Raw genomic sequence first — 56915 nt, 5'->3', positions numbered from 1 at the left:
CTCATTATTTATGAACCGTTTTTCAGGACAAGGTTTATACATTTTAGATGAGCCTGAGGCAGCTTTATCACCAATGAGACAACTTTCCATGCTCATTCGAATGCACGAACTAGCTGAACAAGGTTCACAATTTGTTATCGCGACGCATTCTCCTATTTTAATGGCTTATCCTGAATCCACTATATATTCTTTAACACAAGAGGGAATTCACGAATCCACATTAGAAGAAACTGAGCATTACCAAACGACGAAACTTTTCTTTGAAAATCGCGATCGATTATTCCATCATCTATTTGAGTCGTAAAAAAAGAAGCAGCAATAGCTGCTTCTTTTTTATAGTGCTTCTATAAATAAGGCAACCCCGATACCGCCACCGACGCATAAAGAGGCAATTCCTTTTTCTAACCCACGTCTTTTTAATTCGTGAATTAAACTTACTGTAATACGAGCCCCTGTACAACCAATTGGATGCCCAAGTCCTACGCCACTACCGTTTACGTTCACTTTTTCACGGTCTAAGCCTAACTCTTTCTCTACAGCTAAATATTGAGCCGCGAAAGCTTCATTAATTTCAAGTAAATCTGCATCTTCCAATGACCAATCTACTTTTTCTAAACCTTTACGAATTGCTGGTGCTGGTCCAATACCCATAATTTTTGGATCTACTCCAGCTACTGAATATCCAACAATTCTAGCTAACGGTTGTAAACCTTTTTCTTTCGCTTTTTCTTCGCTCATTAATACTAGAACTGCACTCCCGTCATTAAGGCCAGATGCATTTCCAGCAGTCACTGATCCATCTTTACGGAACGCCGGCTTCAATCCAGCTAATTTTTCAGCTGTAATATCTGCACGTGGATGTTCATCCTTCGAAAATACAACTTCTTTTCTACGCTCTTTTATTGTAATAGGAACAATTTGATCGTCAAAGTATCCAGACTCGATTGCCTTCAGTGCCAATGTATGACTGCGAAGAGCAACTTCATCTTGTTCCTCTCTTGTAATTTCATATTGTTTAACTAAATTTTCCGCTGTTTCACCCATCATAATATGGTGAATCGGATCTTCTAACACTTCCCACACCGTATCACGAATTTCTCCGTGCTGTAGACGTTGTCCCCAGCGGTGCTGTTTCAATGCATAAGGGCTCGAACTCATCGCTTCTACCCCACCTGCAACAACAACATCACTTACACCTAATTGGATTTGCATTGCAGCTGACATAATTGCTTGCATACCTGAAGAACATTGACGTTGGATTGTATATCCCGTAACTGTGTCAGGAAATCCTGCCGCTAATGCAGCTGTTCTCGCCGTATTTGCTTCATCAGTTCTTTGAATACAATGACCTAAAATTACTTCATCAACTTCATGTGGTTCTACCCCGCCTCGTTTTACAGCTTCCTGAAGTACAGGAACAGCTAATTCTACTGGCGTTACATTTTTTAGCGCTCCTCCAAAAGTTCCAATTGGCGAACGAACTGCAGCTGTAATAACAACATTATGCATTTTGCACTTGCCCCTCTCTTATGTACCCTAGTCAGTTTTTAGGTGAAATTCCATAAGATGTATATCTATAACTATCATACTATAAACATACTAAAAAATCAAAATATTTAATATAATAAAAATAGAAGGAATTAACCTTCTATTCTGTCAGCGCATATAAAAACTTTTGTAAAATTTTCTCTGTCGTTTCATTCAATTTTGGCAACTTATCTACTGGAAAATATTGAAGTTTTAACCCTTCATGATCGAGCTTTAATTCCCCGCTCACATGATGTGCCTGATACAGATGAATAACATTGAAAATTTCATCGCCATTCGGATAACGGAAATATACTTCTTTTCCTGATAGAACACCAAGAAATTGCATTATTTTTGCAGTTAACCCCGTTTCCTCAAATAACTCTCTACGTGCAGTTTCTTCTGTCGTTTCGCCCAGTTCCATCGCCCCACCAGGTACACCCCAATCATATGTATCTGAACGATATTGAAGCAATACTTCTTGATTATCGTTTAATATAATAATTGCTGATCCTACGAGAATAAGCGGCCTTGTACCAACGACTTTTCGTAACTCTTCAATATACCCCATATGTAAATTCCCCTTTCCCTAACCTCCCTTATCATAACAAAATTTTGCTCTTTTTGTTCATGTAATTTTAAAGAAAAAAAGAAGCTTTCGCCTCCTTTTTTTCACCTTTATTTCTTAAAACTTTCATATTTTACAGCTTCAAAAGCTTCCTCAATTTCATCATTACGATAATGGACATATGTAAAACGCCCCAATTCTACTAATCTTGCTATTTCCTGTAACGCTTTATGCTGCTCATATGTTTCTTTCAGCTTAATATGTACATAAAACTTCATTAACGGATGTTCATATAAAGGTTCTCCCACCTCTACATATACATCTTCCACCCCTTGTACAACTCTTACATAACTTGCAAATTGATAAAGAGCTTCTCTGTCTGAAACGATTTTTAATGTATACATATATTCTCCCCCTTTTCTTTACTATATCAAAAAGATGATCACACTACGTTATAGAACTATGAAATTTTTTCGACTTGTCATCTATATATTCAATAAAAAAGGCGTTTATCCATACATGACATCTTTTCCCCACATATATTATAGGAAGAACTTTTTTTCAGTTGAGGTGTTCCTTATGGATCCATACGTCAATATATGTATTTGTATTACTCCCGGCGCCGATATTTCTGATGACCGCATCGCAAAAGATTTAGCTGTTGCAGAATCAATTTGGCACCCCATTACATTTCAAATTCAAGAAGTAATTGTATTAAATGAACTTTTCCGTTTTTTTGACCGTGAAATCAGTTATAAAAATTCCATTCAAAGTCAAGAAAAGCTGGCATCCTTTTTCCAAACATGTGTAAATGAAGCTCCTGAATGCGACCTTTATATTTGTTATATTGGCAGTGATTATTTCAAAGAAACAGCAGTAATTGCCTGCGCTTACTCTTTAGCAAAACAGCAACAACTTACCGGATATATCGTTTTAACAAACTCGGCTGCTCCTATGAAAAATATATATACGCTTGCTCACGAAATCGGTCATATTTTATTTACAAGACGTGTTCACGGAAAACTTACTCACGCAGATCCTCATTCCCCAACTGGCTCGGAGCACCATCCTTCTCCAACCAATCTTATGTATCCGATAGTCCCGCGCCCTGAAAATGTTCCTATTCAGTCTCTATTGACGAACGAACAAAAAACACTCTCTTTACAAAGCTCTTTATTGCAAAGAAAAAAACAGTAACCCTCATGTTACTGTTTAAAACAACTTATTCCAATCAACAAAACAAATCCCGGCTGCTAGAAATAAAAATAGACAACTAAATGTAAATGTAATCCCTCTAAAAATCCCTATATAATATTTCTTTGGAAATAATTTTTGGTATATCCAGAGCAGCCTTTTTCCTATTAAACTAAAAAGATAGATATAAACTTATCACCTAATAAAATATTAAAATAGGCATCATGTATTTCTTTTGATAAAAACAGTATGGTTGATCTGAGAAATCCCCTCCTCATATACATAACTCTCCTACTTGTTTATTTGTATACTTCTCTTTTTTCTAATTTTATCTGAATTTGTAAAAGCATATAAATAGCAATGAAAAGAATTATTTGTTGTACATACATTCCGATAACGCTTGATACATCTATCATTCCAAATGCATATTCTAATGCAATTGGAACTAGTAAATATGACAAAGTAAACCAACCACCAAATTTAATATTTATAACAGCCGCTAAAAGAACTACTCCACCAACAAGGATGAAACTGTCTGTACTAGTAAACTTAATAAATGTTGTACCATAAAACTTATTTAATAATGCAATACTAAAAATTGATAAGAACCATACCGCACCACTTATATATATAATTAAAAATTCAATTCTTTTACGCTTAAATGATGCTGTTCTCATCCCCCATATTAATACAATAATTCCTGCAAAAATCATAATCGGATAGCCAATTAACTCAATTAAAGAATAAGACAAACGATGGTCGGTTTCACTAAAGAATACGCTCTTCATCATCGTAAAAGCCAATAAATTTACAATAAAGTAAAGCAATAATTTATAATTACCTTTTCTATCTATACCCATCTCTTTTGCAAGTTGATTAGCATACTCTTTTGGCGAATCACCAAATATATCACTTACCGTTTTTCCTTCTTTCTCACCTTCAATTAAATGAAGTTCTGCATCTTCTAAAAAAGCGTCAACATCTTCTTCTTTAATTCCTTTCGTTATTAAATACACTTTCGTATCAATTAAAAACTTTTCTCCTTCTTTAGAAATCATCATGATAATCCCTCCCTTATTAAACCGTCTCTCTTCTATTCGTCTTCATCATAATTTCAAGGAAAATTAAAATAAACAGACTTCCGTATAAACATATAATTTGAAATAACATTGGAACAAGGTCTTCCGTTGTAAATGTTTTAAACACTAACATAATTGAAAGTGGAATGATTAAATATAAGTTTTTAAACCATCCTTCAAAATATATATTTATAGCTACTGTGATGATAAAAATCCCACCAGCCACTATATAACTTTGCACTTCGGTGAATGTGAGCATTTTTGTCGGATATATCACGTCTAATATCGTAACAGCTCCTAATAAAAACATTGGAGCGATCATAACTAAAGACCACATAGAAAACCATGTTTTTGTAAAACTTGTTACGAAGGCCATTTTGCGAAGTAGAAAATTAGGACCTATAACAACTAAAATCAATGAAAAACTATAACCGATACACTGAATAAGTGAAATCTGTAACATTCCATGATTCACTATTAAGATAAAAGCAATAATCCAAAACGATACGATATTCATTACTGTAAAACCAATTTGCTTCCACGTTTCCTGTCTATCTCTTTCCATTACTTTGACAAGTTCATTTGCATATTCTTTCGGTGAGCTTCCGAAAATATCTTCTACACTTTTCCCATCACTCTCACCCTCAATTAAATGGAGTTCCGCATCTTCTATAAAATTTTCAATATCGCTTTCTTTCACACTCTTTGCCGTCAAAAATAATCTCATATCTAACAAAAACTTTCGCGCTTCACTTGATAGCATTATTTTCTCCTTCCCTTCCCTTCAAGTAGACGTTCTACACTACTTTGCATCGTTTCCCAGCGATCCATAAATTCATCAAGTGCTTCCTCGCCTTTTTCTGTTAATGTATAATATTTTCTCTTTGGACCAGATGGAGATTCCTTCATTACGCTTGTTATTAGTCCTTCTTTTTGCATTCGTATTAATAACGGATAAATACTTCCCTCACTCGCCATTGTAAAACCATACTTCGCTAGCTTTTCACTCATTTCATAACCGTATATTTCGCCTTCAGAAATAATAGCAAGTAAGCATCCTTCTAAAATCCCTTTCAGCATTTGACTTGTCGACATAATTCAAATCCTCCTACTATCTTGCTTTACAAGATAGATAAGCGTAAGTATCTTGCTTTACAAAATAGTATAGCAAAGACTATTTTGCAAAACAAGATAGCTAACGATATTTTTTCCAAATGTTTGCAGGAATTTCATTATAGCTTCTCTAAATAGAGCACTATGAAAACTTTATTATGAAGGGATGTTTTTCATCATGGTTACAAATCGAGTTGTCTTTTTAACAGGTGCTGCAAGTGGCATTGGTTATGAAATGGGAAAGGCTTTTGCAAAAGAAGGTGCAAAAGTTGTGATTACCGATCGGCTTGAAGAACGTGCAAAAGAAGCTGCTGAACAATTACAAAATGAAGGTTTTCAAGCTATCGGTTTAAAATGTGACGTTACATCTGAAGAGGAAATTACAGCAGCAATTTCTCAAACAGTTGATCATTTCGGTTCATTACATATATTAATTAACAACGCAGGAATGCAACACGTTTCACCCATTGAAGACTTTCCAACTGAAAAGTTCGAGCTACTAATTCAAATTATGCAAATTGCTCCGTTTATTGCAATTAAGCATGCCTTTCCGATTATGAAACAACAAAAATATGGTCGTATTATTAATGTCGCTTCTATTAACGGCCTTGTCGGGTTTGCTGGAAAAGCTGCCTACAATAGTGCAAAACATGGCGTAATTGGATTAACAAAAGTTGCCGCTTTAGAAGGTGCTACGCATGGTATTACTGTTAATGCCCTTTGCCCTGGTTATGTTGATACCCCCCTTGTACGTAATCAACTACAAGACTTAGCTACTACACGAAATGTACCACTTGAAAATGTTTTAGAAGATGTTATTTATCCACTCGTTCCACAAAAGCGCTTATTACAAGTACAAGAAATTGCAGATTATGCGATGTTTTTAGCGAGTGAAAAAGCTAAAGGTATAACTGGTCAAGCTGTCGTTATCGATGGTGGTTATACCGCTCAATAAAAATAAAGTTTGCTCAAGAAGAGCAAACTTTATTTTTTATCCCGAGGATCTTCGTACTTTATTAATTGCCGCGGGAGCTTCTCAATTGCAACAATTACCCCCTCTAATTTACTTTCAATACGGTGGAGTAAATATAATGTTACAACAATCGGAAACCCTACATTACCTATCATCTTGATCCACTCTTCCACCCTCTTCCCCTCCTTTCATTATATAAGTAAGAGAAAACACTGCATTTAGGCATAAAAAAACAAGCTATTATGTATTAGCTTGTTTTTCAAATAATGATGCAATTTCTCGTTTATAGTCCCCGCGTATAATACCTTTCTCAGTAATAATTCCTGTAATTAATTCATTCGGTGTTATGTCAAATGCTGGATTATAAACATCCGTTCCAATTGGTGCTACTTGTTTTCCAAAGATTTTCGTAACTTCTGTTTCATCTCTTTCTTCAATAATAATTTCGGCTCCAGTTTCTTTCGTAACATCAAATGTTGACAGTGGCGCAGCAACGTAAAATGGGATATTAAAGTACTTTGCTAAAATAGCTAAATTCATTGTCCCTATTTTATTGGCTGTATCTCCATTTGCGACAATTCGATCCGCCCCCACAATAATTGCGTTTATTTCTTTCGTTTGAATAGCATGAGCTGCAGTATTATCTGTTATAAGGGTCACATCAATATTTGCTTGCTTCAATTCCCACGTCGTTAAGCGACCACCTTGTAAAACTGGTCTCGTTTCACACGCATATGCATGTAAACGCACACCTTTCTCTTTTCCAATATAAAAGGGAGCTAATGCAGTTCCATATCTGGCAGTTGCGATACTTCCAGCGTTACAGATTGTTAAAATATTATCGCCATCTTTAAAACATGTTAACGCATATTCCCCAATATTTCGACACACCTCTTCATCTTCCTGTTGAATGCGAAGCGCTTCTTCTTCTAATATTTTTTGCGCTTCTTTTATTGTAGTAATCTCTCGAATAGATTCTCTCATACGATCAATTGCCCAAAATAAATTTACTGCCGTTGGGCGTGATGTCCCTAAATAGTTACAGTCTCTATTAAACTTCTTTTGAAATTCTTCGATATGTAAAGTATTATATTTTTTCGCTGCAAGCGCCAAGCCAAATGCAGCTACAATTCCAATTGCAGGCGCTCCGCGTACTTCTAACATTATGATACTTTTCCAAACCTCTTCAATAGTCGTTAATGTTTTGTATTCTGTGCTATGTGGCAATTTCGTTTGATTTAATACCGCAATTGCATCCCCTTTCCAACTTACAGATCTCGGAACCGTAACGATTGTACTCATGCTTTTACACCCCTTGAAACTGTCTGTTGAAATAATGTTCGAAACAGTTGAATATCAGCACTTTTAGATTCATATTTTATTAGTTCTTTTCCTAAGGATAGCGCTTGTTTCTTAGCTTGAATTCTTGTTTCTTTATTTTCTATTTCATCTAAATCTGCTACATGAGCTAAACCAATTGTTCTACGAATTAGTTCACATCCGGCAAATCCAACAGCATCAGTAAAGATATTTTGCAAAATAATTGGTAACCATTGTTTTTCTTTCGTATATGCTTCTACACCTTCTCCAATCCATAACTTTGTAAAAGTCTCTACAAAATAACTCCACGTCTTTTCTATATGGAAAAATAGTACACTTCTCTTTTCTTCTTCTCTAGATAACGCATTTAATAATAGATTTGCAATAAATTGACCTATGTCAAACCCAAATGGGCCATATGTCGCAAATTCTGGATCAATCACTTTCGTTTCAGAAGGTGACGAAAAAATACTACCAGTATGTAAATCACCATGAATAAGAGTTTCTTTTCTTGTTAAGAACTTATATTTATATTGTGCTACTTTTAGTTTTAAAGTTTTATCACTCCAAAGTTCATCAACCACGAGCTGTAAATCTGGCTCATAATCATTTGTATCATAATGCCCAAACGGATCTGTAAACACTAAATCCTCTGTAATTTTACATAGGTCCGGATTTACAAAGGTACCTTCTAGTATCCTCTTCTCTTCTGACTGTAAACCAAAATCTGAAGTGTAAAATAAAACATGTGCTAGAAAACGACCAATATGCTGGGATAAAAGCGGATATTCTTCTCCGTCTATTAATCCTTTTCTTGTAATTGTTAGTCTTGATAAGTCTTCTATTACCGTTATCGCTAACTCTTCGTCATGACTGTACACTACTGGAACATAATCCGGTACATACTGCGCAAAAATTTGTAATGCCTTGCTTTCAATCGTTGCTCTTTTTATAGACAATGGCCAGCTTTCACCAACTACTTTCGCATAAGGCAGTGCTTGTTTTATTATAATGGATTTCTCTCCATCATCTAATTTGAACACGTAATTTAAGTTTCCATCTCCAATTTCATGACAAATGACATTTGCCTTCTCTTCAAAATAGCCATAATCTTTCGCATATTGTACAGCTGTTATTTCTGTTAATGAATAATATCCCATCTTCTTCTCCCCCTTTTTAAATTCAGAGGTTTTTCTAACATAGAAAAACCTCTTTCCACTAAGAAAGAGGTTTGAAGTTTATCTTCTCCCCTCTTATCTGCCAGAAAGTTTTACTTTCTGCTGGAATTAGCACCGTGCCTTTTGGCGTAATAAACGCCCCATTTCACAATGGTATTACGGTCGGTTGCTGGGCTTCATCGGGCCAAATCCCTCCACCTGCTCTTGATAAGAGTTGTATAATTTTTTGAATTTTTAACTTTATGTTGAAGACTATACCAAGAATAAAAATCACTTGTCAACATTTTATTTGTATAATTCTGGACGGCGATCCGCAAAAACTGGAATTCCTTTACGTACTTCTTTAATTTTCTCGAATTCAAGCTCTCCAAATAAAATTGATTCCTCTTCATTCGCCTCTACTACAACTTCACCCCAAGGATCCACAATTAAAGAATGACCTGCAAACACATTATTCGGATCCTTCCCTGCTCTATTACACGCAACAACATAACACTGATTTTCAACTGCTCTTGCTTGCAATAGCAAACGCCAATGTGCTAAACGAACTAATGGCCATTCAGCTACAACAAATAATACTTTTGCCCCTTTAGCAGTATGAACACGCATCCACTCTGGAAAACGAATATCATAACAAATTGTTCCAGCGCATTCAACATCATCTAGCTTAAATTCGCCCGTACCATTACCAGCTATTAAATATTTATGTTCATCCATAAGCTGAAATAAATGTACTTTACTATATTCGTTGACTAACTGTCCTTCATTATTTACAACATACATCGTATTTGTAACGCCTTGCTCTGTTTGCTTTGCTATGGACCCACCAACAATATGTACATCATATCGCTTCGCCCATTCTATTAACTTTTCTTTCGTTTCCACTCCATCCCTATCTGCAATTTCAGAAAGTCTCGTTAAATCATATCCTGTTGTCCATAGTTCTGGTAAGACGATAACATCTGGCCTTTCCTTCATAGCTTCACTTATTTTATTTTTAGCATTCTCAATATTTTTTTCTACATCTCCAAAAACAATATCCATTTGAATACATGCGACTTTCATTTTTTCAGCCCCATTCTTATTTTTCTCTTTACAAAATACTGGAAAGATTATATCATTTGTCACTAGAATTGTAACAACTTTCAAAAGAGGTGGAAAGTATGAAATTATTTCAACCTTCTGAGATAGTAACATCATTGCCAACACAATTTTTCGCTTCACTTGTTGCAAAAGTTAACAAAGTCGTTGCAGCTGGTCACGATGTTATTAATCTAGGTCAAGGTAATCCAGATCAACCAACACCGCAGCATATCGTAAAAGCTTTACAAGATGCTGCCGAAAAGACCATTCATCATAAATATCCGCCATTTCGCGGACATGAAAGCTTAAAGGAAGCCGTGGCTACATTCTATAAACGTGAATATGGCGTCGAATTAAACCCAAAAACTGAAGTTGCTATTTTGTTTGGTGGGAAGGCTGGACTAGTAGAATTACCGATTTGTTTTACAAATCCTGGTGATACGATTCTCGTTCCGGATCCAGGTTATCCAGATTATTTATCAGGGGTTGCTTTAGCAAAAGCACACTTTGAAAGAATGCCACTTATTGCAGAAAATAACTTTTTACCAGATTATACGAACATTGATGCCTCTATTGCAGAGCGTGCAAAATTAATGTTTTTAAACTATCCAAATAATCCTACCGGTGCTACTGCATCAAAAGATTTTTTTGATGAAACCATTTACTTTGCTAATAAACATAATATATTAGTTGTTCACGATTTTGCTTATGGCGCTATCGGATTTGATGGTCAAAAACCTGTTAGTTTCTTGCAAGCAGATGGTGCGAAAGATATAGGAATTGAAATTTACACATTATCAAAAACTTTCAATATGGCTGGCTGGCGCATCGCTTTTGCTGTAGGGAATGAAAGTGTGATTGAAACAATTAACCTATTACAAGATCATATGTATGTTAGTATATTCGGTGCAGTTCAAGATGCCGCTCGAGAAGCGCTATTAAGTTCACAGTCTTGTGTAATAGACCTTGTAAATAGTTACGAATCTCGAAGAAACGCTCTTATTTCAGCCTGTCACTCAATTGGTTGGAATGTAGACATTCCAACAGGATCGTTCTTTGCATGGCTTCCCGTTCCAAAAGGATACACCTCTGAGCAATTTTCTGATATTTTACTAGAAAAAGCACATGTCGCAGTTGCTCCTGGTGTCGGATTTGGTGAGCATGGCGAAGGGTATGTCCGTGTTGGTCTCTTGCATACAGAAGATAGATTACGAGAAGCCATTAATCGAATTGATAAATTAAATTTTTTCAAAAAGTAATTGACAACACGAAAAATATCTGACAAAATTCAGTTATCTTAAAAATTTAAACATTTCTAAATACTTCTTATCAAGAGCAGGTGGAGGGACGAGCCCGACGAAACCCGGCAACCGATCTACAATTGTAGACACGGTGCTAATTCTCGCAGCATTACGCTGACAGATAAGGAGCTGGTTGTAAAAAAACCTCTCCTTAGCTGAGAGGTTTTTTTATTTAACTAGGAGGTTATAACAATGAGCGGAATTATAGCGACGTATTTAATCCATGATGATTCACATAACTTAGAAAAAAAAGCTGAGCAAATTGCACTCGGTTTAACAATTGGCTCTTGGACTCATTTGCCACACTTATTGCAAGAACAATTAAAGCAGCATAAAGGCAACGTCATTCATGTTGAGGAATTAGCTGAACATGAACCTACCAATTCGTATTTACGTAAAAAAGTAAAACGCGGAATTATTAAAATCGAATATCCGCTATTAAACTTCAGTCCAGATTTACCAGCGATTTTAACGACTACATTTGGAAAGCTATCACTTGATGGCGAAGTAAAATTAATTGACTTAACTTTTTCAGACGAGTTAAAAAAACATTTTCCTGGTCCAAAATTCGGGATAGATGGTATTCGAAATCTTTTACAAGTGCATGATCGTCCCCTTTTAATGAGTATTTTTAAAGGAATGATTGGACGAAACATTGGGTATTTAAAAACGCAATTACGCGATCAAGCAATTGGTGGTGTAGATATAGTAAAAGATGATGAAATATTATTTGAAAATGCATTAACACCACTTACGAAACGCATTGTATCTGGAAAAGAAGTTTTACAATCCGTATATGAAACATACGGACATAAAACGTTATATGCCGTAAATTTAACAGGACGAACTTTTGATTTAAAAGAAAATGCTAAACGTGCAGTGCAAGCTGGAGCTGATATTCTATTATTTAACGTATTTGCTTACGGACTAGATGTACTACAATCACTTGCAGAAGATGATGAAATCCCAGTTCCTATTATGGCACATCCTGCTGTAAGTGGTGCTTATTCAGCATCCAAGTTATATGGAGTTTCATCTCCATTATTACTTGGAAAGCTACTACGTTATGCTGGGGCTGACTTTTCATTATTCCCATCTCCATACGGAAGTGTTGCGCTAGAAAAAGAGGAGGCTCTTGCTATCTCAAAATATTTAACTGAAGACGATGCATCTTTCAAGAAGAGCTTTTCTGTTCCGTCTGCTGGTATTCATCCTGGTTTCGTTCCCTTTATTGTACGAGATTTCGGTAAAGATGTTGTTATTAATGCTGGCGGCGGGATACACGGACATCCAAATGGAGCGCAAGGCGGCGGTAAAGCTTTCCGTACTGCAATTGATGCTACTTTGCAAAATAAACCACTCCATGAAGTAGACGACATAAATTTGCATAGTGCACTACAAATATGGGGAAATCCCTCTTATGAGGTGAAATTATGAGTATTCAAGTATTTTGTGATTTCGATGGCACGATTACAAATAATGATAACATTATGTCCATTATGGAAAAATTCGCACCACCAGAAGCCGAAGAAGTAAAGAATAAAATTTTATCACAAGAACTATCCATTCAAGAAGGTGTTTCTCAATTATTTCAATTAATACCTACTAATCTGCACGATGATATTATTCAATTTTTAATAGAAACTGCTGAAATCCGTAGTGGTTTTCATGAGTTTATACAATTCGTAAAGGAAAATAACATTTCTTTTTACGTGATATCAGGTGGAATGGATTTCTTCGTCTATCCACTCTTACAAGGAATCATTCCAAAAGAGCAAATTTATTGTAATGAAACAGACTTTTCAGCAGAGTTTATTACAGTTAAATGGCCTCATTCTTGTGATGATCATTGTCAAAATCATTGCGGATTATGTAAATCATCATTAATCCGTAAATTAAGTGATACAGATGACTTTCATATTGTAATTGGAGATTCTATTACTGATTTACAAGCCGCGAAACAAGCTGATAAAGTATTCGCTCGCGATTTTCTTATTACAAAGTGTGAAGAAAATCATATTGCTTATACACCGTTTGAAACATTTCAAGATGTGCAAGCTGAATTAAAACTTTTGTTGGAGGTGAAGGCATGAAACAACTTTTTCGTCAATGGTATGACTTAAGCGAGATAAAAAAAGAGTTAACAACACGAAATTGGTTCCCAGCAACAAGTGGTAATATTTCTATAAAGGTTAGTCATGAACCACTTACTTTTCTTATTACGGCAAGCGGTAAAGATAAAACAAAAACCACTCCAGATGATTTTCTATTAGTAGATCATGTAGGAGTTCCCGTTTTAGAGACTGAATTACGCCCTTCAGCAGAAACAATATTGCATACACACATTTATAACAATACGAATGCCGGTTGCGTACTTCATGTTCATACAACCGATAATAATGTCATCACAAATTTATATAGTGATGCAGTCACCCTTCAAAATCAAGAAATTATTAAAGCTCTCGATATTTGGGAAGAAGGTGCAACCATTCACATTCCTATTATCGAAAACCATGCCCATATCCCAACACTTGGAGAAAACTTCCGAAAGCATATACAAGGAGATTCGGGTGCAGTATTAATCCGTAACCACGGTATTACCGTATGGGGCCGAGATAGCTTTGATGCAAAGAAGAGATTAGAAGCTTATGAGTTTTTATTCCAATTTCATATAAAACTATTATCAATTCAAGGAGGCGTTTCTAATGGCGCAAATTCGTATTCATGAAGTAAATACTCGTATTGAAAATGAAGTGGAAGTATCTAAATTTCTACAAGAGGAAGGCGTTTTATATGAGAAATGGAATATTTCTAAACTTCCTACTCATTTAAATGAAAATTATTCGTTAACAGATGAAAACAAAGCTGAAATATTAGCTATTTTTTCAAAAGAAATCGCTGATGTTTCAGCACGTCGAGGTTATAAAGCACATGATGTAATCTCACTTTCAAGTAGCACACCTAACCTTGACGAATTATTAATTAATTTCCAAAAGGAACACCATCATACAGATGACGAAGTTCGCTTTATCGTCAGTGGTCACGGCATTTTCGCTATTGAAGGTAAAGATGGGAAATTCTTTGATGTTGAACTTGAGCCAGGCGATTTAATATCTGTTCCTGAAAATGCAAGACATTATTTTACCTTGCAAGATGATCGCCAAGTTGTAGCTATTCGTATTTTTGTGACAACTGAAGGCTGGGTTCCAATCTATTAAGGTAGTTAGTTGAATAAAAGGACTTGGACCCCCTTTTCCAAACTTTTATTCACTCTACATATATACATCCTCCTATGGAACAGGCTTATTTCATTTTGAAATAAGTCTGATTTTTTATTTACTTGAAAGTACCATTTCATCACAAATTTACACCTTAATTTTTCAAGTGCATTTTTCGAACATTTATTGAATTTTTTCTGAAAATTCTGTTTTATATGTGATATACTACAATTAACTTAGAAGGAAAATAATATCGCAAACAGAGGGGGATAATCATGAGCTTACTTATCGCACTTATACTTGGAGTTACATGTGGAGCATTTCCTGTTATTTTAGGAGCTATTATGGAAGAGTTAGAAATTGGTGTTTTAGGATTTGTCGCATCTTGTGTAAGCGCTTTATTATTTGGTTTATTCGGCGCTATTCCTGTTTCAATTCTGTGTGCTTTTTATATAATACGCCATGCTCGTACAAAACAATTTGGTCCTAACCACATCGCACAAATTATCCCGTTCCCGGTTGAACGATGCCGCCGCGCTTCTAACTTATAATTATAAAAATTAAACATGACTAAATAAATAAAAGTCCTCAAATGAGGACTTTTATTTTTTTTCTTCTAGAAATTGAAACAATTCTTGTAGATGTAGGGCATCTTCACCATAGCTAACAGATACATGAAATATACCATCAATCTCAGCTTGCATATAAAGATCCACTCCATCACGATCATATTTCAATGCCAAATAAAACTCCATTTCTTCTAACATCTTTTTTGAGGTTCGAATTACATAATGTCCCTTCTCATCTCTTCCATATTCAAATTCTGGTTCAAAATCATATTTTTGTTTAAAAGCTTCTTTTTGTTTTTCATTAATTTGCATACAAGTAGCTCGCTGTACAGTATCAATCATCTCATCAAACTTTTGAAGGTCCACCTCGTTTACCCCCTTATATATTTTTTATATAGTACTTGTGTTCCACTATTTTCTTCGCCATCCTTAATTAACTCTTCATACAATTCTTTCGCCAAACTTAAGCCTGGGGCTGGTAATTGTAATTTTTCTGCTTCCTCTAAAGCAATTTTCATATCTTTCATAAAATGCTTTACATAAAATCCTGGCTCAAAGTCTCCTTTTAACATTCGAGGAGCTAAATTACTTAATGACCAGCTACCTGCTGCCCCTGTTGAAATACTCTCTAACACTTTATCTGGATTCAGTCCAGCCTTCTTCGCGTAAGCGACAGCCTCACATACTCCAATCATATTGGAAGCAATCGCAATTTGATTGCACATTTTTGTATGTTGTCCACTCCCAGCTGGTCCTTGTAATTGAATGTTTGTTCCTAACTTTTCAAGTAAAGGTAAGCATCTATCATATATTTCTTTCTCCCCACCTACCATAATTGCGAGTTTTGCTTCTTTCGCACCAACATCTCCTCCTGAGACAGGTGCATCTAACGTATATATATTTTTGCTTTTTGCAACTTCATTAATCCGTTTTGCTAAAGTAGGTGTAGATGTCGTAAAGTCAATTGCTATCGTACCTTCTTTTGCATGTTCTATAATTCCTTCTATACCAAAATACACTTCTTCTACATCATGTGGATATCCAACCATTGTCATTACAATATCAACTTGCTTCACTAACTCTTTTGGCGTATTACACCAATTTGCACCATCTTGCACTAAAGAATCTGTTTTTGCTTTCGTTCTATTATATACATATACTTTATGACCATCTTGCATTAAGTGATAAACCATACTTTTTCCCATTACGCCAATACCAATGAAACCTATTGATAAAGTTTTATGTTCCATTTTCTCATCCCCTTTGTTCTAATAAATCATTTACCATCTTTCGGAACTCTTTATTAAAGTCATCATCCATACTATTTTTCACATTTGAAAATAAAATAACAAAAGTTCCTTTTTCTTTATTAAAATTATTGAAAGTGTTCCAACCAGATAATACACCATGATTATGAAAATAATCTGGATATATATAAAAACTAAATGCATATTTCCGTTCTGCTGAAGGTGAAAACATTGCTTGTATACTTTGTTCAGAAAGAAGTTTTCCATTTATAATTGCTTCGTCTAATTTCTTCATATCTCCAACTGTCGTATACATCTCACCACAACCATATAGCCAATCCATGCCTAACTTCTGCGCTGGTACAAGCTCTTGATCTTTTTTCACATAACCCTTTGTAAAATTTTTATCTCCAGGTACCATATTTCCCATACCGGATTCATGCATATCTGCTTTTACAAATATGTTTTCTTTTATGTAATCTCCTAAAGGTTTTTTCGATATATGTTCTATTATATAAGCAAGCACCATATAATTATAATCTGTATATCTCCAACCTGTTCCTGCAGGAAATTCTAAATTTTGACGTCCAATCCAATTAATTAATTGTAAGCGGGAAGCCGCATTAATATTGCCTTTTGCGTGTTCAGGTAAACCAGAGGTATGCGTTAATAAATGATATAGCGTAATATTTTTATTCTCCGGAAATGAAGGAATATATTTATTTACATTATCTTGAATATTCAATTTCCCTTGTTCTTGCAGCTGTAAAATAGATGTGGCAACGACTGTTTTCGTAATAGAACCGATACGATATTTTGTTTGAGGCGTATTTTCTATTTTATTTTGAACATCAGCATACCCATATCCTTTATTCAATATAACATGCTCTTTATCTGTTACCAAAACTGTTCCATTGAATTGCTTTCCGACTAAATATTGATCTAATTTTTGAGATATGCTAGCATAATCAATTTGTTGCTCTTCTTTTTCTTCTATATTCCCTTGTACTTCCGATTCAATAGTAGGATTCACTTTAGTTGTTAATACAGTGTTTTCCTTTATATTGGGGCTAACAAGAAAATAGTATACTCCGCCGCCAACTATAGCAGACAGTGAAGCCACCACCATTACTTTTTTTATCATATTGATCCTCCATAATTCCTTCGCTAAAAATTGTCCCCCTATTCTATTATCAAACAATAAAAAAAAATCGCAACAATTTGTTGCGAAAAATCACATTTTTTCTTTTCTATACACACATACTTGATTCTTTCCATTTTTTTTCGCTTCATATAATGCAATATCCGCTCGTTGCATTAATTCTTCTCTTGTAGTTCCTTGTTCATATAACGCAACCCCAAAGCTAGCTGTTAACTTCGAAATTCCAGTGAATTGCTTTGTTTCAATGAAGAATCGTAATGATTCCGCAACTTGAAATGCTTCCTTTTCTACTGTATTTGTCACTAATATAATGAATTCTTCCCCTCCCCATCTTGCAAATACATGTTGCTGCTCCACTTTAGATTTCATAAGCTCTGCAAGTTGTATTAATGCCAAATCGCCAAAATCATGACCATATGTGTCATTAACTGTTTTAAAATTATCTATATCAAATAAAATAATTGCTATTTTCTCATCATTACGTATTACCTTTTCCCATTCTACCTCTAGTATTTGTTGAAACTTTAAACGATTATAAATCTCTGTCAATGAATCTATCATAGCAAGTCTTTCTTGTTCTTGATAGATTTCATCTAATTCTGTAATTTCCGTGCACTTTACAATAAATCTTGATAAATCTTCTGGCAATGGTGTCGCACGTAATAGAAAAGTAGATACTGCCCCTTCATAATTTGACATCTTAATTCTTCTACCGCTTGATAAAGTATCGTCTAACCATGTTATATCATGCGTCGTCGAGTAGTATCCATTTTCTCTAATAAAATGTTCAGCAAATACTAAATGTTGCTCGCGATAGGCAAACAAATTTTCATATCCGAAAAACGTTAAAAAATTTGTATTACAATCAACAATTTCATCATCTTCTACTATAAATAATAAATCATTTTGAAAATCAAACATCGTTTGAAGCAGTTCCTGTTGTAAACTAACTTGCCTTACTAAAGAAAGTTGATACAAACTCTTATTCACTTCTTCTAACACTGCTTGCGGAGTTACAGGGGCTATTACAATATTACGTATTCCTAATGCAAGTACATCTGTAAATTCCTTTGTTATTTGTTGATCCCAAATGACAATGAATGTACTTTGCGAGGTATACATATTCTTTATATATTTTATTTGAGAATAATCTGTTACATACATAATTATAATGTGCGGTTTCGTTCTTTGAAATAATAGTTCGCCCTCTTCAAAACTATTTGCTATAAACATACATTTTGGATGGATATTTTCTATCGTTTGTTGATGTTTACATCCATTTTCTATATAAAGGACATTTAACTGCAGATCTTGTAACACATTTTGGAAAACCGTATTCTCTAATAAAAAATGTAGTATGTTCATCACTAGTCTTCACTCACTTCATATATCTTGTTCTACTGAATTCCTCACAAACATTTCTAAAAGACTGTTCTCCAATAAACTTTAATTTGTGAGAAATACATATTAACAAGCTAATTGAGAATGTTATCTTCCCTTTTCACTCTATAAATTCCTTTTTTAGTGTATGATTATAGGAATTATATCGTTTGTATGAATGCCCTAGCTTATTTCTTAAAACTTGACAATTAAAATAAAGATATTATATTCTTAAATTCGATAACTTACAAAATGTAAGTAATATACATTGCGTTTTCCCGATAATTTTATATACAATTTGGAGGATATATTATGACAAACGACAACTTTTTTAACGTTCTATATGAACGCACATCTACACGTGCATTCAACCCAAATAAAGAAATCTCATCTACAGAATTACATGAGATTTTAAAAGCAGCAGCACAAGCACCTTCCGCTTGGAACTTACAACACTGGAAATTCCTTGTTTTTCAAGGTGAAGATGTACAAAAACGATTACACCCAATAGCTTATAACCAACAACAAATTCTTGATGCTTCTGCAGTAGTCGCTATTTTAGGTGATTTAGAAGCTTATAAAAATGTTGAGCCAGTATATGGTCCAATTGTAGAACAAGGATTTATGAAAGAAGAAGCAAAAGAACGCTTAGCTAAAAATATTGAATCTGCATATGCTCGTGAACAATTCCCAAGAGATGCTGCCTTTTCAAATGCATCTTTAGCAGCAATGCAACTTATGCTTGCAGCTAAAGCAACTGGTTGGGATACTTGTGCTATTGGTGGCTTCAATCCACAAGCACTGACAGACGAATTTAACGTTTCATCTCGTTACGTTCCAATTATGCTTATTACAATTGGGGAATCAACTTTAAAAGGCCACCCTGCACCTCGCATGAGCGTAGAGCAAGTAAGCGAGTGGGCAAAATAATAAAAAACGAAGGCAACTACATTGCCTTCGTTTTTTTATTCCCTGTCATACTTTTGTAATATTACTACAAATCATTCGACATTTATACTTATGGAAAAGTATATTCTATTCCCTTCTCATAAATAAACGTGACGTTTCATGTCGAATTTTGTTAAGACGTTGAAATATACCCGTGTATTTTTGTTACAATTGTGATACAATGATAACAAATAGATAACAAGAGAGGGATTTTCATTGAGTTCATACGGAAGCTTTATCGCACTTTTATGTTACATAGTAACTGTACTGCTTCTATATTTTATTGGTGATGCCGCAAACATCTCCATTTTACAATTTCCAAAAGAAGAAGCATTCCAATTAGAATCAGAAAAACATACTGCACGATCCATTGTACCACTACTCCTAGCTCTTCCTGTATATATCATCGTTTTATATAAAAGTAAAAAAGTGTAAAGGCTACCCATTTCATTTATTTCGGTGGTTTTTACATTTTTTTGTTATATTCCCCCTATTTTAAACATCATTCCATACTAAACACCCAGCTAGTCATTTAAAATGAGAAAATCCCCTAGAAAAAATTCCACTCTCTGTCCAGTCACTAACTACCGAACTTACATAGATTATAAGTGTGAAGGGGGTGATGAGGATTATGTTTGGATCATTTGGATGCTGTGATAACTTTAGAGAATGTCATCATCATGAAAGAGAGCGCGACCATCGCGAGAAAGAGAGAGAGAGAGAGGTTAGACCACAACAACCAGCTGTATGTAACGTACTTGCTAGCATTTCAGTTGGAACAGAACTTTCTCTTTTAAGCATTAGAGGTAATGGTACTTTCAACAATGTAATTTTTGAAGGTTTCGCTAACGGTGTTGCTCTTTTCTCTGCTTTAGCTCGTAATGACAAAGACAACAAAGATAACAATAAAGACGATAAGAACAATCAAAATCGAAATACTTTTACTGGTATTTTACGTGTATGCCCAACTGATATCGTTGCAATCGCTATCTAATTCTGTCTCTTATCCTCGATAGTAAGCAAATAAGATTTACTTTTCTCATAGAAAAAACCTGAGACCGATTTCAAATCGACTCAGGTTTTTTTATTAATTATATGCTTTTAACTAGTTCAACAACTTCTTCAGCAGTTGACATCATTAATGCTTTTTCTGCTAATGTTTCCATTTCTGCTTTTGACAACTTGCTTAGCTGTGTTCTTGCAGGAAGAATAGATGTTGCACTCATACTGAACTCATCTAAACCTAATCCTAATAATAATGGGATAGCAAGTGAATCGCCCGCCATCTCACCACACATACCAGCCCATTTGCCTTCTTTATGAGCAGCATCGATAACCATTTTTACAAGACGTAAAATAGATGGGTTATATGGTTGGTATAAGTATGATACTTGTTCGTTCATACGGTCTGCAGCCATTGTGTATTGGATTAAATCATTTGTTCCGATAGAGAAGAAGTCAACTTCTTTCGCGAATTGATCTGCTAATACTGCTGAAGCTGGGATTTCAACCATCATACCAACTTCAATAGAATCAGAAACAGTTGTACCCGCTTCTACAAGTTTCGCTTTCTCTTCTAATAAAATCGCTTTCGCTTGACGGAACTCATCAAGAGTTGCAATCATTGGGAACATAATTTTTAAGTTACCGTATACGCTAGCACGAAGTAATGCACGAAGTTGTGTACGGAACACATCTTGCTCATCAAGACATAAGCGAATTGCACGGTATCCTAAGAATGGGTTCATTTCTTTTGGTAAATGTAAGTATGGAAGCTCTTTATCTCCACCGATGTCAAGTGTACGAACAACGACTGGTTGCCCTTCTTTTACACCTTCAAGAACTGCTTTATACGCTTCGAACTGCTCTTCTTCTGTTGGAAGATTGTCACGGCCCATGTATAAGAATTCTGTACGGTATAAGCCAACGCCTTCTCCGCCATTATCGATAATACCTTGTACATCATTTGGTGTTCCGATATTTGCAACAAGCTCAACGTGATGTCCGTCACTTGTTACAGTAGCTTGGTCTTTTAATTTAGCCCATTCAGCTTTTTGCTCTTCAAATTTCGCTTTCTTTTCTTCAAACGAACGAAGAGTTTCTTCTGATGGGTTTACAATTACTTCTCCATCTAAACCGTCAATGATAACGATATCGCCGTTTTGGATTTTCTCCATAACAACTTTCGTACCAACAACAGCTGGAATTTCCATAGAACGAGCCATAATTGCAGAGTGAGATGTACGTCCACCGATATCAGTAGTGAAACCTTTTGCATACTTACGGTTTAACTGAGCTGTATCAGATGGTGTTAAATCTTCAGCAATGATGATTACCTCTTCAGAAATTGTACCAGGATTTGAGAAGTTAATTCCTAGTAAATGTGCAAGAACGCGTTTTGTTACGTCACGAATGTCCGCAGCACGTTCTTTCATATATTCGTTATCCATGTTTTCAAACATAGAAATAAACATTGATGCAACTTCATCCATTGCAAATTCAGCATTTACTTTTTCGCTATTTACTTTATCTTTTACTGGGTTTACTAGTTCTGGATCATTTAACACTAATAAATGTGCTTCAAAGATCGCAGCTTTGTCAGCACCTAGCTCAGCAAATGCGTGGTCCTTAATAGCTTCTAATTCAGTTTTTGCTTTCTCAAGCGCAGCGTCTAAGCGTGCAATTTCTGCAGCTTCGTTTGTAATTGATTTTTTTTCGATGTTAAATTCAGGATTTTCAAGTCTGAAAGCCTTTGCAATAGCAATCCCACTTGATGCAGCGATCCCTTGAATGTTAAGAGTCATTATTCTCCTAATCCTTCGTTTTTCATAGTTTCTTCGATAGCTGCTAGTGCTTGAGCTGCATCATCACCATTTGCAGTGATTTTAATTTCTGCGTTTTGTTGAATGCCTAAAGACATAACGCCCATGATTGATTTTAAGTTAACGTTCTTTCCGTTATACTCTAAGTTAATGTCAGAACCGAATTTGCTTGCAGTGTTTACAAGTAGAGTTGCTGGACGAGCATGAATTCCTGAGTCGCTAGTTACTTTAAAGATTTTTTCCATGATAATTTATCTCCTTTAAATTACAGTATTTTTTAGTTGTATAGACGTGAGTACTACATCATCTATTGTATATAATAGGCGATGTTCGGTCAACCACATCGCCTATTATAATTATAAACATTTTGCGTCAAATTCCTACTGAATGTCAATAATAGCGGTTTCGCCCTTCTTAACATTTCCATCTTTTTTCAATTCGACTTGTTGCCCTTGTTGTAAGTTTGTAAAGACAATTGGTGTAATGATAGATGGTGCATTTTCTTTTACAAATGCAAGATCTACTTTTAATAATGGTTGGCCTTGTTTCACCTTGTCGCCTTGTGCTACAAGCGCTTCAAAACCTTCACCATTTAATTTTACAGTATCAATACCGAAGTGAATTAAAATTTCTTTTCCGCCTTCTGATTGAATACCAATCGCATGTTTTGTAGGGAATACATTGACAATCTCACCGTTCACTGGAGAAACTACTGTTCCTTCAGTTGGCTCAATTGCAAATCCGTCTCCCATCATTTTTCCTGAGAATACTTGGTCAGGTACTTCTGTAATTGGTAAGATTTTCCCTTCGATTGGTGATACAATTGTTTCATTTTCATCAACTTTTTGAGGAGTTTCTTCCACTTTTACAGGTTCTTCTTTTTCAACATGAGGTGTACGACCTGACATAATATCATGAATTTGTGATTTTAATGTGTCAGATTTCGGTCCGAAAATAGCTTGAATGTTATTTCCAACTTCAAGTACACCAGCTGCTCCAAGTTCTTTTAAGCGGTCTTTGTTTACATTCTTTTGTTCGTTAACTTGAACACGTAAACGAGTAATACAAGCATCTAAAGAAGCAATGTTTTCTTTACCACCAAGTGCTACTAATACTTCACGAGGGAGTTCGCCTGCTTCTGCTTTTCCTGCGCCGTCATTTGCATTTGCCACTTCACGACCAGGTGTTTTTAGATTCCATTTACGAATTGCAAAGCGGAATCCGAAGTAGTAAATAACTGCTAGTACAAGACCAACAATAATTACCCACCACCATGCTGTACGGCCTGGTAGTACACCGAATAATAGGAAGTCAATTAAACCACCAGAGAATGTCATACCAATTTTAACACCTAAAATTTGCATTGTCATAAATGATAGACCAGCAAATACAGCGTGAATTCCGAATAATACTGGCGCTACGAATAAGAATGAAAATTCAAGTGGCTCTGTAATACCTGTTAAGAAAGATGTTAATGCTGCAGAACCTAAAATACCTGCTGCTAATTTTTTATTTTCTGGACGTGCTTCATGGTACATTGCTAAAGCTGCTGCTGGAAGACCGAACATCATGAACGGATACTTACCAGTTGTAAATGTCCCTGCTGTTAATTCTACACCGTCTTTTAACTGTGCCATAAAGATTTTTTGGTCACCACGGATTAATTCGCCAGCTGCATTTGTATACTGACCGAATTCGAACCAGAACGGTGAATAGAAAATGTGATGTAATCCAAATGGAATTAATGAACGTTCAATTAAACCGAATATAAATGCTGCAATTGTTCTATTTGCATCAATCATTTGATGTGAGAACGTGTTTAAGCCACCTTGAATGTATGGCCAAACGAAGCACATGATAATACCTACTATTAAAGAGAATGTTGCAGTTGCGATCGGTACGAAACGCTTACCTGCAAAGAAACCTAAGTATGATGGTAATTCAATGTTGAAGTATTTATTATAGCAATATGCCGCTACTATACCGACGATAATACCACCAAATACCCCTGTTTGTAGCGTTGGAATACCTAATACGTTTGCATACGCTGGATCTGCAAATCCAATTTTTACTGGGTCTGCTCCAGAACTTGTTACTTTCACTAGCTTATCTACTTCTAAGAACACACTCATCGTTTTGTTCATAATTAAGTAGCCGACGAATGCTGCTAAACCAGCTACTCCGTCTCCACCAGCTAAACCAATTGCTACCCCAACTGCGAATAATAATGCAAGGTTAGCGAAAATAATATCACCAGATTGTTCCATAATTTTTGCAACCATTACGAACCAATCTGCTTTTAAAGCAGGAATAACATTTGTTAACTGTGGATTTTGAAATGCATTACCAAATCCAAGTAAAATACCTGCCGCCGGTAAAATCGCTACTGGAAGCATTAACGCTTTTCCGACTTTTTGAAGAACACCAAAGATCTTCTTAAACATGGAAACCCTTCCTCTCTTATCTATATTGATACCTTCCGACAAACGCCAAAAAGACATGAGGAAAAAAAGATAGAACGATAGCTATACAAAGGGTAGTATATCCCTTTCTCTAGCTTACATTCCTTACTTTTCTCCACTCATGCCTGATCGAATCAGTAACACGTGTCAAAAATAGGTTTACGTATAAGTTCACTATAATTAAGGCAAACGTTTTCGTTACTCACCTTAATGTGTTTGTCGAAATTTGTATAACTTTGCAATAGTTATTATACATAACTATTGTAAGCGATTCAATCATTTTTTTTAACGTTTTCATTTTAGACAAAAATATATGGCTTTTTACACATGCTCTGCCTTTACTAAGCGTTGCAAGTGCATCGTTAAATAAATACTTTCAGCTTCATATACAGGTAGTTGCAACTCTTTTTGCATGACCTTAACTAGCTTCCAAGCCAAGTTATAGCAAGCTGGATACTCCGCCTTTAATAAATCAGCAAAACTTTGCGATTCCTCTACTTTTTCTCCTTTTTTCACCCTCTCAATAGCATATTGAAGATGACGAATAAGACGTAAATAATGAATGCTCTCTTGATCTAATGTAATTTGTAAGTTTGTCTCAATTAAAGATACAAGTTGTGCAATGAGACGGGAGTTTTGATTAACTGAAGATAAATCAGAATTTGTAAGCGAACTGTAAATGTGAAGTGCAATAAAACCAATTTCTCCTTCTGGCAATGTAATTTGCAAACGAGAATTTAAAAGTTCTACAACACCTTCCGCAATTTCATATTCCTTTGGATAGAGCATTTTTGTTTCAACTAAAAAAGGGTTATCAATTGTAAGTCCTTGTTTTAACCTTTTAATCGCAAATGAAATATGATCTGTTAACGCAATATGAATATGTTCATTTAGTGGCGATTTCGCTTTCCCTTGAATGTACAGCATAATATCGTTCATCAATTCAATTAATTTTTCACTAATATGCGGCACTAATAATTTGTATTGTTCACGATCACGTTCATTTTTTAAGACAAACATCTTTTCGATTTGTTCTTGCTCCAATACATCTTTTGCTTTTTTCCCAAATCCAATTCCTTTACCAATCACTACTACTTCCTCGTGTTCCGGATGGCTAGCAATGATGACATTATTATTTAAAACTTTTTTAATTTCTAGATAATTACTCATATAACACCACCCTCGTACTTAAATAGCCTACTTTTATGTTACAGAATATTCTTCTTTGTCGTCAATGTAAAACATCTGCCATTTAATAAAAATTCATTTTTTAGACATGTTTATATATGATGCGTATAATGTAAGAGCAACTGTACATAGAAAGGAGATAACAGCATGATTAAAATGTTTGTAAGTGATATCGATGGTACAATGATGCAACACGGAGGTCTTATTGACGAACAAGATGTTGCGGCACTGCGCAGCCTTGCCGAGCAAAATGTTATTCTTTGCTTCGCTTCCGGAAGACTTGATAATGAAATTGCAGACTTAATGAAAGCTGTAAATACAAATTTTCATCGCATTAGTGTAAATGGTGTTTTTGTATATACACATGAAAATAAACAACTATTATCTGCAACTTTTGATTCCAGCATACTTCCCGGTTTGTTAGCTATGACGAATGAAGATCCTTATTTCCGTTATGTAAGTGATGAGCATAATTATTACATTGAAGAGAAAACACCTTTCATTCAAGAACTTGAACAACAAGTAACTATGACTTCTGTTGAAGAACCAAACTTACTACAGAAGATTGATGATACAATTTTCCCAAATAAAATTTCTGTCGGTGGAACAAAGGAGAGCTTACAACTCCTTCAGAAAAAAATTGATGAAAAATTCCACGGGAAAGTTAGTACTTTCATCTCAGCAGAACAATGTTTAGATGTAATGCCACCGAATGTTAGTAAAGGCTCTGCCATTTCTGTTTTATTAAATGAGTTTCAAATAAAACCTGAGGAAATTGCTTGTATAGGGGATTCTTATAATGACATTCCTATGTTTTCTTTAACTCCTCACAGTTTTGCTATGTCGCAAGCAGATGATGCAGTAAAAAAACACGCTCACTATGTAGTAAATCACGTCAAAGATGCTGTTAACCACGTAATTGCTCATAATAAAAATACGACTCATTCCTTATAAGGATGAGTCGTATTTTTATTTCTTTACATGTTAACCATTTTCAATTCCACTGTACTTCACAAACTGAAATATACTATTTGTTACGTGCGATATTCGTAATAAATTTATAACGATCTCCACGATAAATACATTTCACGTACTCTAGCGGTATCTCACCTTCTGAATATGACCATTGACGCATTACAAGTACAGGCGCCTTTTTAGGAATATGCAGATGTTCAGCTTCATTTTCCGTCGCAACGGAAGCTTCAATTGACTGAGTAGCGCTAACAAGTTTAAAGCCCAGTTTTTTCTCTAAATGTTCATATAAAGATTGTTGCAATATCTCTTCGTTAATATCTTTTACAAGAGCTGGCGACAAATATGTCGTCTCAAAAGCAATCGGTTCATCATCAGCTAAGCGAATACGCCTCACTTCATAAACCGATTCCCCCTCCTGTATTCTCAACCGGTCTGCTATTTTAGCAGTAGCTGGAACTAGGCGGAAACTAAGTAATTGACTACTTGGGTTCATCCCACGAGAAATCATGTCTTCTGTGAATCCCGTCATTCCTTGCAATTTTTGTTCCACTTTCGGAAGTTGGACAAATGTTCCAATTCCACGCTTCCGATATAAATAGCCTTGTTCCACTAAATTATTAATCGCCTGTCTGATTGTCATTCGACTCACTTCGAACTTATCACAAAGTTCATTCTCAGATGGGATTTTATCTCCCGGCTTCCATTCGCCGTCCTCAATTAGCTGTTTCACCCACTCTTGAATCTGATAATAGATCGGAAATGGTGAATACTTGTCGATGTTCATCAGCAATCGCCTCACTGCATAAAGATAGGGCTTCTTGATCAGCGATTACGGTTACATTCGGATGACGTTGTAAAACTGTAGCCGGACACTCTTCACTATATTCACCTTGCAATAATTCTTTAACAGCTTCTGCCTTTTTAGAACCCATAGCAACAAGTAGAACTTGTTTCGCTTTCATAATGCTTCCAATTCCCATTGTAATCGCATGAGTTGGCACATCTTCTTCTTTTTCGAAGAATCGAAGGTTTGCTTGGCGTGTAGATTCTGTTAATTCAACAATGTTTGTTGGAGAATTAAACGGTGTTCCTGGCTCATTAAATCCGATGTGACCGTTTTCACCGATTCCAAGAATCTGTAGGTCAACTGGGTTAGCAGCTAGAATGCTCTCGTAACGTTTGCACTCTTCCTCTAAATCACTTGCCATCCCGTTTGGTACATAAGTTTGTTTAAATGGAAGATGATCAAACAACTGTTCTTGCATGAAATAGTGATAGCTGTTTTTATCTTCATGTGGTAAATTTACGTACTCATCTAAGTTTACAGTGGTTACACGGCTTGTATCAAGTTTATTTTTTCGCATTTCTGCATAAATACCTAATGGAGAGCTTCCTGTAGCCATTCCTAATGTTGGATTTTCTTTTGTTTTTACAACTTCTTCAATTAATTTATAACCTGCTTCTGCTAATTCTTCTGGAGTTTTTACAACAAGAATATTCATTTAATTACTTCCCTTCCTTCATATGAATTCCTAAACGAACCGTATCATATACATGTAAATCTTCATTCATCACAACAAAGTCTGCATCTTTTCCTACCGCTAATGCACCTTTATTATTTAATCCAAACTCTTCTGCTTGGTTAACTGATGTCATAAGTACTGCATCTTCGATTGAACAACCTGTAAATTCAATTACATTTCGGAAAGCTTGATCCATTTTTAGAATACTACCAGCTAACGTTCCATCTTCTAATCGAGCACTACCATCTTTTACATGTACTGGCTGTCCGCCAAGCTCATATAATCCATCTTCAAGACCTTTTGCACGCATTGCGTCAGTAATAACACTTACTTTTTTCGGTCCTTTTAACTTATATGCTAATTTCACCATGTCAGGGTGAATATGAATACCATCTGTAATTACTTCAACCATTACATCTGGATTTAATAACACATGACCCACAACTCCTGGTTCACGGTGATGTAATCCACGCATTTGATTGTATAAATGTGTCGCATGTGTAATCTTTCTATTTTTTAGTTGCGCATCAATTGCATCTGTATGTCCCATTGTGCCAACTACACCAGTTTCAGCAAGATATTGTTCAAACTCTAATGCTCCCTCTTCTTCTGGTGCATATGTTACTAATTTAATTAAGTTCCCACTTGCTTCTTGCCATTGTTTAAATTGCTCAATATTTGCAGGAACGATATGTTCAAGTGGCTGTGCACCTGCACGTTTCTTTGAAACATAAGGTCCTTCTAAATGAATATATTCGAAATGCGCTCCTTTTTCTTTTGCTTCTTTCGCAGCAGTTAACGCTGCTTCAATTGCCTCTGGAGCTTGTGTCATTGTTGTTGGGAAGTAAGTTGTAACCCCTTCTTTTAACATTTCTTTACCTAGAGTTACTAACCCATCGCTATTTGCATCCATCGCATCAATATCGTATCCACCATGAATATGAACATCGATCATACCTGGAATTATAATCTTCCCTGTAGCATCAAAAACAGTTTCATTTTCTTGTGGTACATATTGAGCCATCAAACCAATTTCTTTAATGGTTTCTGCGTAACGAATAAATCCGTTTTCCACTATTTCTTGACCTGTGTAAATTTTGGCATTGATGACAATTTGCGTTTTCATTTTCATCGATCCTTTCCCATGAATTACCTACTTGTTATTATTACCTTATTCGCCTAGTTCCATCTTAATATACGCACGAGTAGTTGTCTATACATTCTAATGAAATTTCCTTTTTATTCAACAGAAAAGGAAATTTCTTACGTCTCTTATAATTATAATATATATTATTCATTTTTCCAAAAAGGGACAGTATCGCCCCCTAATATAGAAATCACTTCAACAATGGCATTAATCCGCTAGATTCTAACATAATATGTTCACCATCTGTTTCCATTTCTACTGTACGTTTATTCGTTCTATATACCATTATACCGTGCCTTTTTAAGCGTTTCACTACACTTTGGTGAGGATGTCCATACGGATTATTACTCCCGTACGATAGAATAGCAAACTGCGGTTCCACTTTTTTTATAAACGTTTCACTTGTTGAAGTATATGAGCCATGATGCCCCACTTTTAACACATCTGCATGGACATCAAATTGTTTTAATATTTCATGTTCTGTCCGTACATCCGCGTCACCCATTAATAAAAAATCCGCTTTTCCATATCGCACCTTTAAAACAATTGAGGATTCATTATTTTCATCTTTTGATTTCCCGTTGTTTAATACTTGTATAGAAACATGTGGATCCAGCGGTATATATTGTCCTTCCTTTACTGAAACGAAAGGTATCCCTCTTTTTTTTATATTATTCCGATACGTATGATAAGTAAGAGAACTATATGTTTTTCCGCTATCTAGTATAAGCGATACCGGCATTTGCTCTACAATTGGAATTAACCCCCCTATATGATCCATATCGGGATGCGTACTGACAATTACATCTAAATGATTAATCCCTTTCTCAATTAATTTCTGAATAATAACCTCTCCTGCTTCATAAGGTCCTCCATCAATTAACATTGTTTGTCCATTTGGCATTATAATAAGTGTTGCGTCACCTTGCCCCACTTTTAAAAAGCTCACTTTCATTTTACTAAGATGTTGCCGATGCATATGTAAAGGAGACGTAGTATGAATGGACATCATATACCTTTTAGCTGATGCGCTATTTAAAGAAAAACATAATAAAACAGAAACTAATAATAAAATAATCCGCATACCTCTCATAACTCGTCTCCTTTTTTCATTTAGTATGGCACTGTAAATAATTGATATACAAAAAAAGCTTAGCAAAATGCTAAGCTTTTATTTCGATATCTCTTGTAAGGAACCGAAGAATAAATCTGCTTCATTCATTTGTTCATTCTCTTCAGAAAGCGGTGGTAAATCATCTAATGTTTTCAATCCAAATGTGTCTAAAAATTCTTTTGTTGTTCCGTATAAAATAGGACGCCCTGGTCCTTCTGCTCTTCCCATTTCTTTTATAAGTAAATGTGAAACCAACGTTTGTAACGCCTTATCAGTTTTAACTCCTCTAATCTCTTCCATTTCAGTCCTTGTGATTGGTTGGCGATATGCAACAATCGCTAACGTTTCGAGGGCAGCTTGTGAGAGTGAAGCAGCTGTTGGTGTATCTATTAATTTTTGATAATATGAAGCATGTTCTTTCTTTGTAGCAAAACGATATACTTTTGCATACTGTACAATTTGCAAACCACGGTTTGCACCTTCACATTCTTGTTGCATTTCTTCTAAAATATTAATTGCTTCATTCATTTCAATTTCAAGAACTTTCGCTATTTGTTCTGGATAAATCCCTTCATCACCAGAAACAAATAAAAGGCCTTCAATAATTGACTTTTGTTCTTTCCTATCCATTTCACGAGCTCCTTCCTTCTATTTTCTCATAAAAATACACATCAAAAAACCGAATCACAATTAATGCGTTCGGTTCAATATTTTTTCTCTTGTTCCAAACGATACATTAAAACATAGCATGAGATAAAATGTTGCTATCCCATTTTCACATACTGGCTCTATGCAGATTTATTAGAGCTTGATACGAAAATTTCATCAAAATTATGTTCTTGCTCAATTATGATTTGTTGGTTTTTCATAAGTTCCAGAACTGCTAAAAATGTTACAACCATTATTTCACGTTCATCATCAACAAACAAATCATAAAAACTTTGGCGACCACCCTTTATTTTTAACTGTTTTAAAATATCAGTCATTCGCTGTTCAATTGGTATTTCTTGACGAGTAATACGTGTTGTTACAGGTTTTTTTGCCTTTTTACGGCGCATTAATTTTTGAAATGCTGCTAGCATATCATATAACGTAACATCAAGAGGTAAGCTTGTCTCCTCTTCTTGTTGCAACGATGTAAAGTCAATTGGTGGACGTGTATATAGCTGTGCTCTTTCTTGTTCTCTTTCTTTTAACTCAGTAGCAACTTGCTTATATTTCTTATATTCAATTAACCTCTCCATCAATTCTTGACGAGGATCATCTATAAAATCATCACCGTTATCAAGTACATCTTCTTCATGTTTCGGCAACAACATCTTACTTTTAATTTGTAATAACGTTGCAGCCATTACTAAATACTCACTTGCAACATCTAATTGAAGTTCTTTCATCGTATGCACATAAGATAAATATTGCTCTGTAATATCTGCTACAGGAATATTATATATATCAATTTCATAACGATGTATTAAATGTAACAATAGATCTAACGGCCCTTCAAAAGCCTCTACTTTAAAATTATATTGCACAAAGCATCCCACCACATTTTTTCTATAACAACATAAGTATAGAGCATACTCATGTTCTATCCAACCTTTTTAAGAAATTTAATTAAAAATAGACCGATGCCTATGTCATCATGCCCACCACTTCATATGATAACAGTGTAGTAAGAACAATGTAGGAGGTCAAAAAACTATGGGTCACGTTGATTGTGGTTTTAGCGGTGGGTTCGCATTACTTGTTGTACTGTTTATTTTACTAATTATTGTAGGAGCAGCTTGCTTCTGCTAATATGAACAATAACGGCTAGGGGGAAACCTCCTAGTCGTTTATTGTTCATATTTCTATGATACACTTATATGTATAACCGTTAGATAGGAGCGAGAAAACATGTATCCTACCGAATACATACAATTTTTAATTCATTTCCATGGAGATTATGACTATTTTGAATGCCACGAAATACTAGAAGAGTATTGGAAGACAAAACCAAGAGGTAATCGTGATCATTACTTAGTTGGTCTCATTCAAATTGCAGTTTCTTTATACCACCAAAGACGTGCTAATTGGAATGGTTCTACAAAAATGATGAAAAGCGCAATTACAATTTTAGAAAAAAGCGGTGTGCCTTTACAACGTTTAGGAATTAATCAAGTACAACTTCTTTCCTTGCTCAATGAAAGATTGCAATCTATCCATAAAAAAGAACGTTTTGTACCTTTATTTTTACCCTTATCAGATTCATCGTTAGAGAAGCAGTGCATAGAGTTATGTCAAAAACAAAACCTCTCTTGGAAAGACTTGAATGCTATCCCAGGTGAATATATTATAAACAAGCACACTTTGCGTGATCGCACAGAGGTCATTACTGAACGAAACGAACAATTACAAAAAAGAAAGCAGAGATAATAAACTACTTATCTCTGCTTTCACGAATGTATATTTTGTTCTAGCCCTTTACATTTTTCGCAAAAACTTGCTGTTTGCTCATTTCCGCAAATTGTAAACTCAAGAAATTTACTCTTTAACTCTTGAACCATCTTCGTCCCAATCCCCACATGACGATGAGACGGGTTCACACTCAAATGCTGAATTTCTAATACTTGATTCTCTTTTTTTACAATCCCCATTATTCCAACAAAATCTTCATTTTCTTTCCACAAATACAATTGCCAATCATCTTTTGCTTCATATTCTTTCATTGTCAATTGTAATGTTTTCACATCTTTTTCAGTTGGCATAAACGAAAGAAGCCCCATTGCAATTTTTTCATAACTTTTTTTAAAACGAATTAACATAACCCTTATCCCTTCTTACAAAAGTTACAAACTAGTAATCCCCTCAATCACTCTTTTCATATCACATTCATTTTACAATATTTTCAACAGAGTGAGAAGAGTCTAAAACAACTTGATAATCATACAAAGCGAAAAGAAGAAAGTCAAATCTATGTTTCAGCACTATTCCTTTAATAAATAGAGTTAAAAAAAGAAAATTTTATATGGAATGGAAAGAAACATATCATTCAACAGCACTTCATTTATAGTTACTCTAAAGCAGCACAATTCTAGCAAAATTAATATAACAAAAAATATTTATTGAAACATATAATGTAATGTATTCTATGTAATTGGTTAAAGGTTTGTTCTCACAAACAATATATTTTAGCAACAATACTACTTGTATGATGAGCTGTAGAAGTAGTACTCAATCTCATTAAAAATAAAAAAGAGAGCAAAAGCTCTCTTTTTCCTTACCTTATTCTTCCCAAACTTTAACTTCTTTCATTACATCGCCTTGACGCATTTTTAATACTGTTTCAATACCGCTTGTTGCTTTACCGAATACAGTATGAACACCATCTAAATGCGGCTGTGGCTCATGAACGATAAAGAATTGGCTACCGCCTGTGTTACGGCCAGCGTGAGCCATAGAAAGTGATCCTACAAGGTGTCTATGAGGGTTTCCATCAGTTTCACATGGAATAGAGTAACCTGGGCCACCTGCACCTGTACCTGTTGGGTCTCCACCTTGGCTTACGAAGCCAGGAATAACACGGTGGAATGTAACACCGTCATAAAATCCTTGCTCTGCTAATTTTTTAAAGTTTTCTACTGTTTTCGGTGCTTCTTCTGGGAAAAATTCCAAGTCGATTTTTTCACCGTTTTCCATTAATATGTATCCTAAAGTTTTCATACGTATATGTCTCCTTTCAACTATCTCAGCACTATATTACCACATTCATGACTAGAAACAAAAAGAATCCGACAATCTAGATACTTCTTTTTTGAAATGTGGAAAAAGCTAGGTGACAAATAAGAAATATATACTATAATAACTTTGTTGCCCGAAAATTTTAGAAAGAGAAAGGGAGCGATTTTTCGTGAAAACGAAATTATTAGCTCTGCTATTAGCTGTAACGGTATTTATGATGCCAACAGCTTCATTTGCAGACATCATTGAGGGAGAATCAATTGTTACATTAGGAGAGAACTTATCCGAACAACAAAAACAAGATCTGTTAAAAGAAATGAAAGCACCAAAAGATGCTACAATTATCACTGTATCTAATGCGGAAGAACATAAATTTCTAGAAGGCATTGTTCCAAAAGCACAAATTGGTACGAGAGCAATTTCTTCTTCTATGATTACATACACAAAACCAGGATCTGGTCTTATTGTACGATCAAAGAACATTAACTGGGTAACAGATGCAATGTACACTAACGCTTTGATTACAGCAGGTGTAAAAGATGCAGAAATTCAAATTACTGCACCTTTTAAAGTTTCAGGAACTGCAGCTTTAACTGGATTAATGAAAGCATACGAAACTGCGTCCAATAAACAAATTCCTGAAGAAGTTAAAAAAGTAGCGAATGAAGAAATGGTACAAACAGCCCAGCTTGGTGATAAAATTGGTGAAGAAAAAGCAGTTCAACTTGTTGCAAAAATTAAAGAAGAAATTGCAAAAGAACAGCCAAAAACAACAGAAGATTTACGTTCATTAATTAAAAAAATTGCTGATCAACTCGGCATTACATTGACAGATGAACAGTTAGATAACTTAGTATCGTTATTTGATAAAATGAAAAATCTTAATATCGATTGGAATCAAGTTGGTAGTCAATTAAACAAAGCAAAAGAACACGTTTCTGCCTTCTTAGGTTCTGAAGAAGGACAAAGTTTTCTAGATAAAGTGAAAGATTTCTTCTCAAGTATCATTGATTTTGTTAAATCTTTATTCAAGTAAAAAAGAAGCCCGCCAGTGACGGGCTTCTTTTTTATACAAGTAACGGTAATTTCATAACAGCCTCTTCAACCGAACGCACTATATGATTTGCTTTCTCCTTTACATATGGATGGGCATGATGAAGAGTAAATGAATGCGGGGTTACTTCAAACATAGAAATATCATTGAAAGAATCTCCAATACAAGCAACTTCATTTGCTTCAATTTGCAAATGATCCATTAGTCGCTTTAGAGCACTCCCCTTACTCACGCCTCTTGGCATAATATCAACATAGCGTTTACCTGATATAAAAACTTCCGCTTCGCCTTGAAACGTATCTCGTAGCTCTTGATCTAACGTCACAATTTTCTCTTCTTCTCCAAAAACAAACAATTTTGCAGGGTGTACAGTCTTACCAAACTCTTCTTCTAACGCTTCAATTTCAGCGATATGCACGCCCATATACGCTTCAAAATTATGGTGATGTTCATTCTTCCTTTTTGTATATCGCTGCTCGTTTGCACAAACAATATCCGCTAGTCCTTTTTTATGTATATATCGATATATTTCCTGGGCAACCACATTTTCAAAACTCGATTCATGAAATAAATTTCCATCCGGAAGCAACATTGTCGCTCCATTTAAGCCAGTTGTGTAATATGGGAATGAAAACCTTTTTACAACTTCATCAATTCTGTGTGTAAAGCGGCCAGAGGCAAAACAAATATTTGTCCCTTTCTCAGCTAACCAACACAGCGCACGTTCATCTTCTTTTTGCATATGATTCACATCGTAAACGAGCGTGTCATCTAAATCACTTACAAATAATTTAATCATGTCCTCTTCCCCTTCCATACACAATATCTACTCTAAGTGTACACAAAAAATGTTTGATTTTTGTTAAAAAATAATAAATTTTTGCTAAAAAAAATAAACGGGTGTATAATCCCGTTTATTTTTGTCTTTTTACATTTTGAGGTCTTACAATACTTGGTCGTACTTTTAAACTAGACATCGTTGGACGGAGTAAAATTTTTGTTAATGCGCCCCAATCAAATGGTAAAAACGGCCATAAATAAGGTGTTTGTAAACTTTTTATAGACGTTAAAAATAAAATTAATATCGTCATACCAATTACAAATCCCATCTCATGGAAGAGGCCTGTTAAAATAATAACAAACAATTTCCCAACCTTATTCCCTAATCCTAATTCATAACTCGGTGTTGCATATGCACCAATCATCGAAACTGCTACATACAAAATTACTTCTGGCACAAACAAACCTACATCAATTGCAATTTGACCAATTAATATAGCGGAAATCAACCCTGCTGCAGACGATAACGGCGTTGGAGTATGAATGGCTGCCATCCTTAAAAACTCAAGTCCGACCTCTGCCATTAACACCTGTAATAAAATTGGTAAATGCGTCATCTTAGTCGGTCCAATAAAAGCAAGATTTGCTGGCAAAAGAGTTGGATCAAATACAAACACTAACCAAAATGGTAATAAAAATAACGAGAATATAACACCTAAAAAGCGCACCCAGCGTAAAAATGTACCGACAGCTGGATTTTGTCTAAACTCTTCCGCGTGCTGTAAATGATGAAAATATGTTGTCGGTGTAATCATAGCACTTGGCGATGTGTCAACAAGTACTAACACATGTCCTTCTAGTAGATGATTTGCTGCTACATCTGGCCTTTCTGTATATCGAATAAGTGGAAATGGGTTATAGCTTTGCTTTACAACAAATTCTTCTACTGTTTTATCCGCCATCGTAATTCCATCTACATCGATGTTATTTAATTCTTGTTTTATAATCTTTACTAAATCTGGATTTGCAACATCTTGAACGTATGTAATGCAAATATCCGTTTGTGATCTATCTCCTACTCGAACCATTTCATTTCGAAGACGTGGATCTCGAATTCTTCTACGGATTAATGCTGTATTTACAACGATATTTTCAACAAATCCATCCCTTGCACCGCGTACTACCTTTTCGGTATCTGGTTCTGTCGGCGTTCGCCCTGGATAACTACGAACATCGATTGCAAACGCTTCCGTTTCACCTTCCACAAATATCACGATGAGTCCTGATAATACTTGGAGCATTACCTCATCCATCGTTTTCACTTTACTTACTTGTTGATGGATTAAGCGATTCTCTAAAAGCTTCACTGTATCTTCTTCTACATCCCTTATCTCATTTGTATCCACCGCTTCTTCTAAAATAGGGATAATATAATTTGTATCACAAAGTCCGTTTACAAATAACACACCAATTTCTTTATTCAAAATTTGAAATTTACGAATGCCAACATCGTATGTAACGCCTAGCCCAACTGTCTGCTTTAAATAATTTTCATTGTCACTTATGAAAGTTGATATAGGGATATCCACTTTTTTAGGCTTCGTCATAAAAACCACTCCTTTCCAAAATTAATTGAATTGCTTTCTTCGTAATAGGTGATCCCCTCTCCCATTCATCATTTCCACACATCTTACCAATGTCACCGACTCCAACGATGACAGGAACATTCAAGTCATCTAAACAATAAATTGTATCTCCGCTAATTCTGCCAATTTCGCCATCTGGAAGTCCAAATTTATCAACACCGTATTCGGTTAAATTCCCATTCCGATCTACACTTACATCTACACGTGCCCATTCCCAATGATGCGTATTAGACGCTACCGCTAAAATACCGAGCACATCAATTTGTTTATGGGTAGCCACATATTTTAAAGCCTTTTCACCAGATCCTTCTCCAATAAATCCACTGTCATCAAACATGACAAATACAGGGTCATATGGCGTTTGCATAATAAGCTCAACAACTTTTTTCCCTGTCAATTTGGTTGGATTACTTTGTGATGCTGAAATACACCTTCCCCCAAATTCCTTCGTTAAAAGCTCAATTGTCCGCTTTGCATATTCATCTCCATCTGTGACCAAAACAACCCTTCGTCTCATTTGATTTATCCTTTCGGTTTACATATAAGTGCTATAAAAAACGAAAACAATATCGCTGCGGAAATGCCCGCAGACGTTAAACTAAACATGCCAATACCAATTCCTAAATATCCATGTTTTTCTGCTGCATGCATTGCTCCGTGCAATAGTGAATGTCCAAAACTTGTAATAGGGACTGTTGCTCCAGCACCTGCAAACTTTATTAGTTTATCGTACAATCCAAATCCATCTAAAATTGCTCCGATGACTACAAAAGTTGCCATTAAATGAGCTGGTGTTAACTTTACGAAATCTAACAATAGTTGCCCAATTAAACAAATAACTCCACCTACAAGAAATGCATATATAAAATCCACAATTCACTCTCCTTTAACTCTCTCAAATACGACACCATGTGCAATTGTTGGAATCGTTTCCTTCTGTTGCATCATCATCGGGCTTAATAATGCACCAGTCGCAACGACAAAAATTCGTTGTAAATTCCCTTTTTGCATCTCGTGTAATAAATGACCATATGTGACAACTGCTGAACAAGCGCAACCACTACCACCTGCAAACACTTCTTCTTGACTTGATTCATAAATCATCAATCCACAATCATTGTATATATGCCCAAGATCATAACCTTCCTCAAGTAAAAGTTGTTTCGCAATCGGCGTCCCAACAGCTGATAAATCACCCGTAACAATCAAATCATAATCATCGGCACTTCTTCTTAAATCTTCAAAATGTTGTTGAATTGTATGAGCTGCTGCTGGAGCCATCGCTGCCCCCATATCCAAAGGATTTGTAATTCCTAAATCTTGCACTTTTCCAATTGTAGCCGACGTAATTTTAATTGCACTTTTTTCATTGCTAATTAATATAGATCCTGCACCAGTCACAGTTGAATTTGCTGTCCCTGGCTTTTGTCCACCGTACTCTGTTGGATAGCGAAATTGTCTTTCAGCCGTTGCATTATGACTACTTACTGTAGCTAAGACACGATTTGCAAATCCACCGTCTATAAAAGCTGAGCCAACTGCTAAAGTCTCCATAGACGTCGCACAAGCGCTAAACATTCCTAAAAAAGGAATGCCCCACTTACGCGCAACATAATTTGCTGTCACTGTTTGATTTAATAAATCTCCCGCTAAAAAGAAATCAATTTGCGATGTTTTTATATTCCCTTTTTGCACTGCTTGTTGAATTGAGTCTGACATTAATCTTCGTTCGGCAAGCTCCCAATTTTCTTCTCCACAATGCAAGTCACCATATGAAATATCAAATTTTTTCCCGAGAGGGCCCTCAGCTTCTTTCGGACCGACAGCAGTACCCGTTGCATTCACATATATATCATTTTGAAATACCCACGTTTGTTTTCCGGTCAACCTCATACTAGCCCTCCTTTAAGACATAAAAATTTTAAAGGTATACCTTATTAACCCAATGATATATGCACCAACAACCCCAAATACAATCACACTTCCTGCCAGTTTAAACATATTTGTAGCAATCCCTAGAACAACCCCTTCGCTCTTATGTTCTAAGGCAGCGCTCGCCATAGAATTTGCAAATCCTGTTACCGGTACCGCTGATCCTGCTCCAGCAAATTGACCGATTTTATCATATACACCACACCCTGTTAAAATCGCGGATAATAAAACAAGGGTTGCAACAGTTGGGTTTCCTGCCTCTTGTTCACTGAAGTGAAAATAATGTATATAAAATTTCATCAATACTTCTCCAACTGTGCAAATGAGTCCACCTACAAGAAATGCTTTGATACAATTTAGTAAATAGTTTGGCTTTGGATGATACTCCTTCACTTTATTTATGTAATCATCCTTCAATTTCTGACTTGTCATTTATATACTGCCTCCTACTTTACGAAATAAATCCAGTGAAACAACGATCCTATTACTTTTCCAAGTACAAGAGCAACGAGTAAAACAATAATCTTCCCCTCTACCCCTACTCGTTTCGCTAAAATAGGCAGAACATTTAACACCTCTGTTAATGCCGCAGCAAGCATTCCGATGAATGTGCCACAAAATATCCCTAATATAACGAGCCAATACTGCGACGTTTGAAATGTAATGTTTTTCAAACTGCACCAAGCCCCCGTTAAAGTACCTGCAATGACTGCCCACTCAAAATATTGAATATACTTTCCACTTCTCGTTAATTGGGCTAAACGGGGGATTATACCAAGTACAGCTAAAAATGCGACATATCCGCTACCTACCGCAATCCCTCCAGCTAAACCAATTAAAATAACAAATCCAGACTCAATCATCGGCAAGTTGTTTCATATTATCCTTGTTTTCATTAACGATTACATACTGATCAAGTGACTGTTGGTATTGAAACATCTCAACTTCTAACGGACTCGGCTCTTCATTAATTCGCTTTTGAAATACATGATTAAAAAATAAAACCATCCCTAAGCCAAGACCTAAAGAATAAGGGATTTGAAATAAAAGTGGTTGCGCATTAAATTCTCCAGTAATCATGTAATATAACCGTTGATGTACTTGTTGCATACTTACATCTTCATGGAAATAAATGATCGCAAGGGCCGCTCCAATGAACAGTAACAGCCATACAAGCCCGAAAAAAATTGGGTGTGTCTTCTTTTTTTCGTATATAATTTCAACAAGAGTTTGTCCAGAACCGAGTAAATTAATTTGTACATGAGATGCTTTCTGTTGAATAATCTCAATTACTTTCATAACATCAATTACAACATGCGTCTTATCATGCGCTGTTATTTTGTAAACTATCTCATTTTGTAACAACTCAACTACGGAAGAATCTCCGGCAAGTTGAGCAACATCGCCCAGCTTTACTTCATAAGTAGGAGAAACTTTTAAACGATTGCGCATTTTAATATAAATCGTTTGTTCCAACTTTCATTCACCCCTTCACTCTTCCTCGTAGTTGTAGTATGGTTATTGAATTTTTTTCTAATACAATTTTTTCATAAAAAAACATCTGCACCATTTCGGTACAGATGTTTTTTACTTATGCCTTTTTCTTAAATAAGTTTACAATACTTAATGCAAGCCCTCCCCAAATGACTACTATTCCAATAACCATCATCATAATCGCTGATCCACTCATTATGAAACACCTCGATCTTTCCATTCTTTTTCAAGCTTGGCAGAATCCGAATGAATTTGTGCATCCCATTTTTTCAGGCCAATGATTATTGCAACTATGAGGAATGCTGCTGCTATCGACCAACCATACGTTACAACAAACTCAGTCGGATAATCTCCGTAGTTCTTTTTAATATTTTGGATTGTACCATCAATTAGCATATACCCTAACATAAGCGGAGTAATAACGAGTAAACTCACTCTCCAAAACGTTCCTAATTTAATATCAGATACAAAGTTTGCATGATTTTGATAAACTGGTAAACGGCGTAAAATGAGCCCTATCGTAACTACTTCCGCAAGTGCAATTGTAATTAATCCGAAATTATTAGCGAAATAGTCGACAACATCTAAGAACATAAGTCCACCACGTGTTGCAAAAACAAGAGAAACTAACACGAGAAGGGTTCCCATAATTCCAATAGTTTTTTCCCGACTTAAACTGAATTTTTCAGATACAGCGGCAAAGCATACTTCCGCGAGTGAAATAAGTGATGTAATTCCAGCAACCGTTAACGATAAGAAAAATAAAACACCAAACAACGGTGACATCGGCAATTCATTAATAATTTGGGGAAATACTACGAACGCAAGCCCAACGCCAGCACTTGCTACTTTATCAACCGGTACTCCCATATTATTTGCCATAAATCCAAGAGCTGCAAAGACCCCAATACCTGCTAATAATTCAAATCCTGAGTTTGCAAATCCAGTAATAAAGGCATTATTTGTTGTATCCGAGTTTTTCGGTAAATAACTAGAATACGTAATCATAATTCCAAATGCTAAAGATAAACTAAAGAATATTTGACCGTAAGCAGCAAGCCATACTTTCCCATCAAAAATACGACTCCAATCTGGTTTAAAGAATGCATCTAGTCCTTGCATAGCACCTTCCATCGTCACTGCACGAACAACGATAATAAGGAACATAACAACTAATAAAGGAATAAATATACGGTTAACAACTTCGATTCCTTTTTTAACTCCTTTAAATGCAACGCCAAGCACAATAATCCAAACGAGAGCTAACGGAATTAATACTTCTGGTACAAGTCCTCCAAATTGTCCTGGCTTATCTGCAACATGTAAGTACTCTTTAAATAAAAATGATTGCGTGTCTTTTCCCCATGCTCCAGTAATTGCAAAGTATGTATACGATATAGACCAAGCAATAATCACTGCATAATATGTTGAAACAATAAATGTTACGCACATTTGCCACCATCCAATAAATTCTGCACGCGGGCTAATACGGAAAAATGTAAGTGGTGCTGAGCCACGATGACGATGACCAAGGGCAAACTCAAACGCTAACAATGAAATACCAGTCGTTAATAATGCAAATAAATACGGTAAAAAGAATGCTCCTCCTCCATTTTCATACGCTGTATAAGGAAAACGCCATATGTTTCCTAATCCAACGGCAGATCCGACCGCTGCGAAAATAAATCCAGCTCTCGTTCCCCATTGTTGCCTCGTTTCCATGTTTCCTTCCCCCTTTATGACAAGTTCATACTTGGATTATATTTTAAATTGACTAAATTATCAATAAATTCTGTTAATTTTTGCGAAAATTAACATCTCTCTCCTATTAACGGCATAAAAAAATCGAATAGACAATTATTCGTCTATTCGATCTTTCATCTGTTTTAATATTTTCTTTTCAAGTCTTGAAACTTGTACTTGCGAAATGCCTATGCGCTCGGCTACTTCTGACTGTGTTTGATCTTTATAGTAACGCAAGTATACAATTAAGCGCTCTCGTTCATCTAGTTCTCTAATCGCTTCTTTTAAAGCAATTTTATCGAACCATTTCGTTTCAGATTGATCTGCAATTTGATCTAAAATAGTGATTGGATCTCCATCGTTTTCATATACAGTTTCATGTATAGATGAAGGGGCCCGGCTCGCTTCTTGTGCTAGAACAACTTCCTCTGGCGTTAGTTCTAGTGCCTCTGCCACTTCATTAATCGTTGGAGCCCTTCCGAATTCTTTCGAAAGCTCATCTCTCATCTTTCGAATTTTGTTTCCTGTTTCTTTTAAAGACCTACTAACTTTCACTGATCCATCATCGCGTAAGAAACGTTGTATTTCACCAATAATCATTGGAACTGCATATGTTGAAAATTTCACGTCGAAAGATAAATCAAATTTATCTACCGATTTCAAGAGCCCAATACATCCAATTTGAAATAGGTCGTCTGGTTCGTATCCTCGATTAAGAAACCGCTGTACAACCGACCAAACGAGGCGCATATTACTTTGAACGATTGTATCTCTCGCTTGTTGATCTCCATCTTGACTTTTTTGAATTAACGCTTTTAGCTCGTGGTCCTTTAACTGAGGTTTCTTCTTCTCATTTTTGACCTCTATGTCCATAGGCTATTCTCCTTAATTGCATAGAGCGTTACTATTTGATAAGTATTTTGTCAAATGGATTGTTGTCCCGAAAGATTCGTTTGAAATAACTTCTACTTCATCCATAAAATTTTCCATGATAGTAAATCCCATTCCGGAACGCTCTAATTCAGGTTTAGTTGTAAAAAGGGGTTGTCTCGCTTCATCTAAGTTAAAGATTCCAATCCCTTCATCTCGAATCGTGAGTTTCACCATTGCTTCTTCCAAAATTACAGAAATATAAACAATACCTTCTGCATTTCCTTCGTATCCATGAATAATTGCATTTGTAACCGCTTCTGACACAACTGTTTTAATCTCCGTTAATTCTTCCATCGTTGGATCTAGTTGTGCAATGAAAGCCGCCACTGTAACGCGAGCGAATGATTCATTTTGACTTAATGCTGAAAATTGAAGGTTCATTTCATTTCTCATCTATGCCACCCCCAACGTCGCGAGCGCGTGCGCTTCACTTTCTTCTAAGCGAACGATTTTGAATAAGCCCGACATTTCAAATAAACGCTTAACAGGCGGTGAAATTGCACAAACAACCATTTCTCCACCTAATCCCTTTACGTGTTTATATCGGCCTAATATAACACCTAGACCAGAACTATCCATAAACGATAAGTTCTCTAGGCTCAAAACAATATGATGAACACCATGTGTCTCAATCATATCTGTTACTTTCGTTCGCAACTCTTCAGCCGTATGATGATCTAATTCACCCTCTAGTCTCACACATAGGACGTCACGTTTTACTTCTAATTGCATGGAAAGACTCACACGATTTCCTCCTTATGCTCAAACTTTACTTATTCACATACATAAAGATTTTCGTGATACAAAATAAGAATCCTTCCTGCTGACAAAAGAAGAACTATTTCGTCATAAAGTGAAACCTTTCAGCATTATTCACTTACATACGAATAGAAAAGCGGCAAAATATTTGCCGCTATTTTGATGTTGAAAACATCCCAAAACTTCTTTTAAATAACTCCCACCAGCTCGCTGCAGCAACATCTTCTTTTGCTACAATTGTTTGTTTTAATAAAACATCTTTATCTTTTTTAATAACAAGTGTACCAAGCGCGTCACCTTTTTTAATCGGTGCTTTTACTTTCTTTTCAGCAATTACTTCTTGTTTTACCTTGTCCATATTCTCGCCCTTCTTCATAAGAAGAGAAACATTATCTGACGCAACTAAATCTACTTTTTCTTTTTTCCCTTTTCCTACTTGAACTGTCTTAATTTTTTTGCCGCGCGTATACAATTTCTTTGTCATATATTGTCCAAATGCATAGTCAAGAAGCTTCGTCACTTGGTTGTTCCGTTCTTTTGATGTTGGTGCTCCCATGACAACTGAAATGACACGCATGCCATTTTTTTCAGCCGATGCTGTTAAACAATATTTCGCTTCTGTCGTAAAACCTGTTTTTACTCCATCTACGCCAGGATAAAAACGTACTAGTTTATTCGTATTAACGAGCCAAAACTTTTTATCCGTATCTTCACGTAAATAATCTTCGTACTTACCTGTGTATTTACGAATAAGTGGATACTTCATCAATTCTCTCGCCATTATAGCCATATCATTTGCTGTCGAATAATGGTCTTTGGCCGGAAGACCTGTTGGATTTTGAAAATGTGTATTTTTCAGCCCTAAATCTTTCGCCTTTTTGTTCATCATATTTACAAATCCTTCTTCTGAACCTGCGATGTGCTCGGCTACTGCAACAGATGCGTCATTTCCAGATGCAATTGCAATACCCTTTAACATCTCATTTACAGTCATCTCTTCCCCAGGTTCTAAAAAGATTTGCGATCCACCCATTGAAGCTGCATGTTCACTCGCTCTAACTTTATCGGTCAGTTTTAGTTTTCCTTTTTCAACTTGTTCCATAATTAAAAGCATTGTCATAATCTTTGTCATACTAGCAGGTGGTAATTTTTCATTTGGGTTTTTATCAAATAAAACTTTACCTGTATCTTGCTCAATTACGATTGCTGACGACGCTTGTTCCGCTAACTTCGGCGTTGTTTCTTCTGTTTTCTCCTGCTTCGTTTTTTCAGATTGCGCAAAACTCACTGAAGTTCCAGAAAGCAATAACATGAAACAAACAAGTATTCCAAAAACTCGCTTCATGACTAACCCTCCATTCTATATCAGACCTATTTTTTCCAATTTACCTTTTTTTAATACCAAATTTTTCTAACATTTTCAGTTGACAAATACATTCGTCCCCTATATTGTATTAAGTGTATTACACATAGTAGTACACTTAATACATATGAGGAAGGAGACATTGCTCTTGCATATTCAACTTGACCCAAGAAGCAACACTCCGATATGGGAACAAATTGTTCAAAATATAAAAGAACTCGTATTGAAAAGCATGTTGGCTCCAAGTGATAAACTTCCTTCTGTACGCGAACTCGCTTCTTTACTCGTTATAAATCCAAATACAGTGAGTAAAGCGTATCAAGAGTTAGAGCGACAAGGAATTATTGAAACGTTACGAGGAAAAGGAACATTTGTATCCCAATCGATTACCCCAACATTAGACGAAAGGAAAATCGCTATGGTTGAAAAGCAATTTCATCAATTACTATTAGAAGCCTCTTATCTTGGTGTTACGAAAGATAAAATTCATGATTGGATAGATTCATACTATAAAGAGATTGGAGGAAATACGGATGCTGAAAGTGACAAGCTTGAAGAAAACAATTGATACTCAAACAATTTTAGACGATGTTTCTTTCACATTACAAAAAGGTAGTATCATCGGGTTACTTGGAAGAAACGGCGCGGGAAAAACAACTTTATTACGAACGATGGTCGGCATTTTAGACCCAGACGAGGGAACTGTTACATATGAGGATATCGACATTCATAAGAATCCTGAAACGAAACAAAAAATCGTATATGTTCCGGATTCTACTAACATACTGAACGGTTATACAGTAAAAGAAATCGTGAAGTTTTATAAAGCAGTTTATACAGCTTTTGATGAACCATATTTCTATGAACTACTAGAACATTTCAACTTACCAAATAAACGAATTCGTAGTTATTCAAAAGGAATGAAAGCACTGCTTGCCATCATTTTAGCTGTTGCTGCAAAAGCAGAATATATTATTTTAGATGAACCAACAAACGGACTTGATCCTATCGTTAAAAGACAGATTTTACAGTTTCTCGTTGGAGAAGTTGCAGAAAAAGAAATTACCATTTTCATCTCTACCCATCATTTAGATGAAGTGGAACAAATTGCAGATACAATCATTATGTTAAAAGGACATACTGTAGCATCTATTACGTCACTAGACGATGCAAAATCACAATTTGCAAAAATACAAGTAGCTTACGAGCGTTCATTACCTCAAAAACTAGAAAACTTAAGCAATATTAAAATATTAAATCAAACAGGAAAAGTGTATACGATTTTAATTGAGGGAAATGTGGCTACAACACTGGAGAAGTTTTATAAAGAGCAACCTATACTCATTGAAGAATTAACAATGTCACTTGAAGATGTCTTCGTTACGACACTGGAGGAGGATGGATATGTTTCATAAAGCGTTGTGGATGTGGAATTGGAAGCGTGGGAAATATGCTGCGTTACTATTCTTCTTTAGTTCGCTTTATCTTCTATCTCTCGGATACTATAGAAGTGCTCAGATGGAACTCGATAAATATTACGAATTACAAGAAAAAGGGGAACAGTATTATTATTTTTATACCTTTTCTGCACGAGATGGTAATAGTTTTTGGTTAACTGTTCTTATCATTGCTTTAGCCTGCTTATTGATAGGATGGGAACGTAGCAACCAATCTAATACACTACTTATGACGATGCCATTTAAAAGAAAACATGTTTTCTTATCTAAATGGGCTTTCGGTTCCTTCTGTATTGTGAGCTCGTTACTTATAAATTGGATTATTATGTATGTTATTTATAGAACAACTATCCATTTTGATTATCAATCATTTAGTCCACTTCACCGATACTTTCTTTATGCGATAGTTTCTTATGTTGCAGTCTATACAGCTGCTCTATGTATCGGTACTTTTACTGGAAGTATTGTTTCACAGGTCATTTTTTGCATTCCATGGCTACTAATGGGCCTTACATTTATTCCACTAGTGTACACTTTTACACTAAACCATTTAGAGGCTACCGATACTAAAAATAATAAATTAGATCAACAACTATATGAAATCAATCAAAAAACAAATATAGTTGTACCAATATATCGCTTTTCTATTGATTATAACTATCAGCCAGATTCTCGGAAGAGGGACAACGATCCAACTACTTTAAGAAATCCAGCATCTCACGTATATTATTCAGCCAAATCAATGTTAGTCCCTATTTTCTATACAATATTTTATTTACTACTTGGGACATATTTATATGTGCGTTCACCAAATGAAAATAGTCAAAGGATATTTATTTTCCAAAAACATTTAAAAATATGTATATGGGGGACAACCATTTACTTTTCATTACTAGGTGGCTATAAAATCAATCAATTTTATTTCTTACCTAACTACTATATCAGTTTGTTTCTCGCTGGAATCATTACTTATGTTGTATTATCACGCCTAACAAATTATAAAGTTTTTTAAAGGAGAGATCCTATGTTTCAAAAAGCACTATGGCTAAGAACGTATCAACAAAGTAAATATGTTGTATGGTTATTTTGGCTCGTCAGCTTCTATAGTTTGTCATATAAATACTATATGACTTCTATTCAACAGCAACACTTTCTAAATGACAATAAAAAATGGAACTATGTATATCATTATCACTTTGATTTAACACTTTTAGATCCTATCATGCTGTTAGGTAGCATACTGACCATTCTAGCTTGTACGTTAATTGGATGGGAAAGACAAAATAACGCTAGCGACTTGTTATGGTCTATGCCCTTTAAACGTTCACACCTTTATATAACAAAGTGGTTGTTTGGAATCTGTAATATCGCCGCTGTTGTCATTTTAAACTGGGGGCTATTTGCTATTATGAAAAGGTTGACTTTTCATAATAAATATCAAGTATTTTCACCGTTTCATAGTTACTTTATATATATGTTAATTGTATTAATCGCTATTTATACACTTGCCTTATGTATAGGAACAATCGCTGGAAATGTGATATCGCAAGGATTTCTTACTGCAGCTATATTAATCTTCCCAGCGTTACTTCCATCTCTAATATCAGGAGTCATTGCTGTTCACTCGAGTGCCGACTTTCATGAGAACAATGGCATTATACATGATGTTATGGAAAACATACGTATTTCTAGTCCAGCAGAAGATTTTACTATTAACTTTAATTATGATCCACAAAGCGCTTATACTGATCAAAATGGAGTACGTCATAACGAACCAAACTTTACAAAGATTCCGCCGGTAAAAACATTGATTGCACCTATTGCACATATACTTATTTTATTACCACTCGGTATTTATTTATATGCCCGCTCAATCAATGAGCGAAATGGTAACTATCTATTATATCCAAAGTTACAAAAGTTAGTAATGGCATGCGCTATTTTCTTTGGTGGGATCGTTGGAGGTTTAATACTAAGTCGCGCGCACTCATTGTCCAGCTTTTACATCGGATTTTTAATAACTAGTTTCATTACGTATTTCTTCCTACCTAAAATATTAAAATGGAAAGTCTCTTGGAATTTCAAATAAAATAACCTCCTCTCGATGAGGAGGTTATTTCACATTCTCTCTCCTATCCCCATACACCATCTCTTCTTTCATCCCAAATCCATCACCATTTTGCACAATTTGCTCTGTCGGTGCAACTACACTTTCAGCAATTTTCCATTCCCCACGCTCTTTTACGAATACTTGTAGAAAATAGTTCATGCCATCTAATTGATATGCATTTTCTTTTTTTACATTATAGTGAATCGCAATGTAGTACACTTGAATATTTTCTTTTCCTATTTTTGATACGTATTGCGATAGTCTCGGTATATAGAGTGCTGCTTTCTGAAAAGATAGTTGCTTCGCTTTAACAAGCGATGAACTTGTTACATTACGTAATGTGTCCTGATTACGAATATTATCGCTATGGTGGAATAATACTGCGTTTTGCATAGAACGAACCCATAATTTCGAATATAAGACTGTATTATCATTTTCAATGTACTTCACTTCTTTTCGCACTACTTGGATAGGCGTATCTGCGTACGTGAATGTTTGAAAACAGAAAAAACCACCAAATAAAATGGTAAGTGCAGCAATATATTTCATAATCTTTCCTCCGATCTTTTAATTAAAGTATCGGAGTTTCAAAATATTTTTATTCAAAAGAAAAAGGATAGGAATGCTTTCGCTTCCTATCCTCATTTATTATAATACGCGGCCAAATAGTTCTAAGACCATTTCTATTTCTTGGTCGCTCCAACCTTTAAATCTCTCTTTATAATATTCTTTACGCACAGCTTCAAGTTTTTCAGTTACTTCTCTTCCGTGCTCTGTAATTTCTAAGTACACGATTCGACGATCTGAATTAGAACGTTTTCTTTCTACTAATCCTTTTCGTACGAGACGATCTGTAACAGCTGTAATATGACTGGAGGTTACGTTTACTTCACTCGCAATTTGCGAAGCCATCTGTGGACTGTTTAAAAATAACGCACGTAATACAGAAAATTCATTATATGGCATATGTTCTGCAAAACGTGTATTAATATCATTTTGTAATAAACGTATCATTTTTCGAAATGATGCAGATAAATCTAAAATCAGCGTTTCTCTTTTTTCGTTCAATAGCCTCGTCCCTTTTTTATCATATTTACACATATTATAATCTATAAATACCTATGTTGTATATGCTTTCTTTCCTCAACATTCTCATTTATGTAACTTTTTTCATATAAATTTCTTTTTTGTTCACACATATACATATAAAAAGGATGGTGATGGAAAATGCAGGGTGGAATGAATCCTTATTTACACAACGTACGCACTGCTAATACTGGTAAAGAAGCTACTATTACTGTACAAGGAGAAGGTGTTGTAAAAGCAAAACCGAATGTTGTTATATTAACACTCGGCATTCGAACAGATGATAAAAATGTAAAACAGGCTCAAGAAGAAAATGCAGTGCAATCCAAACAATTGCTGGATGCACTTAAACAGCTTGGTATTGCCGATAAAGATATAGAGACGATTTCTTATACAATTACTCCTCAATACGAATATGTAAATGATAAAGCCTTGCTGCAAGGATACCGCGTGGAGCATTTGTATGAAATTACCGTTTTAAATGTACAAAAAGCTGGGGAAGTATATGATATAGCCGTTTCAAATGGTGCAAATGTAGCAAAAGGTTTACGTTTCCGAGTATCTCATCCAAATAAATATTATGAGCAAGCTCTCATTCAAGCTCTGCACCAAGCAGTAGAAAAAGCTCGTGCTATTGCGAGTACATATAATTTAAATATTAATCCTGTTCCCCTCTCATTCGTTGAAGAATCTGCCCAATTACCAAGGGAGGTTACGTCTTATGCTACTTTACATGCGCAAGCAGCCCCGCCTATTCAATCGGGAGAGTTAGAAATTATTTCAACAATACGGGCAATTTTTACGTATTTATAAATAATTTCATTTATAAGTAAACGTTATCATTTTCCTTGTTGTAAAAACATGATGTTCTGATATAATAAAGGACGGTGAGCTCTTACGAAAGAGATATCACGGGTGGGAGAGGGATATGAAAAAGAAGGTTTAACATGAAAGGAATACTTGAAAGAACATTTAAATTAGGTTTACACGAAACATCACCAAAACAAGAAGTTTTAGCTGGAGTTACGTCATTTTTCACGATCGTATATATTATGATTGTAAATGCATCAATTTTATCCGATGCTGGCATTCCTCTTGAAGCTGGAATTTTAGCAACTGTTTTCAGTTCATTTGTCGGATGTCTACTCATGGCATTTTGGGCAAATGCACCTGCTATTCTTGTCCCTGGTATGGGTGTAAATGCATTCTTCACGTACACAGCTGTGCATACGCTTGGACTAACTTGGCAAGAAGCATTGGCTGCTGTCTTTATCTCTGGTATTATTTTTGCAATTGCCGCTTTTACACCAATCGCTCGCGTGCTATCAGTATCAATTCCAAAGTCATTAAAGGAAGCAATTACTGTCGGCATCGGATTATTTTTAGCGTTTATCGGATTGCAAAAAGGTGGCTTAGTCGTTTCGAACCCAAATACTGCTGTTGCAATGGGTAAATTAAGTAACCCTGTCGTTCTTGCGACCGTGCTTACTCTTATCATTGCACTTGTACTATTTATTCGTAACGTACGTGGAAACTTTTTATGGACGATTGCAATAGGAACTGGTATTGCATGGCTATTTGGCCTTGTTGATACAAGTCAAATCGGAAATAGTTCATTCTCATTCGCTAATTACGGGGATGTGTTTGGAGCTATGTCATTTGGCAAACTTTCTTCCTTACCGTTTTGGATTGCAACATTCTCCTTAAGCATGGTGCTTATTTTTGAGAACATGGGACTTCTGCACGGTTTATTAGAAGATGACCGTAAATTCCCACGTGCTTACCAAGCCAATGCAATTTCAGCAATGACATGTGGTCTATTTGGCACAAGCCCTACCGTATCAACAGTAGAGAGTGCCGCAGGTATTACTGCAGGCGGAAAGACAGGTCTGACGTCTATCGTTACGGGGTTGTTATTCTTTGCATCATTGTTTGCACTTCCGTTTGTCAAACTAATTCCTGATAGTGCCATTGCACCAATCTTAATTATTATTGGCGGCCTGATGATTACAAGCATTCAGCAAATTCCTCTGAACGATTTTTCAGAAGGATTTCCAGCGTTCTTAATTATCGTCATGATCCCGCTCACATATAGTATCGCTGATGGCATTGCGTTCGGATTTATTGCTTACCCTATCTTAAAAGTTGCTCTTGGAAAGCGTAAAGAAGTCGCACCATCTATGTATATCATTACATGCTTATTCTTAGCTATGTTTGTATTACATGCTATTGGTTGAAAAAAAACACCGAGGAAATCCTCGGTGTTTTTTTACTTAAACCATCCTTTTTTATAAAACCAGGCCATCATTCCGCCGCCAATTAATGCCATTAGAAGAAGACAAATAAAATAACTATATTGTCCACCAAGCTCTGGCATATGCGTAAAGTTCATTCCATATACTCCCGCAATAAATGTTAATGGCATGAAAATAGTCGAGAATACAGTTAATGTTTTCATAATGTTATTCATATGATGTGAGTTTAATGAAAAATAACTATCCCGAATATCCGCCGTTAACTCTCGACTTGCCTCAATCATTTCCGTAAGTTTAAGTAAATGATCATGTATATCTTTAAAATAAATCTCATGATCACTTATACCGTAAAAACGAGTGGAATTCAAAATACGATACAATAAATCACGCATTGGAATAATTGTACGTCTTAACTTAGATAAATCTGCCCTAATATCAAATACTTCTTCTAGTACGGCTCCTGCTGTCTCACCTGTTAAATTATCATCAATCGCATTTAAATGATCTTCAATGTAATATACAGGTGCGAAATAATCATCTACAATTTGATCAGTGATCGTATGTGCTACATGTAAAGGTCCTTTCTTAATCCGCCTCTTCTCACCAAGTGTTTTCCATACTCTTTCAATTGCATTATTATGAGAAAAATGGAAAGAAACAATATAGCGATCACTAACAAACAAATCAATTTCATGTGGTTCTAGCCCATCTTCTCCAAACGCGTGAAGAACTAAAAAGTTATATCCATCATAAAAATCAACTTTTGGCCTCTGTACGTATTCTAGACAGTCTTCAATTGCAAGGGGATGGAACTTAAAATGGTCTTGCAGAATATATGTATACTCTTCTTTCGTTGGCTTATATAAATCTAGCCAATACCATACAATATGGTCTTTCTTTGTTTCTTCTAAAGAAACATCATATAATACTTCATCTGTTTTTGTTACTGCACAAATTCTAATCATAATTTCACCCATTATTATTATAAACAAAAAATAGTAAAAAAAGCCAAGGAGAAATCTCCTCAGCTTTTTTTATTACTTCGTTACGATACCGTGTACTAAAGTTGGTGCATCTACGTGTTCTTTAGAGATCTTCATGTTCTCATAAATTTTCGCTTTTACATCTTCAACATTTTCGCGGTTTGCGTAAATTGTAACGAGAGATTCACCTTGCTTCACGCTATCGCCTACTTTTTTGCGCAGCATTAGACCAACTGCTAAATCAATTTCAGACTCTTTCGTTGCACGTCCTGCTCCTAAAAGCATTGCTGCTGTTCCGATTTCGTCTGCAACGATTTCTGATACATATCCGTCTTCTTTCGCTTCCACTTCAATTTTAAATTGTGCTTGTGGCAATTTAGAAGGGTCATCAACAACAGATGCGTCACCGCCTTGCGCTGATAAGAACGTTTTAAATGATTCTAGCGCTTTTCCGTTGTTCATTACTTCAATTAGCTTTTCACGTGCATCTTCTAAAGATGAAGCTTGTCCAGCAAGGTACACCATTTGACTTCCAAGTGTTAAACATAGCTCTTCTAAATCTTTCGGCCCTTTACCTTGTAATGTATCAATTGCTTCTTGAACTTCTAATGCGTTACCGATAGCTTCACCGAGTGGTTGACTCATATCAGAAATAACTGCCATCGTATTACGACCAACGTTATTACCGATACGTACCATTGCTTCTGCTAAACGTTTTGCATCTTCATCCGTTTTCATAAATGCACCTGCTCCAGTTTTTACATCAAGAACAATTGCATCTGCACCAGCAGCAATTTTTTTACTCATAATCGAACTTGCAATAAGCGGAATTGAGTTTACTGTTGCTGTTACATCACGAAGTGCATATAGCTTTTTATCAGCAGGTGTTAAGTTACCACTTTGGCCGATAACAGCGATTTTGTTTTCATTTACAAGACGCATGAATTCATCGTTTTCAATTTCCACATGGAATCCTGGAACTGCTTCTAATTTATCAATTGTACCACCAGTATGTCCTAAACCGCGTCCAGACATTTTCGCTACTGGTACATCTAAAGCAGCTACTAATGGACCTAATACAAGTGTCGTTGTATCACCAACACCACCTGTTGAATGCTTATCTACTTTTACACCTTCAATAGCCGATAAGTCGATTGTATCACCGCTATTTACCATTGCCATCGTTAAATCAGCACGCTCTTGATCGTTCATATCTTGGAAGAAAATTGCCATTGCAAGTGAACTTACTTGATAATCAGGAATATCACCATTCGTATATCCTTCAACAATAAAGTTAATTTCTTCTGTCGTTAATGCATGTCCGTCACGTTTTTTTGCAATTAGGTCCACCATTCTCATCGTGAAGTCACCCCTTCATTTGTTTTACGATTGCTTTTACTAATGCTAAGAAGTTAGCTTTAACACGTTCTGTCGTTTCAATTACTTCATCGTGGTGAAGTGGTTGATCTAAAATACCAGCTGCCATATTTGAAATACAAGAAATACCTAATACTTTCATACCAGCGTGACGCGCTACAATTACTTCAGGTACTGTTGACATACCAACTGCATCTCCGCCAAGTGTACGAAGCATACGAATTTCAGCAGGTGTTTCATATACAGGACCTGTCATTCCTACGTATACACCTTCTTGTACTTTAATATTTAAGTCTGCTGCAACTTGTTTCGCCATTTCGCGAAGTTCTACTGTATATGATGTAGACATATCAGGGAAACGTACGCCCATTTCAGAATCATTCGGTCCGATTAATGGATTCGTACCCATGAAGTTAATGTGGTCTGAAATTAACATAAGATCGCCTGGCTCAAATGATGTATTTACACCACCAGCTGCGTTTGTTACAACTACTGTTTCTACACCTAGTTCTTTCATAACACGAACTGGGAATGTTACTTTTTGCATGTCGTATCCTTCATAGAAGTGGAAACGTCCTTGCATTGCTACTACTGTTACACCTTGAAGTGTACCAAATACTAGTTGACCTGCATGGCCTTCTACAGTTGATACTGGGAATTCAGGGATTTCACTGTAAGGTACTGTTACTGCATTCTCAATTTCGTCTGCTAATACACCTAGTCCTGATCCAAGGATTAGTCCTACTTGTGGTGTCTCTTGAAATTTCTCTTTTAAGTATGAAGCTGATTTTGTAATAAGTTCACGATTCATTTGTTTATCCCCCTATTTCTTTAGCTCGTTTAAGAAGCTTGTTCCGTATTCTGGCATTTTCACACCGAAGTTTTCTGCTACTGTTGCACCAATATCAGCAAATGTTTGACGAAGTGGTAACTCTTGTCCGCCTTCTTTCATGCTTGGGCTATATGCTAATAATGGTACATATTCACGTGTATGGTCAGTACCAGGGTGAATTGGATCATTACCGTGGTCTGCTGTAATTAATAATAGATCATCTTCTTTTAGTTTTGCGAATACTTCTGGAAGACGTGCATCATATTCTTGCAGAGCTTCTCCGTATCCTTGTGGATCACG

The 56915-nt window shown here is 35.6% G+C and carries 68 protein-coding genes, 1 pseudogene and 2 riboswitches (2 of these 71 running past the window's edge); of the genes and pseudogenes, 22 read left to right on the top strand and 47 right to left on the bottom strand.

What is annotated here, in order from left to right:
• Positions 1–304 carry the 3' end of an AAA family ATPase gene (locus BLT20_RS07195; protein ID WP_000568006.1) on the top strand. Its footprint begins 449 nt before the window's first position, so the window shows 304 of its 753 coding nt (coding positions 450–753); the start codon falls outside the window, past its left edge; the stop codon is at positions 302–304.
• Between the two features lie 29 nt (positions 305–333).
• Here the strand turns inward: BLT20_RS07195 and BLT20_RS07190 are convergent, their stop codons facing one another.
• The 3 genes from BLT20_RS07190 to BLT20_RS07180 form a co-directional block, all read right to left on the bottom strand.
• Complete coding sequence (locus tag BLT20_RS07190) at positions 334–1509, bottom strand: acetyl-CoA C-acetyltransferase (RefSeq protein WP_000552081.1); 1176 nt, start codon at positions 1507–1509, stop codon at positions 334–336.
• Between the two features lie 139 nt (positions 1510–1648).
• Positions 1649–2098 carry an NUDIX hydrolase gene (locus BLT20_RS07185; RefSeq protein ID WP_000540529.1) on the bottom strand — a complete coding sequence of 150 codons (450 nt, stop codon included), beginning with the start codon at positions 2096–2098 and terminating at the stop codon, positions 1649–1651.
• Between the two features lie 107 nt (positions 2099–2205).
• Complete coding sequence (locus tag BLT20_RS07180; protein ID WP_000288330.1) at positions 2206–2499, bottom strand: DUF3928 family protein; 294 nt, start codon at positions 2497–2499, stop codon at positions 2206–2208.
• Between the two features lie 175 nt (positions 2500–2674).
• On the opposite strand from BLT20_RS07180, the gene BLT20_RS07175 reads away from it, so the two are divergent.
• Positions 2675–3292: an ImmA/IrrE family metallo-endopeptidase gene (locus tag BLT20_RS07175; RefSeq protein ID WP_000371608.1), complete on the top strand. Its 618-nt coding sequence runs from the start codon at positions 2675–2677 to the stop codon at positions 3290–3292.
• A gap of 15 nt (positions 3293–3307) precedes the next feature.
• Here BLT20_RS07175 and BLT20_RS30955 read toward each other — a convergent pair.
• From BLT20_RS30955 to BLT20_RS07155, 4 genes and pseudogenes are all read right to left on the bottom strand, one after another.
• A pseudogene (locus BLT20_RS30955) lies at positions 3308–3567 on the bottom strand (DNA-binding protein).
• A gap of 21 nt (positions 3568–3588) precedes the next feature.
• Positions 3589–4347: a DUF1129 domain-containing protein gene (locus tag BLT20_RS07165; protein WP_002183912.1), complete on the bottom strand. Its 759-nt coding sequence runs from the start codon at positions 4345–4347 to the stop codon at positions 3589–3591.
• 19 nt (positions 4348–4366) lie between these two features.
• Positions 4367–5131: a DUF1129 domain-containing protein gene (locus BLT20_RS07160; RefSeq protein ID WP_000952883.1), complete on the bottom strand. Its 765-nt coding sequence runs from the start codon at positions 5129–5131 to the stop codon at positions 4367–4369.
• Complete coding sequence (locus BLT20_RS07155) at positions 5131–5463, bottom strand: PadR family transcriptional regulator (RefSeq protein WP_000107982.1); 333 nt, start codon at positions 5461–5463, stop codon at positions 5131–5133. The genes BLT20_RS07160 and BLT20_RS07155 overlap by 1 nt, the downstream gene beginning before the upstream one ends.
• A 196-nt stretch (positions 5464–5659) precedes the next feature.
• Here BLT20_RS07155 and BLT20_RS07150 point away from each other — a divergent pair, with 196 nt between their 5' ends.
• Positions 5660–6436: a 3-hydroxybutyrate dehydrogenase gene (locus BLT20_RS07150; RefSeq protein ID WP_000258428.1), complete on the top strand. Its 777-nt coding sequence runs from the start codon at positions 5660–5662 to the stop codon at positions 6434–6436.
• 29 nt (positions 6437–6465) lie between these two features.
• On the opposite strand, the gene BLT20_RS07145 is transcribed toward BLT20_RS07150, so the two are convergent.
• From BLT20_RS07145 to BLT20_RS07130, 4 genes are all read right to left on the bottom strand, one after another.
• Positions 6466–6627 (bottom strand): YvrJ family protein, encoded by a 162-nt coding sequence (locus BLT20_RS07145; protein ID WP_000393335.1) that lies wholly within the window; start codon positions 6625–6627, stop codon positions 6466–6468.
• A gap of 67 nt (positions 6628–6694) precedes the next feature.
• On the bottom strand, positions 6695–7756 hold the full coding sequence (gene mtnA / locus BLT20_RS07140; protein WP_000104604.1) for an S-methyl-5-thioribose-1-phosphate isomerase: 1062 nt from the start codon (positions 7754–7756) through the stop codon (positions 6695–6697).
• Complete coding sequence (gene mtnK / locus BLT20_RS07135) at positions 7753–8934, bottom strand: S-methyl-5-thioribose kinase (RefSeq protein ID WP_000542687.1); 1182 nt, start codon at positions 8932–8934, stop codon at positions 7753–7755. Before mtnK ends, mtnA begins: the two co-directional genes overlap by 4 nt.
• Positions 8935–9024: 90 nt before the next feature.
• Positions 9025–9166, bottom strand: a riboswitch (SAM riboswitch).
• 71 nt (positions 9167–9237) lie between these two features.
• Complete coding sequence (locus tag BLT20_RS07130; RefSeq protein ID WP_002204714.1) at positions 9238–10101, bottom strand: carbon-nitrogen family hydrolase; 864 nt, start codon at positions 10099–10101, stop codon at positions 9238–9240.
• A 14-nt stretch (positions 10102–10115) separates the two neighbouring features.
• On the opposite strand from BLT20_RS07130, the gene BLT20_RS07125 reads away from it, so the two are divergent.
• From BLT20_RS07125 to BLT20_RS07100, 6 genes are all read left to right on the top strand, one after another.
• Complete coding sequence (locus BLT20_RS07125) at positions 10116–11294, top strand: pyridoxal phosphate-dependent aminotransferase (protein ID WP_000765511.1); 1179 nt, start codon at positions 10116–10118, stop codon at positions 11292–11294.
• Between the two features lie 64 nt (positions 11295–11358).
• Positions 11359–11464, top strand: a riboswitch (SAM riboswitch).
• 64 nt (positions 11465–11528) lie between these two features.
• Complete coding sequence (gene mtnW / locus BLT20_RS07120) at positions 11529–12773, top strand: 2,3-diketo-5-methylthiopentyl-1-phosphate enolase (protein WP_000014191.1); 1245 nt, start codon at positions 11529–11531, stop codon at positions 12771–12773.
• Positions 12770–13429, top strand: a complete 660-nt coding sequence (locus BLT20_RS07115) for a 2-hydroxy-3-keto-5-methylthiopentenyl-1-phosphate phosphatase (protein WP_000027461.1) — start codon at positions 12770–12772, stop codon at positions 13427–13429. Before mtnW ends, BLT20_RS07115 begins: the two co-directional genes overlap by 4 nt.
• Entirely contained in the window at positions 13426–14064 is a 639-nt protein-coding gene (locus BLT20_RS07110) for a methylthioribulose 1-phosphate dehydratase (RefSeq protein ID WP_000811341.1), read from the top strand. Before BLT20_RS07115 ends, BLT20_RS07110 begins: the two co-directional genes overlap by 4 nt.
• A complete protein-coding gene (locus BLT20_RS07105) occupies positions 14042–14554 on the top strand; it encodes a 1,2-dihydroxy-3-keto-5-methylthiopentene dioxygenase (RefSeq protein ID WP_000057314.1) in 513 nt (170 codons plus the stop codon). The genes BLT20_RS07110 and BLT20_RS07105 overlap by 23 nt, the downstream gene beginning before the upstream one ends.
• A gap of 275 nt (positions 14555–14829) precedes the next feature.
• Positions 14830–15105 (top strand): hypothetical protein, encoded by a 276-nt coding sequence (locus tag BLT20_RS07100; RefSeq protein ID WP_000054659.1) that lies wholly within the window; start codon positions 14830–14832, stop codon positions 15103–15105.
• Between the two features lie 51 nt (positions 15106–15156).
• Here BLT20_RS07100 and BLT20_RS07095 read toward each other — a convergent pair whose 3' ends face one another.
• The 4 genes from BLT20_RS07095 to BLT20_RS07080 all read right to left on the bottom strand — a co-directional run bounded on the left by BLT20_RS07095 (position 15157) and on the right by BLT20_RS07080 (position 18897).
• The gene (locus BLT20_RS07095; RefSeq protein ID WP_000365618.1) at positions 15157–15489 is read right to left on the bottom strand and encodes a DUF3909 family protein; all 333 of its coding nucleotides are present in this window, start codon (positions 15487–15489) and stop codon (positions 15157–15159) included.
• Between the two features lie 5 nt (positions 15490–15494).
• Positions 15495–16373: an NAD(P)-dependent oxidoreductase gene (locus tag BLT20_RS07090; RefSeq protein ID WP_000400430.1), complete on the bottom strand. Its 879-nt coding sequence runs from the start codon at positions 16371–16373 to the stop codon at positions 15495–15497.
• A gap of 4 nt (positions 16374–16377) precedes the next feature.
• A complete protein-coding gene (locus BLT20_RS07085) occupies positions 16378–17514 on the bottom strand; it encodes a serine hydrolase (RefSeq protein ID WP_000592910.1) in 1137 nt (378 codons plus the stop codon).
• A gap of 90 nt (positions 17515–17604) precedes the next feature.
• The gene (locus BLT20_RS07080) at positions 17605–18897 is read right to left on the bottom strand and encodes a GGDEF domain-containing protein (protein ID WP_001023185.1); all 1293 of its coding nucleotides are present in this window, start codon (positions 18895–18897) and stop codon (positions 17605–17607) included.
• A 327-nt stretch (positions 18898–19224) separates the two neighbouring features.
• Between BLT20_RS07080 and BLT20_RS07075 the strand changes: the two genes are divergently transcribed.
• The 3 genes from BLT20_RS07075 to BLT20_RS07065 all read left to right on the top strand — a co-directional run bounded on the left by BLT20_RS07075 (position 19225) and on the right by BLT20_RS07065 (position 20854).
• A complete protein-coding gene (locus BLT20_RS07075) occupies positions 19225–19842 on the top strand; it encodes a nitroreductase family protein (RefSeq protein ID WP_000180387.1) in 618 nt (205 codons plus the stop codon).
• A gap of 234 nt (positions 19843–20076) precedes the next feature.
• Complete coding sequence (locus tag BLT20_RS07070; RefSeq protein ID WP_000100485.1) at positions 20077–20295, top strand: hypothetical protein; 219 nt, start codon at positions 20077–20079, stop codon at positions 20293–20295.
• A 196-nt stretch (positions 20296–20491) separates the two neighbouring features.
• A complete protein-coding gene (locus BLT20_RS07065; RefSeq protein WP_000468041.1) occupies positions 20492–20854 on the top strand; it encodes a DUF3915 domain-containing protein in 363 nt (120 codons plus the stop codon).
• Between the two features lie 97 nt (positions 20855–20951).
• On the opposite strand, the gene ptsP is transcribed toward BLT20_RS07065, so the two are convergent.
• The 4 genes from ptsP to glcT all read right to left on the bottom strand — a co-directional run bounded on the left by ptsP (position 20952) and on the right by glcT (position 26314).
• Entirely contained in the window at positions 20952–22664 is a 1713-nt protein-coding gene (ptsP, locus tag BLT20_RS07060; protein ID WP_000174207.1) for a phosphoenolpyruvate--protein phosphotransferase, read from the bottom strand.
• Complete coding sequence (gene ptsH / locus BLT20_RS07055; RefSeq protein ID WP_000411080.1) at positions 22664–22927, bottom strand: phosphocarrier protein HPr; 264 nt, start codon at positions 22925–22927, stop codon at positions 22664–22666. The genes ptsP and ptsH overlap by 1 nt, the downstream gene beginning before the upstream one ends.
• Positions 22928–23062: 135 nt before the next feature.
• Positions 23063–25126 carry a PTS glucose transporter subunit IIABC gene (ptsG, locus tag BLT20_RS07050; protein ID WP_000473178.1) on the bottom strand — a complete coding sequence of 688 codons (2064 nt, stop codon included), beginning with the start codon at positions 25124–25126 and terminating at the stop codon, positions 23063–23065.
• A gap of 339 nt (positions 25127–25465) precedes the next feature.
• A complete protein-coding gene (gene glcT / locus BLT20_RS07045) occupies positions 25466–26314 on the bottom strand; it encodes a glucose PTS transporter transcription antiterminator GlcT (RefSeq protein ID WP_000073860.1) in 849 nt (282 codons plus the stop codon).
• Between the two features lie 165 nt (positions 26315–26479).
• Here glcT and BLT20_RS07040 point away from each other — a divergent pair, with 165 nt between their 5' ends.
• Positions 26480–27286, top strand: a complete 807-nt coding sequence (locus BLT20_RS07040; protein ID WP_000594252.1) for a Cof-type HAD-IIB family hydrolase — start codon at positions 26480–26482, stop codon at positions 27284–27286.
• A 73-nt stretch (positions 27287–27359) separates the two neighbouring features.
• Here BLT20_RS07040 and BLT20_RS07035 read toward each other — a convergent pair whose 3' ends face one another.
• The 6 genes from BLT20_RS07035 to scpA form a co-directional block, all read right to left on the bottom strand.
• Positions 27360–28091 (bottom strand): GntR family transcriptional regulator, encoded by a 732-nt coding sequence (locus tag BLT20_RS07035; RefSeq protein WP_014894892.1) that lies wholly within the window; start codon positions 28089–28091, stop codon positions 27360–27362.
• A complete protein-coding gene (nagB, locus tag BLT20_RS07030) occupies positions 28021–28809 on the bottom strand; it encodes a glucosamine-6-phosphate deaminase (protein WP_001024210.1) in 789 nt (262 codons plus the stop codon). Before nagB ends, BLT20_RS07035 begins: the two co-directional genes overlap by 71 nt.
• Before the next feature lie 4 nt (positions 28810–28813).
• Positions 28814–29956, bottom strand: a complete 1143-nt coding sequence (gene nagA / locus BLT20_RS07025) for an N-acetylglucosamine-6-phosphate deacetylase (protein WP_002179749.1) — start codon at positions 29954–29956, stop codon at positions 28814–28816.
• A gap of 211 nt (positions 29957–30167) precedes the next feature.
• Positions 30168–31070, bottom strand: a complete 903-nt coding sequence (locus BLT20_RS07020; RefSeq protein WP_001214826.1) for a ComEC/Rec2 family competence protein — start codon at positions 31068–31070, stop codon at positions 30168–30170.
• A 78-nt stretch (positions 31071–31148) separates the two neighbouring features.
• Positions 31149–31721 carry a segregation/condensation protein ScpB gene (gene scpB / locus BLT20_RS07015; protein WP_000375168.1) on the bottom strand — a complete coding sequence of 191 codons (573 nt, stop codon included), beginning with the start codon at positions 31719–31721 and terminating at the stop codon, positions 31149–31151.
• A 158-nt stretch (positions 31722–31879) separates the two neighbouring features.
• Positions 31880–32623, bottom strand: a complete 744-nt coding sequence (gene scpA / locus BLT20_RS07005) for a segregation/condensation protein A (RefSeq protein ID WP_001199753.1) — start codon at positions 32621–32623, stop codon at positions 31880–31882.
• A gap of 169 nt (positions 32624–32792) precedes the next feature.
• Between scpA and BLT20_RS07000 the strand changes: the two genes are divergently transcribed.
• Positions 32793–32888: a YjcZ family sporulation protein gene (locus tag BLT20_RS07000; RefSeq protein ID WP_000510194.1), complete on the top strand. Its 96-nt coding sequence runs from the start codon at positions 32793–32795 to the stop codon at positions 32886–32888.
• 99 nt (positions 32889–32987) lie between these two features.
• Positions 32988–33506, top strand: a complete 519-nt coding sequence (locus BLT20_RS06995; RefSeq protein WP_000283597.1) for a DUF309 domain-containing protein — start codon at positions 32988–32990, stop codon at positions 33504–33506.
• Between the two features lie 20 nt (positions 33507–33526).
• On the opposite strand, the gene ribT is transcribed toward BLT20_RS06995, so the two are convergent.
• Together ribT and BLT20_RS06985 are read right to left on the bottom strand one after the other, a co-directional pair.
• Complete coding sequence (ribT, locus tag BLT20_RS06990; RefSeq protein ID WP_000908401.1) at positions 33527–33895, bottom strand: GNAT family N-acetyltransferase RibT; 369 nt, start codon at positions 33893–33895, stop codon at positions 33527–33529.
• A 460-nt stretch (positions 33896–34355) separates the two neighbouring features.
• Positions 34356–34793 carry a peptidylprolyl isomerase gene (locus BLT20_RS06985; protein ID WP_000853782.1) on the bottom strand — a complete coding sequence of 146 codons (438 nt, stop codon included), beginning with the start codon at positions 34791–34793 and terminating at the stop codon, positions 34356–34358.
• Positions 34794–34980: 187 nt separating this feature from the next.
• Here BLT20_RS06985 and BLT20_RS06980 point away from each other — a divergent pair, with 187 nt between their 5' ends.
• The gene (locus BLT20_RS06980; protein WP_000850515.1) at positions 34981–35847 is read left to right on the top strand and encodes a DUF1002 domain-containing protein; all 867 of its coding nucleotides are present in this window, start codon (positions 34981–34983) and stop codon (positions 35845–35847) included.
• A gap of 31 nt (positions 35848–35878) precedes the next feature.
• On the opposite strand, the gene BLT20_RS06975 is transcribed toward BLT20_RS06980, so the two are convergent.
• The 14 genes from BLT20_RS06975 to dacF all read right to left on the bottom strand — a co-directional run bounded on the left by BLT20_RS06975 (position 35879) and on the right by dacF (position 46497).
• Positions 35879–36682 carry a Cof-type HAD-IIB family hydrolase gene (locus BLT20_RS06975; protein WP_002026273.1) on the bottom strand — a complete coding sequence of 268 codons (804 nt, stop codon included), beginning with the start codon at positions 36680–36682 and terminating at the stop codon, positions 35879–35881.
• A 97-nt stretch (positions 36683–36779) separates the two neighbouring features.
• Entirely contained in the window at positions 36780–38252 is a 1473-nt protein-coding gene (gene spoVAF / locus BLT20_RS06970) for a spore germination protein SpoVAF (RefSeq protein ID WP_000165595.1), read from the bottom strand.
• A complete protein-coding gene (locus BLT20_RS06965; protein ID WP_001254415.1) occupies positions 38239–38808 on the bottom strand; it encodes a stage V sporulation protein SpoVABEA in 570 nt (189 codons plus the stop codon). Before BLT20_RS06965 ends, spoVAF begins: the two co-directional genes overlap by 14 nt.
• Positions 38809–38813: 5 nt before the next feature.
• A complete protein-coding gene (spoVAE, locus tag BLT20_RS06960; RefSeq protein WP_000345916.1) occupies positions 38814–39164 on the bottom strand; it encodes a stage V sporulation protein AE in 351 nt (116 codons plus the stop codon).
• Positions 39165–39167: 3 nt separating this feature from the next.
• The gene (gene spoVAD / locus BLT20_RS06955; RefSeq protein ID WP_001241166.1) at positions 39168–40184 is read right to left on the bottom strand and encodes a stage V sporulation protein AD; all 1017 of its coding nucleotides are present in this window, start codon (positions 40182–40184) and stop codon (positions 39168–39170) included.
• 12 nt (positions 40185–40196) lie between these two features.
• Positions 40197–40655, bottom strand: coding sequence for a stage V sporulation protein AC (gene spoVAC, locus BLT20_RS06950; RefSeq protein ID WP_000203810.1), 459 nt, complete (start codon positions 40653–40655; stop codon positions 40197–40199).
• Positions 40656–40669: 14 nt separating this feature from the next.
• A complete protein-coding gene (spoVAB, locus tag BLT20_RS06945; protein ID WP_000572945.1) occupies positions 40670–41086 on the bottom strand; it encodes a stage V sporulation protein SpoVAB in 417 nt (138 codons plus the stop codon).
• Complete coding sequence (locus BLT20_RS06940) at positions 41079–41699, bottom strand: stage V sporulation protein AA (protein ID WP_000438369.1); 621 nt, start codon at positions 41697–41699, stop codon at positions 41079–41081. The genes spoVAB and BLT20_RS06940 overlap by 8 nt, the downstream gene beginning before the upstream one ends.
• A gap of 115 nt (positions 41700–41814) precedes the next feature.
• Entirely contained in the window at positions 41815–41913 is a 99-nt protein-coding gene (locus BLT20_RS06935; RefSeq protein ID WP_000016828.1) for a methionine/alanine import family NSS transporter small subunit, read from the bottom strand.
• The gene (locus BLT20_RS06930; RefSeq protein WP_000450088.1) at positions 41913–43439 is read right to left on the bottom strand and encodes a sodium-dependent transporter; all 1527 of its coding nucleotides are present in this window, start codon (positions 43437–43439) and stop codon (positions 41913–41915) included. The genes BLT20_RS06935 and BLT20_RS06930 overlap by 1 nt, the downstream gene beginning before the upstream one ends.
• 135 nt (positions 43440–43574) lie before the next feature.
• The gene (gene sigF, locus BLT20_RS06925; RefSeq protein WP_000350729.1) at positions 43575–44333 is read right to left on the bottom strand and encodes an RNA polymerase sporulation sigma factor SigF; all 759 of its coding nucleotides are present in this window, start codon (positions 44331–44333) and stop codon (positions 43575–43577) included.
• A 12-nt stretch (positions 44334–44345) separates the two neighbouring features.
• Entirely contained in the window at positions 44346–44786 is a 441-nt protein-coding gene (gene spoIIAB, locus BLT20_RS06920; RefSeq protein WP_001243398.1) for an anti-sigma F factor, read from the bottom strand.
• Positions 44787–45137, bottom strand: a complete 351-nt coding sequence (spoIIAA, locus tag BLT20_RS06915) for an anti-sigma F factor antagonist (RefSeq protein WP_000059135.1) — start codon at positions 45135–45137, stop codon at positions 44787–44789.
• 169 nt (positions 45138–45306) lie between these two features.
• Positions 45307–46497: a serine-type D-Ala-D-Ala carboxypeptidase DacF gene (gene dacF, locus BLT20_RS06910; RefSeq protein ID WP_000832000.1), complete on the bottom strand. Its 1191-nt coding sequence runs from the start codon at positions 46495–46497 to the stop codon at positions 45307–45309.
• Between the two features lie 166 nt (positions 46498–46663).
• Between dacF and BLT20_RS06900 the strand changes: the two genes are divergently transcribed.
• The 4 genes from BLT20_RS06900 to BLT20_RS06885 are packed head-to-tail and all read left to right on the top strand — an operon-like array spanning position 46664 to position 50061.
• Positions 46664–47083 carry a GntR family transcriptional regulator gene (locus BLT20_RS06900; RefSeq protein ID WP_000548045.1) on the top strand — a complete coding sequence of 140 codons (420 nt, stop codon included), beginning with the start codon at positions 46664–46666 and terminating at the stop codon, positions 47081–47083.
• A complete protein-coding gene (locus BLT20_RS06895) occupies positions 47049–47930 on the top strand; it encodes an ABC transporter ATP-binding protein (protein ID WP_000922163.1) in 882 nt (293 codons plus the stop codon). Before BLT20_RS06900 ends, BLT20_RS06895 begins: the two co-directional genes overlap by 35 nt.
• Positions 47920–48984, top strand: a complete 1065-nt coding sequence (locus BLT20_RS06890; protein ID WP_000468523.1) for an ABC transporter permease — start codon at positions 47920–47922, stop codon at positions 48982–48984. The genes BLT20_RS06895 and BLT20_RS06890 overlap by 11 nt, the downstream gene beginning before the upstream one ends.
• A gap of 12 nt (positions 48985–48996) precedes the next feature.
• On the top strand, positions 48997–50061 hold the full coding sequence (locus BLT20_RS06885) for an ABC-2 transporter permease (RefSeq protein WP_000486539.1): 1065 nt from the start codon (positions 48997–48999) through the stop codon (positions 50059–50061).
• A gap of 24 nt (positions 50062–50085) precedes the next feature.
• Here the strand turns inward: BLT20_RS06885 and BLT20_RS06880 are convergent, their stop codons facing one another.
• Both BLT20_RS06880 and BLT20_RS06875 read right to left on the bottom strand, forming a co-directional pair.
• Positions 50086–50631 carry a hypothetical protein gene (locus BLT20_RS06880; RefSeq protein WP_000873772.1) on the bottom strand — a complete coding sequence of 182 codons (546 nt, stop codon included), beginning with the start codon at positions 50629–50631 and terminating at the stop codon, positions 50086–50088.
• Positions 50632–50730: 99 nt separating this feature from the next.
• Entirely contained in the window at positions 50731–51150 is a 420-nt protein-coding gene (locus BLT20_RS06875; protein ID WP_001003307.1) for a MarR family winged helix-turn-helix transcriptional regulator, read from the bottom strand.
• A 159-nt stretch (positions 51151–51309) separates the two neighbouring features.
• Here BLT20_RS06875 and BLT20_RS06870 point away from each other — a divergent pair, with 159 nt between their 5' ends.
• Together BLT20_RS06870 and BLT20_RS06865 are read left to right on the top strand one after the other, a co-directional pair.
• On the top strand, positions 51310–51981 hold the full coding sequence (locus tag BLT20_RS06870; protein WP_001161449.1) for an SIMPL domain-containing protein: 672 nt from the start codon (positions 51310–51312) through the stop codon (positions 51979–51981).
• A 134-nt stretch (positions 51982–52115) separates the two neighbouring features.
• The gene (locus BLT20_RS06865; RefSeq protein ID WP_000676247.1) at positions 52116–53405 is read left to right on the top strand and encodes an NCS2 family permease; all 1290 of its coding nucleotides are present in this window, start codon (positions 52116–52118) and stop codon (positions 53403–53405) included.
• A gap of 32 nt (positions 53406–53437) precedes the next feature.
• Here BLT20_RS06865 and corA read toward each other — a convergent pair whose 3' ends face one another.
• The 4 genes in view from corA to deoB are tightly spaced (at most 60 nt apart) and all read right to left on the bottom strand, a layout consistent with a single transcriptional unit that may run on beyond the window.
• Positions 53438–54400, bottom strand: a complete 963-nt coding sequence (gene corA / locus BLT20_RS06860) for a magnesium/cobalt transporter CorA (protein WP_002026281.1) — start codon at positions 54398–54400, stop codon at positions 53438–53440.
• Positions 54401–54460: 60 nt separating this feature from the next.
• A complete protein-coding gene (locus BLT20_RS06855; RefSeq protein ID WP_001243069.1) occupies positions 54461–55765 on the bottom strand; it encodes a pyrimidine-nucleoside phosphorylase in 1305 nt (434 codons plus the stop codon).
• A gap of 7 nt (positions 55766–55772) precedes the next feature.
• Positions 55773–56594 (bottom strand): purine-nucleoside phosphorylase, encoded by an 822-nt coding sequence (locus BLT20_RS06850; RefSeq protein ID WP_001078446.1) that lies wholly within the window; start codon positions 56592–56594, stop codon positions 55773–55775.
• A gap of 12 nt (positions 56595–56606) precedes the next feature.
• Positions 56607–56915, bottom strand: the 3' portion of a protein-coding gene (gene deoB, locus BLT20_RS06845) for a phosphopentomutase (RefSeq protein WP_001046079.1). It continues 876 nt past the right edge of the window; only the last 309 of its 1185 coding nucleotides appear in the window; the start codon falls outside the window, past its right edge — the gene reads right to left on this strand; it ends in the stop codon at positions 56607–56609.

The sequence above is a fragment of the Bacillus sp. cl96 genome (assembly GCF_900100505.1).
GTDB lineage: Bacteria > Bacillota > Bacilli > Bacillales > Bacillaceae_G > Bacillus_A > Bacillus_A cereus.
This window is presented reverse-complemented; position numbering and strand designations above follow the sequence as displayed.

Excerpts from the sequence above, each read along its gene's own strand:
- BLT20_RS06880 (WP_000873772.1), bottom strand. The coding sequence starts at position 50,631 with ATGAAATATATTGCTGCACTTACCATTTTATTTGGTGGTTTTTTCTGT.
- BLT20_RS07040 (WP_000594252.1), top strand. The coding sequence starts at position 26,480 with ATGATTAAAATGTTTGTAAGTGATATCGATGGTACAATGATGCAACAC.
- BLT20_RS06930 (WP_000450088.1), bottom strand. The coding sequence starts at position 43,439 with ATGGAAACGAGGCAACAATGGGGAACGAGAGCTGGATTTATTTTCGCA.
- mtnW (WP_000014191.1), top strand. The coding sequence starts at position 11,529 with ATGAGCGGAATTATAGCGACGTATTTAATCCATGATGATTCACATAAC.
- ptsH (WP_000411080.1), bottom strand. The coding sequence starts at position 22,927 with ATGGAAAAAATCTTTAAAGTAACTAGCGACTCAGGAATTCATGCTCGT.
- nagB (WP_001024210.1), bottom strand. The coding sequence starts at position 28,809 with ATGAATATTCTTGTTGTAAAAACTCCAGAAGAATTAGCAGAAGCAGGT.
- corA (WP_002026281.1), bottom strand. The coding sequence starts at position 54,400 with ATGGGTGAAATTATGATTAGAATTTGTGCAGTAACAAAAACAGATGAA.
- spoVAC (WP_000203810.1), bottom strand. The coding sequence starts at position 40,655 with ATGACAAGTCAGAAATTGAAGGATGATTACATAAATAAAGTGAAGGAG.
- glcT (WP_000073860.1), bottom strand. The coding sequence starts at position 26,314 with ATGAGTAATTATCTAGAAATTAAAAAAGTTTTAAATAATAATGTCATC.
- ptsP (WP_000174207.1), bottom strand. The coding sequence starts at position 22,664 with ATGACTCTTAACATTCAAGGGATCGCTGCATCAAGTGGGATTGCTATT.
- scpB (WP_000375168.1), bottom strand. The coding sequence starts at position 31,721 with ATGGATAGGAAAGAACAAAAGTCAATTATTGAAGGCCTTTTATTTGTT.
- BLT20_RS06855 (WP_001243069.1), bottom strand. The coding sequence starts at position 55,765 with ATGAGAATGGTGGACCTAATTGCAAAAAAACGTGACGGACATGCATTA.
- BLT20_RS07000 (WP_000510194.1), top strand. The coding sequence starts at position 32,793 with ATGGGTCACGTTGATTGTGGTTTTAGCGGTGGGTTCGCATTACTTGTT.
- BLT20_RS07150 (WP_000258428.1), top strand. The coding sequence starts at position 5,660 with ATGGTTACAAATCGAGTTGTCTTTTTAACAGGTGCTGCAAGTGGCATT.
- ptsG (WP_000473178.1), bottom strand. The coding sequence starts at position 25,126 with ATGTTTAAGAAGATCTTTGGTGTTCTTCAAAAAGTCGGAAAAGCGTTA.
- spoVAD (WP_001241166.1), bottom strand. The coding sequence starts at position 40,184 with ATGAGGTTGACCGGAAAACAAACGTGGGTATTTCAAAATGATATATAT.
- nagA (WP_002179749.1), bottom strand. The coding sequence starts at position 29,956 with ATGAAAACGCAAATTGTCATCAATGCCAAAATTTACACAGGTCAAGAA.
- BLT20_RS07190 (WP_000552081.1), bottom strand. The coding sequence starts at position 1,509 with ATGCATAATGTTGTTATTACAGCTGCAGTTCGTTCGCCAATTGGAACT.
- sigF (WP_000350729.1), bottom strand. The coding sequence starts at position 44,333 with ATGGACATAGAGGTCAAAAATGAGAAGAAGAAACCTCAGTTAAAGGAC.
- BLT20_RS06995 (WP_000283597.1), top strand. The coding sequence starts at position 32,988 with ATGTATCCTACCGAATACATACAATTTTTAATTCATTTCCATGGAGAT.
- BLT20_RS06865 (WP_000676247.1), top strand. The coding sequence starts at position 52,116 with ATGAAAGGAATACTTGAAAGAACATTTAAATTAGGTTTACACGAAACA.
- BLT20_RS07075 (WP_000180387.1), top strand. The coding sequence starts at position 19,225 with ATGACAAACGACAACTTTTTTAACGTTCTATATGAACGCACATCTACA.
- BLT20_RS07160 (WP_000952883.1), bottom strand. The coding sequence starts at position 5,131 with ATGCTATCAAGTGAAGCGCGAAAGTTTTTGTTAGATATGAGATTATTT.
- BLT20_RS07125 (WP_000765511.1), top strand. The coding sequence starts at position 10,116 with ATGAAATTATTTCAACCTTCTGAGATAGTAACATCATTGCCAACACAA.
- BLT20_RS07165 (WP_002183912.1), bottom strand. The coding sequence starts at position 4,347 with ATGATTTCTAAAGAAGGAGAAAAGTTTTTAATTGATACGAAAGTGTAT.
- mtnK (WP_000542687.1), bottom strand. The coding sequence starts at position 8,934 with ATGGGATATTATTCATTAACAGAAATAACAGCTGTACAATATGCGAAA.
- BLT20_RS06895 (WP_000922163.1), top strand. The coding sequence starts at position 47,049 with ATGCTGAAAGTGACAAGCTTGAAGAAAACAATTGATACTCAAACAATT.
- BLT20_RS06965 (WP_001254415.1), bottom strand. The coding sequence starts at position 38,808 with ATGAGACGAAGGGTTGTTTTGGTCACAGATGGAGATGAATATGCAAAG.
- BLT20_RS07020 (WP_001214826.1), bottom strand. The coding sequence starts at position 31,070 with ATGAGAGGTATGCGGATTATTTTATTATTAGTTTCTGTTTTATTATGT.
- BLT20_RS07180 (WP_000288330.1), bottom strand. The coding sequence starts at position 2,499 with ATGTATACATTAAAAATCGTTTCAGACAGAGAAGCTCTTTATCAATTT.
- BLT20_RS07100 (WP_000054659.1), top strand. The coding sequence starts at position 14,830 with ATGAGCTTACTTATCGCACTTATACTTGGAGTTACATGTGGAGCATTT.
- mtnA (WP_000104604.1), bottom strand. The coding sequence starts at position 7,756 with ATGAGTACAATCGTTACGGTTCCGAGATCTGTAAGTTGGAAAGGGGAT.
- BLT20_RS07175 (WP_000371608.1), top strand. The coding sequence starts at position 2,675 with ATGGATCCATACGTCAATATATGTATTTGTATTACTCCCGGCGCCGAT.
- BLT20_RS07085 (WP_000592910.1), bottom strand. The coding sequence starts at position 17,514 with ATGATAAAAAAAGTAATGGTGGTGGCTTCACTGTCTGCTATAGTTGGC.
- BLT20_RS06890 (WP_000468523.1), top strand. The coding sequence starts at position 47,920 with ATGTTTCATAAAGCGTTGTGGATGTGGAATTGGAAGCGTGGGAAATAT.
- BLT20_RS06985 (WP_000853782.1), bottom strand. The coding sequence starts at position 34,793 with ATGAAAACTTTAGGATACATATTAATGGAAAACGGTGAAAAAATCGAC.
- BLT20_RS06885 (WP_000486539.1), top strand. The coding sequence starts at position 48,997 with ATGTTTCAAAAAGCACTATGGCTAAGAACGTATCAACAAAGTAAATAT.
- BLT20_RS07035 (WP_014894892.1), bottom strand. The coding sequence starts at position 28,091 with ATGAACATCGACAAGTATTCACCATTTCCGATCTATTATCAGATTCAA.
- dacF (WP_000832000.1), bottom strand. The coding sequence starts at position 46,497 with ATGAAGCGAGTTTTTGGAATACTTGTTTGTTTCATGTTATTGCTTTCT.
- BLT20_RS06850 (WP_001078446.1), bottom strand. The coding sequence starts at position 56,594 with ATGAATCGTGAACTTATTACAAAATCAGCTTCATACTTAAAAGAGAAA.
- spoIIAB (WP_001243398.1), bottom strand. The coding sequence starts at position 44,786 with ATGAGAAATGAAATGAACCTTCAATTTTCAGCATTAAGTCAAAATGAA.
- spoVAF (WP_000165595.1), bottom strand. The coding sequence starts at position 38,252 with ATGACGAAGCCTAAAAAAGTGGATATCCCTATATCAACTTTCATAAGT.
- BLT20_RS06870 (WP_001161449.1), top strand. The coding sequence starts at position 51,310 with ATGCAGGGTGGAATGAATCCTTATTTACACAACGTACGCACTGCTAAT.
- spoVAB (WP_000572945.1), bottom strand. The coding sequence starts at position 41,086 with ATGATTGAGTCTGGATTTGTTATTTTAATTGGTTTAGCTGGAGGGATT.
- BLT20_RS07105 (WP_000057314.1), top strand. The coding sequence starts at position 14,042 with ATGGCGCAAATTCGTATTCATGAAGTAAATACTCGTATTGAAAATGAA.
- ribT (WP_000908401.1), bottom strand. The coding sequence starts at position 33,895 with ATGTTAATTCGTTTTAAAAAAAGTTATGAAAAAATTGCAATGGGGCTT.
- BLT20_RS07185 (WP_000540529.1), bottom strand. The coding sequence starts at position 2,098 with ATGGGGTATATTGAAGAGTTACGAAAAGTCGTTGGTACAAGGCCGCTT.
- BLT20_RS07080 (WP_001023185.1), bottom strand. The coding sequence starts at position 18,897 with ATGAACATACTACATTTTTTATTAGAGAATACGGTTTTCCAAAATGTG.
- BLT20_RS07115 (WP_000027461.1), top strand. The coding sequence starts at position 12,770 with ATGAGTATTCAAGTATTTTGTGATTTCGATGGCACGATTACAAATAAT.
- BLT20_RS07110 (WP_000811341.1), top strand. The coding sequence starts at position 13,426 with ATGAAACAACTTTTTCGTCAATGGTATGACTTAAGCGAGATAAAAAAA.
- BLT20_RS06975 (WP_002026273.1), bottom strand. The coding sequence starts at position 36,682 with ATGGAAGGGGAAGAGGACATGATTAAATTATTTGTAAGTGATTTAGAT.
- BLT20_RS06935 (WP_000016828.1), bottom strand. The coding sequence starts at position 41,913 with ATGAGTGGATCAGCGATTATGATGATGGTTATTGGAATAGTAGTCATT.
- BLT20_RS07065 (WP_000468041.1), top strand. The coding sequence starts at position 20,492 with ATGTTTGGATCATTTGGATGCTGTGATAACTTTAGAGAATGTCATCAT.
- BLT20_RS07090 (WP_000400430.1), bottom strand. The coding sequence starts at position 16,373 with ATGGAACATAAAACTTTATCAATAGGTTTCATTGGTATTGGCGTAATG.
- BLT20_RS07155 (WP_000107982.1), bottom strand. The coding sequence starts at position 5,463 with ATGTCGACAAGTCAAATGCTGAAAGGGATTTTAGAAGGATGCTTACTT.